The sequence below is a fragment of the Pedobacter sp. A2324 genome (genome assembly GCF_059693705.1).
The window spans coordinates 624,967-682,637 of record NZ_JCASSK010000001.1 but is presented as its reverse complement, the minus strand read 5'-3'; the positions used below and the strand labels follow the sequence as shown (position 1 = coordinate 682,637).

40 protein-coding genes (2 of these 40 only partly in view) are annotated in these 57,671 nt (G+C 40.8%); 15 read left to right on the top strand and 25 right to left on the bottom strand.

The window, feature by feature from the left end; genetic code table 11:
• Positions 1 to 229, bottom strand: partial view of a S9 family peptidase gene (locus AC570I_RS02925; protein WP_497404270.1) — the 5' end (the start) only. The gene continues 2,282 nt to the left of window position 1, outside the view; only the first 229 of its 2,511 coding nucleotides appear in the window; it begins with the start codon at positions 227 to 229; its stop codon lies off the left edge, out of view.
• Between the two features lie 175 nt (positions 230 to 404).
• Here AC570I_RS02925 and AC570I_RS02920 point away from each other — a divergent pair, with 175 nt between their 5' ends.
• The 3 genes from AC570I_RS02920 (at position 405) to AC570I_RS02910 (ending at position 3,431) form a co-directional block, all read left to right on the top strand.
• Positions 405 to 1,283: a polysaccharide deacetylase family protein gene (locus AC570I_RS02920; RefSeq protein WP_497404269.1), complete on the top strand. Its 879-nt coding sequence runs from the start codon at positions 405 to 407 to the stop codon at positions 1,281 to 1,283.
• Between the two features lie 75 nt (positions 1,284 to 1,358).
• The gene (locus AC570I_RS02915) at positions 1,359 to 2,222 is read left to right on the top strand and encodes a polysaccharide deacetylase family protein (protein ID WP_497404268.1); all 864 of its coding nucleotides are present in this window, start codon (positions 1,359 to 1,361) and stop codon (positions 2,220 to 2,222) included.
• A gap of 39 nt (positions 2,223 to 2,261) precedes the next feature.
• The gene (locus tag AC570I_RS02910) at positions 2,262 to 3,431 is read left to right on the top strand and encodes a DUF3298 and DUF4163 domain-containing protein (RefSeq protein ID WP_497404267.1); all 1,170 of its coding nucleotides are present in this window, start codon (positions 2,262 to 2,264) and stop codon (positions 3,429 to 3,431) included.
• 7 nt (positions 3,432 to 3,438) lie between these two features.
• Here the strand turns inward: AC570I_RS02910 and AC570I_RS02905 are convergent, their stop codons facing one another.
• The 10 genes from AC570I_RS02905 to AC570I_RS02860 all read right to left on the bottom strand — a co-directional run bounded on the left by AC570I_RS02905 (position 3,439) and on the right by AC570I_RS02860 (position 19,827).
• Entirely contained in the window at positions 3,439 to 3,744 is a 306-nt protein-coding gene (locus tag AC570I_RS02905) for a lipoprotein (protein WP_497404266.1), read from the bottom strand.
• A 43-nt stretch (positions 3,745 to 3,787) separates the two neighbouring features.
• Positions 3,788 to 4,585, bottom strand: a complete 798-nt coding sequence (locus AC570I_RS02900; protein ID WP_497404265.1) for a helical backbone metal receptor — start codon at positions 4,583 to 4,585, stop codon at positions 3,788 to 3,790.
• A gap of 137 nt (positions 4,586 to 4,722) precedes the next feature.
• Positions 4,723 to 5,406 carry an ABC transporter ATP-binding protein gene (locus AC570I_RS02895; protein ID WP_497404264.1) on the bottom strand — a complete coding sequence of 228 codons (684 nt, stop codon included), beginning with the start codon at positions 5,404 to 5,406 and terminating at the stop codon, positions 4,723 to 4,725.
• Between the two features lie 88 nt (positions 5,407 to 5,494).
• Entirely contained in the window at positions 5,495 to 7,921 is a 2,427-nt protein-coding gene (locus AC570I_RS02890) for an ABC transporter permease (protein WP_497404263.1), read from the bottom strand.
• 89 nt (positions 7,922 to 8,010) lie between these two features.
• Positions 8,011 to 10,410 carry an ABC transporter permease gene (locus tag AC570I_RS02885; RefSeq protein ID WP_497404262.1) on the bottom strand — a complete coding sequence of 800 codons (2,400 nt, stop codon included), beginning with the start codon at positions 10,408 to 10,410 and terminating at the stop codon, positions 8,011 to 8,013.
• A gap of 89 nt (positions 10,411 to 10,499) precedes the next feature.
• Entirely contained in the window at positions 10,500 to 12,878 is a 2,379-nt protein-coding gene (locus tag AC570I_RS02880; RefSeq protein ID WP_497404261.1) for an ABC transporter permease, read from the bottom strand.
• Positions 12,879 to 12,928: 50 nt separating this feature from the next.
• The gene (locus tag AC570I_RS02875) at positions 12,929 to 15,304 is read right to left on the bottom strand and encodes an ABC transporter permease (protein WP_497404260.1); all 2,376 of its coding nucleotides are present in this window, start codon (positions 15,302 to 15,304) and stop codon (positions 12,929 to 12,931) included.
• A gap of 52 nt (positions 15,305 to 15,356) precedes the next feature.
• On the bottom strand, positions 15,357 to 17,726 hold the full coding sequence (locus tag AC570I_RS02870; protein WP_497404259.1) for an ABC transporter permease: 2,370 nt from the start codon (positions 17,724 to 17,726) through the stop codon (positions 15,357 to 15,359).
• 133 nt (positions 17,727 to 17,859) lie between these two features.
• A complete protein-coding gene (locus tag AC570I_RS02865) occupies positions 17,860 to 18,558 on the bottom strand; it encodes an ABC transporter ATP-binding protein (protein ID WP_497404258.1) in 699 nt (232 codons plus the stop codon).
• A gap of 24 nt (positions 18,559 to 18,582) precedes the next feature.
• Positions 18,583 to 19,827, bottom strand: coding sequence for an efflux RND transporter periplasmic adaptor subunit (locus AC570I_RS02860; protein ID WP_497404257.1), 1,245 nt, complete (start codon positions 19,825 to 19,827; stop codon positions 18,583 to 18,585).
• 179 nt (positions 19,828 to 20,006) lie between these two features.
• Here AC570I_RS02860 and AC570I_RS02855 point away from each other — a divergent pair, with 179 nt between their 5' ends.
• The 3 genes from AC570I_RS02855 to AC570I_RS02845 all read left to right on the top strand — a co-directional run bounded on the left by AC570I_RS02855 (position 20,007) and on the right by AC570I_RS02845 (position 25,119).
• Positions 20,007 to 21,377, top strand: coding sequence for a sigma-54-dependent transcriptional regulator (locus AC570I_RS02855; RefSeq protein ID WP_497404256.1), 1,371 nt, complete (start codon positions 20,007 to 20,009; stop codon positions 21,375 to 21,377).
• A gap of 73 nt (positions 21,378 to 21,450) precedes the next feature.
• Positions 21,451 to 22,767 carry a sensor histidine kinase gene (locus tag AC570I_RS02850; protein WP_497404255.1) on the top strand — a complete coding sequence of 439 codons (1,317 nt, stop codon included), beginning with the start codon at positions 21,451 to 21,453 and terminating at the stop codon, positions 22,765 to 22,767.
• A gap of 162 nt (positions 22,768 to 22,929) precedes the next feature.
• Complete coding sequence (locus AC570I_RS02845) at positions 22,930 to 25,119, top strand: bifunctional alpha,alpha-trehalose-phosphate synthase (UDP-forming)/trehalose-phosphatase (RefSeq protein WP_497404254.1); 2,190 nt, start codon at positions 22,930 to 22,932, stop codon at positions 25,117 to 25,119.
• A 93-nt stretch (positions 25,120 to 25,212) separates the two neighbouring features.
• Here the strand turns inward: AC570I_RS02845 and AC570I_RS02840 are convergent, their stop codons facing one another.
• The 12 genes from AC570I_RS02840 to AC570I_RS02785 form a co-directional block, all read right to left on the bottom strand.
• Positions 25,213 to 26,997, bottom strand: a complete 1,785-nt coding sequence (locus AC570I_RS02840) for a glycoside hydrolase family 15 protein (RefSeq protein WP_047797477.1) — start codon at positions 26,995 to 26,997, stop codon at positions 25,213 to 25,215.
• A 135-nt stretch (positions 26,998 to 27,132) separates the two neighbouring features.
• Complete coding sequence (locus AC570I_RS02835; protein WP_497404253.1) at positions 27,133 to 28,401, bottom strand: glucose-1-phosphate adenylyltransferase; 1,269 nt, start codon at positions 28,399 to 28,401, stop codon at positions 27,133 to 27,135.
• A gap of 8 nt (positions 28,402 to 28,409) precedes the next feature.
• Positions 28,410 to 29,822: a glycogen synthase gene (locus tag AC570I_RS02830; RefSeq protein WP_047797479.1), complete on the bottom strand. Its 1,413-nt coding sequence runs from the start codon at positions 29,820 to 29,822 to the stop codon at positions 28,410 to 28,412.
• Between the two features lie 189 nt (positions 29,823 to 30,011).
• Positions 30,012 to 30,806, bottom strand: a complete 795-nt coding sequence (gene cobA / locus AC570I_RS02825) for a uroporphyrinogen-III C-methyltransferase (RefSeq protein ID WP_047797706.1) — start codon at positions 30,804 to 30,806, stop codon at positions 30,012 to 30,014.
• Positions 30,807 to 30,931: 125 nt separating this feature from the next.
• On the bottom strand, positions 30,932 to 31,396 hold the full coding sequence (locus tag AC570I_RS02820; protein WP_497404252.1) for a hypothetical protein: 465 nt from the start codon (positions 31,394 to 31,396) through the stop codon (positions 30,932 to 30,934).
• A gap of 210 nt (positions 31,397 to 31,606) precedes the next feature.
• Positions 31,607 to 32,857, bottom strand: coding sequence for a sulfate adenylyltransferase subunit 1 (locus tag AC570I_RS02815; protein WP_497404251.1), 1,251 nt, complete (start codon positions 32,855 to 32,857; stop codon positions 31,607 to 31,609).
• A gap of 72 nt (positions 32,858 to 32,929) precedes the next feature.
• Positions 32,930 to 33,835: a sulfate adenylyltransferase subunit CysD gene (gene cysD / locus AC570I_RS02810; protein ID WP_047797481.1), complete on the bottom strand. Its 906-nt coding sequence runs from the start codon at positions 33,833 to 33,835 to the stop codon at positions 32,930 to 32,932.
• A 119-nt stretch (positions 33,836 to 33,954) separates the two neighbouring features.
• A complete protein-coding gene (locus tag AC570I_RS02805; protein ID WP_497404249.1) occupies positions 33,955 to 34,659 on the bottom strand; it encodes a phosphoadenylyl-sulfate reductase in 705 nt (234 codons plus the stop codon).
• Between the two features lie 2 nt (positions 34,660 to 34,661).
• The gene (locus AC570I_RS02800) at positions 34,662 to 36,173 is read right to left on the bottom strand and encodes a TSUP family transporter (protein WP_497404247.1); all 1,512 of its coding nucleotides are present in this window, start codon (positions 36,171 to 36,173) and stop codon (positions 34,662 to 34,664) included.
• Positions 36,157 to 36,927 (bottom strand): uroporphyrinogen-III C-methyltransferase, encoded by a 771-nt coding sequence (gene cobA / locus AC570I_RS02795; RefSeq protein WP_497404245.1) that lies wholly within the window; start codon positions 36,925 to 36,927, stop codon positions 36,157 to 36,159. The genes AC570I_RS02800 and cobA (AC570I_RS02795) overlap by 17 nt, the downstream gene beginning before the upstream one ends.
• Positions 36,928 to 36,974: 47 nt before the next feature.
• The gene (locus AC570I_RS02790) at positions 36,975 to 39,065 is read right to left on the bottom strand and encodes a ferredoxin-like domain-containing protein (RefSeq protein ID WP_497404243.1); all 2,091 of its coding nucleotides are present in this window, start codon (positions 39,063 to 39,065) and stop codon (positions 36,975 to 36,977) included.
• Between the two features lie 245 nt (positions 39,066 to 39,310).
• A complete protein-coding gene (locus tag AC570I_RS02785; RefSeq protein WP_047797486.1) occupies positions 39,311 to 39,757 on the bottom strand; it encodes an RrF2 family transcriptional regulator in 447 nt (148 codons plus the stop codon).
• A gap of 122 nt (positions 39,758 to 39,879) precedes the next feature.
• Between AC570I_RS02785 and AC570I_RS02780 the strand changes: the two genes are divergently transcribed.
• Positions 39,880 to 41,661 carry an ATP-binding protein gene (locus tag AC570I_RS02780; protein WP_497404241.1) on the top strand — a complete coding sequence of 594 codons (1,782 nt, stop codon included), beginning with the start codon at positions 39,880 to 39,882 and terminating at the stop codon, positions 41,659 to 41,661.
• A 95-nt stretch (positions 41,662 to 41,756) separates the two neighbouring features.
• Positions 41,757 to 42,986, top strand: coding sequence for a metallophosphoesterase (locus AC570I_RS02775; protein ID WP_497404239.1), 1,230 nt, complete (start codon positions 41,757 to 41,759; stop codon positions 42,984 to 42,986).
• On the opposite strand, the gene AC570I_RS02770 is transcribed toward AC570I_RS02775, so the two are convergent.
• A complete protein-coding gene (locus tag AC570I_RS02770; protein ID WP_497404237.1) occupies positions 42,976 to 43,404 on the bottom strand; it encodes a hypothetical protein in 429 nt (142 codons plus the stop codon). The genes AC570I_RS02775 and AC570I_RS02770 overlap by 11 nt on opposite strands.
• A gap of 74 nt (positions 43,405 to 43,478) precedes the next feature.
• Complete coding sequence (locus AC570I_RS02765) at positions 43,479 to 45,200, bottom strand: FAD/NAD(P)-binding protein (protein WP_497404235.1); 1,722 nt, start codon at positions 45,198 to 45,200, stop codon at positions 43,479 to 43,481.
• Positions 45,201 to 45,478: 278 nt separating this feature from the next.
• Here AC570I_RS02765 and AC570I_RS02760 point away from each other — a divergent pair, with 278 nt between their 5' ends.
• From AC570I_RS02760 to AC570I_RS02730, 7 genes are all read left to right on the top strand, one after another.
• On the top strand, positions 45,479 to 45,805 hold the full coding sequence (locus AC570I_RS02760) for a DUF1810 domain-containing protein (RefSeq protein WP_497404233.1): 327 nt from the start codon (positions 45,479 to 45,481) through the stop codon (positions 45,803 to 45,805).
• The gene (locus AC570I_RS02755) at positions 45,798 to 46,382 is read left to right on the top strand and encodes a DUF1543 domain-containing protein (RefSeq protein WP_497404231.1); all 585 of its coding nucleotides are present in this window, start codon (positions 45,798 to 45,800) and stop codon (positions 46,380 to 46,382) included. Before AC570I_RS02760 ends, AC570I_RS02755 begins: the two co-directional genes overlap by 8 nt.
• A 422-nt stretch (positions 46,383 to 46,804) precedes the next feature.
• Positions 46,805 to 50,035: a SusC/RagA family TonB-linked outer membrane protein gene (locus AC570I_RS02750; protein WP_497404229.1), complete on the top strand. Its 3,231-nt coding sequence runs from the start codon at positions 46,805 to 46,807 to the stop codon at positions 50,033 to 50,035.
• A gap of 11 nt (positions 50,036 to 50,046) precedes the next feature.
• Positions 50,047 to 52,041 carry a RagB/SusD family nutrient uptake outer membrane protein gene (locus AC570I_RS02745; protein WP_497404227.1) on the top strand — a complete coding sequence of 665 codons (1,995 nt, stop codon included), beginning with the start codon at positions 50,047 to 50,049 and terminating at the stop codon, positions 52,039 to 52,041.
• Between the two features lie 237 nt (positions 52,042 to 52,278).
• Positions 52,279 to 55,239: a glycoside hydrolase family 2 protein gene (locus AC570I_RS02740; RefSeq protein WP_497404225.1), complete on the top strand. Its 2,961-nt coding sequence runs from the start codon at positions 52,279 to 52,281 to the stop codon at positions 55,237 to 55,239.
• A gap of 39 nt (positions 55,240 to 55,278) precedes the next feature.
• The gene (locus AC570I_RS02735; protein ID WP_497404223.1) at positions 55,279 to 56,949 is read left to right on the top strand and encodes a GH39 family glycosyl hydrolase; all 1,671 of its coding nucleotides are present in this window, start codon (positions 55,279 to 55,281) and stop codon (positions 56,947 to 56,949) included.
• Positions 56,950 to 57,016: 67 nt separating this feature from the next.
• Positions 57,017 to 57,671 carry the start of a glycoside hydrolase family 95 protein gene (locus AC570I_RS02730; protein WP_497404221.1) on the top strand. It continues 1,814 nt past the right edge of the window, so only the first 655 of its 2,469 coding nucleotides appear in the window; it begins with the start codon at positions 57,017 to 57,019; the stop codon falls past the right edge of the window.

Genomic DNA, 57,671 nt, shown 5'->3' with positions numbered 1-57,671 from the left:
GAGTTTCAAAAGTATACCAGAACCGGTTGGTTAATTTCAACCAGTGCGGATCAACCGATGTTGAATACACCATTTTTTTCAATTTATTTGGAGAAAATCTTGATGCCAGCTGGTAATTTGCTTTAGGTTGAGGCTGAATATTCTCAGTAATGGTAAATGTTTTAGTTTGAGCAGCCAGGGTTAAAGACAGAAACTGCCCGCATAAAAGGAGTTTGTAAAATTTATTCATCTAGGTTTATTTGAACTGCTAAATTATTTAATTATAGCCTATTAATATCAGTCAACTTTGTAATAAAACGGATAGTTTGGTCATCGCTCTACCAAATGAAATAGTTATCAACACCAGTTTATTTGACGTTGAATATTTGACATAATTTCTAGTTTTGTAAACATATTTACTTAGAATGAAATACAAATTACTAACCATTATAGCGGCTGGAAGCATTTTACTGGCCAGTTGTCAGTCTAAATCACAAACAGAGACTTCAAGTTCAAAGGATTCTACCCAACAGGTAAGTCCTGCTACAGGAAATTCAAGTCCGGCTGTAGATGTTTCAAAGATAAAAGTGGCAGATGCCAAAACCATCCTTGCGCGCAAACAGGTTCCAATTTTATGTTATCACCAGGTAAGAAACTGGAAACCTACAGATGGAAAAGTAGGTAAAGACTACATTGTAGAAATCCAGAATTTCAAGGACCAGATGAAAATGCTGTCGGACAGTGGATACCACACCATTTTACCTGATCAGTTATATGCTTATCTTAATACGGGTGCCACTCTACCAAGTAAACCCATTATGCTTACTTTTGATGATACCGATGAAGATCAGTTTACGATTGTAAGGCCAACGCTGGATAAATTGGGATACAAAGCCGTTTATTTTATCATGACGGTATCAATTGGCAGAAAGGGAAAGTTTGTGGATTACATGAGCAAAGAGCAGATCAAACAACTATCGGATGAAGGGAACGTTATTGGCTCGCATACCTATGACCACAAGAACTTCAAAAAATATGCTGGTAAAGACTGGGAAGAACAGTTAGACAAACCTACAAAAAAACTGGAGGAAATTACCGGTAAGACCATGACTGAGTTTGCCTATCCTTTTGGTTTATGGAACGCGGAAGGAATTCCTGAATTGAAGAAACGCGGTTTCAGAATGGCCTATCAGCTGTCGACCAAACGTGACGAGAAAGATCCGTTGTTTACCATCCGCAGGATAATTGCCAGTGGTTACTGGAGTCCAAAAACATTAAGCAATAGCATAAAAAACAGTTTCTAAAATTAAAGCATATAAAACCGTTGTCTTATTGAGGACAACGGTTTTCTTTTACCTGATATCACCACATATCTTCTCATGAAAAGATTTTCGTTACTGGCCATGGTTATTCCGGCCCTTATCGGATCCTGCACTGCTGATTCGAAAAAACAGGTTTCACAAAACAAAAAAGATAGTACAGAAATACAGGTTACAGATAGCGTTAACCGCAAAGCCGCAAATAACAAAACTATTCTGGCTCGGAGAGAAGTGCCTGTGTTATGCTATCATCAGATCAGAAACAATATTGCCAGCGACAGTAAGCGCGCATACGACGATATCATTTCGCCAGACAAATTCAGAGAACATATTAAAATGCTGGCCGATAGTGGCTATCAAACCATCCAGCCAGACCAGCTTTACAATTACCTGGTGTACGGCGCAAAACTTCCTGATAAACCAATCATCATCAGTTTTGATGATACCGATGAAGATCAGTTTACTGTTGGCAATACAACCTTAAAAAAATATGGTTTCAAAGGTGTTTATTTCATCATGACTGTATCTATCGGCAGAAAAGGTAGAATCAATTACATGACCAAAGCGCAGATTAAGCAATTAGCTGATGAGGGTAATACCATCGCCAGCCATACTTACGACCATAAAAACTTTGCACAATTTACTGAAGAAGACTGGAAGACACAAATTGATGAACCCACCAGAAAACTTGAAGAAATAACGGGTAAGAAAATAGAATACTTTGCCTATCCTTATGGTGTGTATAAATCGTCGACTTTACATAAACTCAAAGAACATGGCTTCAAGGCCGCTTTCATTCTTTCGACTGCGAGAGATGAACAATATCCCCTCCTTACCATTAGAAGAATTATAGATCCGGGTAGATACACGGCTAAAAATCTATATTACAGCATCAATAAGAGCTTTAATAAAACAAAATCATAGTTTCGTATGTAGGTTTAACGTGAGGTCATCTATTATACTATGAAAAAATACATCTTACCTGCACTGCTAGGGTTATCCATATTAACTGCCTGTAACCGTAGCAAAGAGGGTCAACAAAGTAGTACAGAAGCGGATAGTACCGCCACTGTACGTAAAGAACTTGAACAAAACTTTTATAAGCGACTGGAGGGAACCATTGCGGGAAAAACGGTTGTAATGAACTTGCAGAAAATTGACGGCGATTACGATGGCGATTATTACTACGACGGTTACTGGCTGAATTTATCTACGGATACTATTATCGGTAAAGACAGTATTGTATTGTTTGAAAACAGTTATTATGATTATTACTTTGACAAAGCGGCAAAGCAACCGCGCTTGTCGCTGAAATGGACGGGCAATGGTTTTAGCGGAAGCTGGACAAGTGGAGATCAATCAAAAACCTTTCCGGTTAGTCTTGCCGAAAAGTACCCTGAAGGAAGTTACGAATTTAAAGCAGGCATAGTTGAAGATTCTGTAAAGGCCTTTGATGGCCAGGTCAAATCGCCCGTTGCAACCATCAGCTTTGAATATGTTAAACCGGTTAAGAGTGGTGAGCATGAAAAATGGCTCGACAACCAGTTAAAACGAATTTCGGGAATCAGGTTAGGTAAGGTAGATAGAGAACCGGGGTTTAAAAGCATTGCTGAAGCCTATTTTAGCGATTACAAAAAGGAGATTGCAGAACAGCAGAAAAACGGTCCGGACCGGGGTTTTATGCAGTGGATGAATTATACCAATAACAGTCAGCAATCTCTGGCTTACAACGAGCACGGTTATGTGGTGATTGATTTCCTGGCAGATAGCTATACCGGAGGCGCACATGGCAATTATAGCAGTACAATGTATTGCCTTGACGTTCAGAATAAAAAACAAATGATTCTGAGCGATGTGGTCAAAATTGATTCAACTACCTTGCAGGGCTTATTGGAAAAAAACCTGAGAAAGCAATACAATATTAAGACCGGCGAGGCATTGAGCACAGTGCTTTTCGATAACTTCCTCAAACCAAACGGCAATTTTTACTTCAACAGCAAGGGCCTGGCCTTTATGTATAACCCCTATGAAGTAGCGAGCTATGCACAAGGCCAGATTGTGGTATTCATTCCGTTTAATGAATTAAAAAGTTACGTCGTACCTGCTTTTGCAGAAAGAATCGGACTGAAATAACCTGATGTTATTTTACAATAACATCTGATACTTCGATGAGCTCGGGACCACCTTCAACAGGGTAGCCTGAAACCTTTGTACCTTTCAAAGAAACCTGTTTATCCAGATAGGTATCTAAATTTAATGAACTGCTTTTTAAGGCATAGGGTTTCCCTCCCGAGTTAATGGTATGCGTACCATATTGGTAGGTAGTTATACCCATTTTCTGTAAGTTTCCCGTTAGGGAAACGACATCAGAACCACTGGTGTTTTGCATTGAGCTGCAGCCAGAAAGGGCAGCTACGAATAAGGTTAACATGAGTATTTTTTTCATGATGCAGTTAATTATTTATTTATAACCAAGGAACATCAGAAAGCTAATAAAGTTCTTTTTGGAATTCAAAAAAATACTGCACCGCCTTCACTAGTCGGCTCCCATACCAGCTGAACATTTCTCCATCTACCAGCATTATTCTGATATCAGGAAGTGCAGCCTGAATTTCCTCAATATGTTTTTCTCTAAACGGATACGGCTCTGATGAAAGCAAGACCAGTTCACAGTTAGCGGCTTTCAGCTGCTCCATTGTAATTTCGGGATAGCGATCTTGCCTGATGACATTAGTCATTCCGTTTGTTGACAATACATCATTGATGAAGGTATTGTAACCTGCTGCCATAAATGGTTTTCGCCAGATGAGGTAGGCCACCCTCTTATTAATATTGTGCTGTAGGGCAAGTGTCTTTAAATCGTTAAAACCTGCTGATATGAGGTGATTAAGGTAAGCGGCTTCGGGTTCCCGATCTACCAGTCCTCCTATCTGACTGATGGTTTTCATGGCATCCTCTACTGTAAAAATATCACTCATCCATACCGGAAAATCCCTGGCAAGCTCTTCGATATCACTTTGCGTATTTTCTTCCTTATTCCCGATGATGAGGTCGGGCTTCATTGCGCGGATTAAATCGATATTGAGTTTTTTAGTCCCTCCCACTTTTGTTCTTCCGGCAAACTTTTCAATGGGACGAATGCAAAACTTCGTTAGCCCGATGATTTCCTTATCCAACCCTAATTCGAACAGGAGTTCAGTTTGGGATGGAACGACAGAAATAATCCTTTGAGGAGGGAAGTTTATGGTGATTTCATTTCCTAACTGATCGGTAAAGGACTTTTGCATAGCGCAAATATAGGGGTTTTCGCTGTTGCACTTATTACCGTATTTTACTGCGCCCCGAAGAAGAATGCGACGGGGCAGCAGAAAGTATTTTTATTAAGAAAGCTCTATTGGTTAATTTGGTATAAATGATCACCAATTTAGTGATGTACCGCAACATCTTCTTTGATTACTCCATCAGCAATATGCAGAATGCGATTACCATAAGTCGCATTTTTCTCTGAATGCGTAACCTGAATAATGGTGATGCCATCTTCCTGGTTCAGTTTTTTAAATAGAGTCATAATTTCTTCAGCCTGAACGGACTGTAAATTTCCGGTGGGTTCGTCGGCCAGAATCACCGTAGGTTGTGCAGCCAAGGCCCTGGCAATGCCTACCAATTGCTGTTGGCCGCCTGAGAGCTGATTAGGAAAAAGATCTTTCTTCGCTACAATATTGAAACGATCCAACAAATCGGCAATCCTGCTGGCCCTCTCGGAACCCGGTACTTTTTTATACAACAACGGGGCTTCGATATTCTCGTAAACCGTCATTTCGTCTATCAAATGATAAGCCTGAAACACGAAACCGATGTGATTGCGATAAAGTTCTATTCTTTTACGCTCACTGAGGCTGGTTACATTTTCACCTGAAAATTCATAGGTACCATAAGTTGGATCCTCAAGCATCCCCAGGATATTAAGCAAAGTTGATTTGCCCGCTCCCGAAGGGCCCATTATGGACACAAATTCTCCCTGATCAATGGTTGCGCTTACATTGCGGAGCACGTAACTTTTGTTGCCTTTTGAGGCATAGTATTTTTCGATATTTTTTAATTCGATCATCTTTTTAAGGTTAGTGGACGGAAGGTTGAAGGTAAGAAGGTTACGGAGGCATTAGCCTCCGACCTTAAGCCCTTTTACCTTACTGCCCTTATTCATATTTAAGTGCATTAACAGGGTCAGAAATTGCGGCTTTTCTGGCCTGAATACTCACGGTTAAGATTGCAATAAAAACAGAAATTAAGGTCGATATTATGAAGGGTACTATCGGCATTTCAATGCGGTAAGCAAAACCATCAAGCCATTTTTTAATAATAATATAGGCTACAGGCCAGCTGATCAGGTTAGCAATAATCACCAGGATCAGGAACGATTTGTTCAGCAGATTAATAATCTGGACATTTGATGCGCCAAGCACTTTTCTCACAGCAATTTCCTTGGTACGGCGTTTGGCTACAAAAGTAGAAAGTGCAAATAAGCCAAGCAGCGATAAGGATACAGAAATAGCACTAAAAAGGATGATCATGTTAATAAAACGCTTATTATCCTGAAGAGTATTTGAAAATGCATCATCCAGAGAGCTGTATTCCATTGGGAAATTTGGGTAAATCGCTTGCCACTCTTTCTCAATTTTACCAATCAAGGTCTGATATTCTGAAGTGGTAAACCTGACTAATAAATTATTTGTATTTGATGTTCCGCCCAAGCTTGTAACTTTATATACTGTTGGCAAAACTGATTTATCAAAACCTTCATTATGATAGTTTTTAATCACTCCAACAATTTGAAAAATATTTGTTTTCCCTTCCCAATCCGCTTTTCCATAGGTTTGCCCGATTATATTCTTACCAAATAAAGCAGCTGCAGCCTCATTTAAAACCACAGTATTCACTGTATCCTGTTTATATTCCTTAGAAAAGATTCTTCCGGCTATCAATTTTACTCCTAACGCAGGTAATGCATCCATCGTAACTGTAACCGTATTAAGATTAATGGTACTTCCCTTATATTTTACCTCCTCCGGAACATTAAAAGTATTTCCCATTACCTGTGTGGTGGTTGCAACATACTGTATTCCGGGAATCTTCTTTAACCGTTTGGCAAACTTCTCTTCGTAATTGGTTTTGATATTAATCAGATTTGCCCTTTCAAATCCTAAATCCTTGTTAATTATAAAGCGGGACTGCATTTGCATTACCCCTATTGCTATGATGAATGTAACTGAGATAATAAACTGAAAGACTACCAGCACATTACGTAGTGCAATACCTTTTAAACCATTTTCATAATTGCCTTTGAGTACAGATACAGGATTATAATTGGATAAAATCCACGAAGGATAAAAACCTGCAACCAAAGTTACAAAAAAGAATAGTCCAAATAGCTGGCTTAGCATAACAGATAGTTGCGCGTTATGCCAGAAACTTAAATCAACTTTAAACTGATGATTAAAGGCAGGTAATACCATCTCAATTAAAATGATACAGATAAAAAGAGATATAATACTTTGAAGCGCTGACTCAATTAAAAACTGCACAGTTAATTGTGCCCTGTATGATCCCAGTACCTTTTTTACCCCAACTTCTTTTGCACGTTGAACCGATTGGGCAGTTGCCAGGTTGATAAAATTAATTACCGATACCAACAACAGGAATGCCGATATCGCTATCACCGGTTTTAGCTTTTCGAACCAATTAATGGTGTATGGCGGATTACCATGAACCTCTTTTATTGGAATCACTTTCAAACCTGGTAATTTTCCATCCTTGTATAAATCATTGTAGGTTGTTTTTTGTCCATTTAAGAGGTTCTTTTTAAAATCAATATACAGTTTTTGTAAGGTTTGATTAAGCACGAGTGTATCACTTAACTTATTTAATTTAGCGAAAACCAGGCAATAGTTATTGCTGGTTGGATTTTCAGGATCACTGTCTCTATCGCCTGTCCGGCTAATGGCATTAAAGCTCACACTTTGTGGTGATTGCGGATCTGCAACAACCCCAGTAATTGTTAACAGGTTTCCGGCGTCGCTTCTCCATCTTATCATTCTGACAGTTTTCCCGAGCACTTTGGTTGTTCCGAAGAGTTGTATAGCGAGACTCTCTTTCAATACAATAGTTTCTTTTCTCTTCAGGGCTTTGTCTGCGCTCCCCTGAATAAACTGGTAAGGAAATACATGGAAGAAACTGCTGTCGGAATCCTTGATTTTAGTAATCATAACCGGATCAGCATTGTCTACCTTTAAGGAATACCCACCTCTGAAATCCCATTCATTGTCTACTTTAGTTACAGCAACTGCCTGAGGTAACTTATCTCGCACCATTGCAGCCACCCTGCTGTTTGCTATCTCATTCCAATGTTCTTTGTTATCTGGCGTGAAAAAATCATGTTTCTCCCTGATTTGGTATATATTTTTTAAGTCAGGCGACCAAGTGTCGTAACTTTCTTCATGATTGATGTACAATAGCATCAGTACAAAAGCGGTTAGGCCTAGTGCCAGTCCACCGATATTAATGGCAGCATATACTTTGTTCTTCCAAAGGTTCCGCCAGGCAATTTTGAGGTTGAGTTTGAACATATCTTTAATTGTTGGAAGTTAAAAAGATTGAGAGCCGGAAGGTGTTGGTTACTCTAGCCTTCACCTTCCGGCCTTCCACCTTCCTGCGTTTACTCATATTTCAGTGCATCAATGGTATTGGTTACTGCAGCTTTGTAAGACCTGAGACTTACGGTAACTAAGGTAATCACCATGGAGATTACCATCGCCAGTGCAAATGGCCATATACTGATATCAATGCGGTAAGCAAAGCCTGAAAGCCATTTCGAAATAAATAAATAAGCCAGGGGCCACGCCACGATATTGGCAATAAAAACCATGACCAGAAATGATCCGTTGAGCATTTTGACCAATTCAATAGTTGAAGCACCTAGTACTTTCCTGATGGCTACTTCTTTGGTTCGCTGGGTAGCCACAAAAGAAATTAAGCCGAATAACCCGATAAAGGAAATGAAGATGATGACACCAGCAAAGAATTTAAATAAAGTTCCCATGATTCTCTCAGTTTCGTAGTACTGACTGATATCATCATCAACAAAGGAGGAGCTGTAAAAATTCTCAGGAAAAGTGTCATTCCAGATTTTTTCTATTTGTGGCATCACCGAAAGGATGAGCCTGCTATCCATTTTAACGGCGAGGTTCCGGTAACTTTCTTTCATTGGCACGATCACTATGGGTGATATCGGATCATGTAAACTCAGGTTGTTAAAATCTTTTACTACTCCTACAATGGTACCCTCTTTCCCCCATAATCTGATCTTTTTACCCAGCGCGTCGTTAAAGTTAACAACATTCAGTTTTTTGAGCATGGTTTCATTAACCACGAGCTCTTTGATTGTATCACTTTTGGAAAAGCCTTTGCCGGCAACAAATATCATCCCAAAGGTGTCGAAGTAATGCTCATCTGCTACTTTTGTATTGGCCTGAAAATTGGCCGTTTCAGTACCATTGTATTTAAAATTGCTTTCGTTATTGTTGCCCGATGAAGGCGGATTTCTACAAAAGCTGGTAGATACCACGCCAGGCAGTTTTGAGATCCGCTCCTGAAACACCTGGTATTTCAATACACTTAAACTATCGTTTCTCACACTCACCATTGCTATTGCAGAGGGGTTAAAACCGAGTGGTTTTTCTCTCATATAGTTCATCTGTCGCAATACTACCAGTGTACCAATAATAAGCACTACAGTAATTGTGAACTGCACAATAACCAATATTTTGCGTAAACTCAGGCCACCTGCATTGGCAGTAATTTTATTTTTGATAGCTAAAGCCGGACTGAATTGCGACATTACCATCGCCGGATAAAAACCAGCAAGTAAGCTTACAACCAGTACCAAAGCAATCATAAAAATAAAAATCACCGGATGTTGAATGATACTAAAGGAAATATCATCATGAAATAACTTTTTCATACCAGGTAAAGCAACTTCAGTTAATACGCAGGCAACAAGTAATGATAGTGTACTTATCGTTAGCGTTTCTGTTAGGAACTGAACAACCAGTTGTCTTTTCAGGCTGCCCATTACTTTGCGAACCCCAACTTCTTTACTTCTGCTAACGGCCTGGGCTGTGGCCAGGTTAATAAAATTGATGCATGCTGTAAGCAGTAGAAAAACACCGATGATCGCCAGGCCATAAAGTTCTTTGCGGGGCATTGTTTTATTGGCAAAATTCCCCAGATTATCGTTGTAATGAATATCTGTTAAGGCTTGTGCGCTCACTTCCTCCTTAGATGACGCATTTTTTTCAAAGTATTTTTCAGAAAACTTAGGTAGTGCGGCTCTTATTTCATCAATTGATACACCCTTCTTTAAAAAGAAGTAACACTCATCATTCGATGAGGTGTTTCCCCACTGATCGAATTTCTCATCTTTATAACTTCTAAACGTTTGATACGAGACCACAATATTAAGGGGGAAAGAGGTGTTTTCAGGCATATCTTCAAGAATACCAGTCACTCTAAAGTTTTCTCTGTTTTGGTAATTGATGGTTTTACCGATCGCTTTAGTCCAGTCCCCAAAAAACCTGGCAGCCATCTGCTTTGATAAAACAACCGTGTGAGGTGCCGTTAATGATTCATCGGGATTTCCCTGTAGCCACTTAAAACTCATGATCTCGAAGAACGCCGGGTCTGCATAAAACACGTCCTCCAGCACTTTCACTCTTTCCTTTCCAGAAAAATCTTTTACTTTTATAATTCCGCCGTCCTGCCGGATGGCTCCAACCTTTTCAATTTGATTTTTAAAATCATTCCTCAACGCATCCGGAGCGGGCTTCGGCACGCCCTGCGATTCCTCAAACCCATCTCCTGAAGTCCAGTTGGTAGTTAAGCGATAAATCCGCTTCTGATCTTTAAAACCTTCATCAAAACTCATCTGATAGCGGATGAAAATAAAAATAAGGATACAGCTGGCCATGCCTATAGAGAGACCCAGAATATTAATGAATGTATAACCCTTGTTTTTCCAAAGGTTTCGCCAGGCGATTTTAAGGTTGAGTTTGAACATATTTTTAAAGGTTGAAGGTTAAAAACCTTGAAGGCTGGAAGGTGTTGGTTGCTTTAGCCCTTCACCTTAAACCTTCCACTTTCCTATCTTTATTCATATTTAAGGGCGTCTACTGGGTTGGCCTTAGCTGTTTTGTAAGCCTGGAAGCTTACGGTGATCAATGCCATGCCCAATGTTCCGATCGCGGCTACGGGAATAATCCACCAGCTGAATTCGGTGTGAAATTCGAAATTATTCAGCCATTTCCCCATAGCGAAATAACTTATCGGTACAGCAATGATGATGGCAGCAATAATCATTTTAATAAATGAAATTGATAGCAGCTGCATTAAGCTGGTTACCGATGCGCCGAGCACTTTCCTAACGCCAAACTCTTTGGTCCTTTGCTCTGCACTATAGGCCACTAGGCCAAATAAGCCTAAACAGGAGACGAAAATTGCCAGTCCGCCGAAGAGGTTGGAAAGGATCCCAAGCGTTTTTTCAGATTTATATTTGTCCTGATATAATGAATTGATAAAAGTAATTTCAGTTGGATAGGCAGGATTAAAAGCCTTTGTAATTCTGTTAATCGTTTCGATATTATGTTGCAGATTGTTGGTATTGTTCAAACGCATTGTTATCGTGCCGGTTTGAGCGGGATTTAGAAAAACAACCTGTGGATTGTTGGATTTGTATGGAGAATCCCACACGTAGTCGTCAAAAACGCCGATAATATAGGCAGTTGTGCCGAAAAGGGTTACTTTTTTGCCGATTGGATTTTTATAGCCAAATACTTTTACGGCCGATGCGCTTACCACCAACGCACCGGTATCTGAAGCGAAGTCCTTTGAAAAATCTCTTCCCTGCACTAGTTTGATTCCGTTTGTTTTGATAAAGTCGTAAGTGGTAGCCACCTGATTAAACATCACCGTATTTTCTATTTTGGTCATCCCATCCCATTTGATATCCATGAAATTACGGCCACGGTGGGACAAGCTAACAGATGACTGATACATCGAAGTAATTGCTCCAGACTTGAGCATTTCCGTTTTAAATAAATCAAATTTTGTTTTTAATTCACCATCCTGCGGGATTTCGACCAAGGCATTTACATCGAAACCTACCGGCCTGTTTTTAATATATTGAATCTGCCGATAGATCACCAAAGTTGAGATAATGAGAATGATGGCAAAGCAAAACTGCCCGATAACCAATACCTGCCTTAAACTAATCTTTAAAAAGCCGCTTGTTCTGATCTTTCTTTTTAAAGTTTGGATGGGGTTAAAAGACGACAAATAAAATGCGGGGTAACTGCCTGCAATTAATCCTGTGATAATCACAATCCCAAATATACCGATCCAGCTTGCCGCATTGAAATATGAAATACCCAGATTAATGTTTAACAATCGGTTAAAAGCAGGTAATAGCAGCTCTAATAAAGCTATGGCCAACACAACCGCAACCAAGGTTAACACCATCGATTCGGTTAAAAACTGCATTACAAGTGAAGTACGGTTTGCACCGATTGTTTTCTTTATGCCTACTTCTTTGGCTCTTTTCTCTGACTTTGCGGTGGCCATATTCATGAAATTGATGCAGGCAATCAATAATATCCCGAAAGCAAGACCCATAAAAAGCCAGATCTGTTCAATATCTCCTCCTGCCGGTTGGCCATTCTCAAACTTGCCAAACAAGTGCATTTTACTTGCCTGATATAAGAAATGAGGTTGAGATTGTGGGGTTTGCTCCGTATTTGCTTTTACCAAAGCCTCTACTTTACGGTTAACTAAATCAATATTTGCATCGGGATTGAGCGAAACCATGGTTACAAAACTGTAATTGTTCCAGTTCAAATCTTTAGCATCCGGGTAAACCATCTCATAGAACGACCATGGCATTAAAAAATCAAAACGGTTCGAACTGTTTTCCGGCAAATCTTTAATTACCCCGGTAATGGTAAGGTTATCTTTATCCTGATAACGGACCGATTTGTTTAGCACATCGGCCGTTCCGAATAAGGTTTTGGCTGTGCTTTCTGTTAAAATAACCGACAGTGGGTTTTGTAAAGCTGTTTTCGGGTCGCCTGAGATAAATTGATAATCATACATCCTAAGAATATCAGGTTCAGCAAACTTCGAGTCTTTTTTATAACTATTTTGTCCATTGGCGATTAAGCTTTTTTTGCCATAATCCATACGGGCAACATATTTTACCTCGGGTAAATTTTGTTTTAACAGCTGCCCGAGAGCAGTGGTTGAACCATTAAAAGTATGTGCAATTTTACCCCCCTCGCCAGGAACATTAGTCATTGCCATATACACATTTTTCCAATTTTTAGCTTGCTTATCGAAATTCCATTCGTATGAAACATATAACAGCAACATTAAACAAGCTGCCAGGCCAATAGCTAAACCAACAACATTGATGAACGAAGATGTTTTATTCTTCCAAAGGTTTCGCAATGCGATTTTTAAGTTTAATCTAAACATATCTTTTAAGTTGAGGGATGAAAGGTTAGATGGTTGAGGTATAGCCTTAATTATTCGTATTTAAGTGCGTCAACAGGATTAGCTTTTACAGCCTTATTGGCCTGGATGCTCACGGTAATGATGGTTAATAAAATAGTGATCAGCGCACTGCTAATAAAGGGTAAAATGGGCAGATCGATTCGGTAAGCAAAAGTTTCGAGCCATTTTTTAGTGAGGATATAGGCTATGGGCCACGAAATAACATTGGCCACAAGCACCATTAAAAAAAATGAGCTGTTTATGAGTCTGAAGATCTGGATATCGCTCGCTCCCAGAATTTTGCGTACGGCAATTTCTTTGATACGGCCATTGGTAATGTATTTCGCGAAAGCGAACAGGCCCAAAACCGCGATGAAAATGGTTAACATTGCCGCCGCAAAAAATACGGACTGTAGCTGCTCTTGTTTTTTGAAAAGTTTTCCATAAAGCTCGTCCAAAAATTCATACCGAAAATCTTCTCCGTCCAGCTTGTTGATTTCCGGCCATTGCGATTTCAAGGCAGCCAAAGCATCGGCCATTTTGTTTTCTTCGATTTTGAGCATGATTTGCAGTTTAGCATTTCCGCAGGAATTTTTCATAGCATAAATGGTTGGCTGAACTGCGCTCTCAAAACCCTGTGCCTTGAAATCTTTAGCTACGCCAACTATTTTATAATCGGTATTGCAGCCCCTAATGGTTTGACCGATAGGGTTTTTAATCCCATATTTTGCTACTGCGCTTTCATTGATTACGGCAGAATTTGCAGTATCTGTTTTAAAAGCAGAGGAGAAAAACCGCCCTTCCTTAAGTTTAATACTCAGGGTTTCGAAATAATCAAAATCTACATCTACAAAATCGATGCTTGCATTTACACCGTTCACGGTATAACCGTTCGAACCGTTTTCTGCGCCATCGGGCACATCGGTAGCCACGGTTGCCGACTTAATCCCGGGGATTTTCAAGATTTTCTCTCTGAGGGGTTCGAATTTGGCCGGATTGTTAAAGTATGCTATATTTTTAATAAACACCACCTGATTGGCATTAAAGCCCAAATCTTCGCTCCGCATATATTTAAGCTGCGAGTTGATGATAAATAAACCTATAATAAACACAACAGCAATACTGAACTGAAAAACCAATAAACCGTTACGTAGCCAATAGCTTTGTTTACTGGTCGAAAAATTCCCTTTAAGTACCAATGCAGGTTTAAAACCAGATAATACCATTGCCGGGTAAATACCTGCAATAAGGGTAATCATGCAAAGAATTAGCGGCAACTGCCAAAACAGATGATTATCAATATGCCAGATGGATAACTTAATCTGAAAAAGATTATTGAATGCGGGCAAAACCAATTCGGCTACAATTAAACCTAGTATGGTAGCGGCAAAACACTGCATAAAGATTTCGACTAAAAACTGGGTTGTCAATTGCAGGCGATAAGCGCCCATTACTTTTTTAACCCCAACTTCTTTAGCACGTTTGGTAGCCTGTGCAATGCTCAGATTCGTGAAATTGATACAGGCAATAACCAAAATTAAAATTCCCAGAACAGAAAGTGCGAGTAATATCTTGTAAGGTGCGTCACTCCCAGCTTTTGGTTTTAAATGCTGATTGGCAAGCGGATCTAAAAACGTAGAAACACTTTTTATCTCCTCAATCGTTTTCTTGTCAGTTTCTCCCTTTAATAATTCAGACCGATATAAATTAGTAATTTTTTGTTCAAGATTAGCTACATCAGTTCCCGGTTTAACCTGAATGTAAGTAGTATAATTGTTGTAACCATAGTTTTCGCCCTGTCCCAGCTCATTGGCGATTGATATTCCATCAAAAGTGATGTTAGAGTGTAAATCGTTAAGGATGGAACCATTTATTTTGCTTTTTATACCCGAATTGCTACTTCCTACGGCTACCATTTCCGGGCTGTTGTCTTTTTTATCTGGGAAAAGCGTTTTCATGTTCTCATTACTCAAATATGAAAGTCTTTCTATCTCGCCATTTGGCTTTTCAAGCCCGCCGGTAGGTTTCAAATTTAAAATTTTAGCAGCACTGTAGTCGGCCTGCATAAAATTTTTGGCAAAAAGTGCATTGTTGCCATTTTTCAATGCCAATTCATAGAAGCCCTTTTTCGTAATCCCCGCCAATTCTACTTCAGGGAAACTATTTTTTATGGCTTTGGCCAAGGGAGGGGAAGTATAATTTGTAGTGAAATCGGGTTCGGTTCTTCCTACCACATAAATGTTATCGTAATTAGGGTTATTCTTATCGAAACCAGTTTCATAACTGAAATACATTACAACTAAAATAAATGCTGCTAAAGCGATTGCCAGGCCACCAACATTAATGGTTGTGATCCCTCTGTTTCTCCAAAGGTTTCGCAATGCGATTTTTAAATTGAGTTTGAACATATTTTTTAGGGTTGAGGGATGAAAGGTTAGATGGCTGAAGGCATAGCCTTAATTATTCGTATTTCAATGCATCCACGGGATTAGCTTTTGCAACTTTTACCGACTGTACGCTTACCGTTAGAATGGCAATTAAGAGAGATAAACCGATTGCAGTAATAAAGGGTAACGCCGAAATTGATACGCGGTATTCGTATGCAGAAAGCCACTTATTGATGATAATGTAGGCCACAGGAAATGCAATAATATTGGCAATAGCCACCAGCTTGATAAAATCTTTATTTAAAAGGGTAAGAATGTTGGTGGTACTTGCACCCAACACTTTGCGAATACTGATTTCTTTTTTACGTTGCTCGGCCATGAAAAGTGCCAATCCTAATAAGCCTAAACAGGAAATGAAAATAGCAAAACCACCAAACCAGTTTGAAAGTGTGCCTAAAAGCTTTTCATTTTGGAATTTTACTTCAAAAGCTTCATCAACAAACTTTCGGTTAACCGGATAGTCGGGCTCTATTTGTTTAATTAAATTATCTATTGTTTCCAGCGAAGAACTGATGTTTTGATTGGGGTTTAAACGAGCTATTAAAACCTGTACATCGTCCATATAACTTGGGTAAAAAATCATCGGGGCTACTTTTTGGTAAGCGCTCTCAACAACAAAATCTTTAACTACGCCAATGTTAGTTTTTTCAACTCCCCAATATCTAACTTTAGCACCAACAGGATTTTTAAGGTTCATCATCTTTATGGCGGCCTCGTTCAACATAATGCTATTGCTATCTTTTTTAGTCGTTATGGAAATTTCTCTTCCAGCAACCAACTCGGTTCCGATAGTTTTGATAAAATCATTCCCAATTCCTCTATTGTTGAATAAAATAGATTCACCTTCTGTCTTACCCTGCCAGTGTACATCTGTTGTGTTGTTTCCACTTTCGGTGATATCTTTACTAAAAAATGTTACTCCAGTAGCAGCACCAGAGTTTATCATTTGAGTTTTCAGTAATTCAAGTTTACTGCTATTACCCATTTTGCCTTGAACCGCAATTTGAACCAGATTGGATTTATCATATCCGATCGGCTTGTTTTTTACATATCTCAACTGCTGGTAAATTACTGAAGTACAAACTATCAAGCATGCAGCAAAAACGAATTGAACAACAACTAAAACTTTTCTGATGGAAACCGATGAATCGGATTTAATTTTCAATCCTTTCAACACTTTAATCGGCTCGAATGATGACAGGTACAATGCGGGATAACTTCCGGCCATGAAACCTGTAAAAATCATTAAGCCTAAAAGTGTTCCCCAAAAAGTGATGCTGTTATAATCAATTTGCAGTTTAATATTCAACAAATTGTTAAAATATGGTAAGCTAACTTCGACTAAAATGAAAGCAAAAACACCTGCAAGTATGGTTACGAATACGGATTCAAGTAAGAATTGACCGACTAGGGATTTCCGTGAAGAACCAATCGCTTTGCGAATACCCACTTCTTTTGCTCGTCGCTCGGAACGGGCGGTAGATAAGTTCATAAAATTTACGCAGGCAATTAATAGGATACAAAAAGCCAGCAACAAAAATATTTTAAGCTGTTCTATTTTTCCACCTACAGATTTTCCATTTTGGAAATCGTCGTATAAATGCCATTTGGTTAATGGGAATAACAAAGCTTCGGCTGTATTGTCTTTTTGACTGCGTTTGTAAATGCCTTTCATATCGGCATTTGCATCGGCCAGAAACTTATTATCTTTAAGTTGTACAACAGTAAGGCACATATTATTTCCCCAATTTGGCTCACGTGCCCACGATTCACGCTTAATAAAAAGCGACCATGGTGCCAGACATTCAAAAGTGATGCTACTATTTGCAGGTATATCTTCAATAACAGCCTCTACTTTTAATACGTCCTGATTTTCTAGTTTTACAGTTTTATTAATAGGGTCTTCGTTTCCAAATAATTTTTGGGCTAACGATTTTGTCAGAATAATTGTGTTTACATCCTTTAATGCCTGCTCAGGATTTCCCTTGATAAATTTATAATCGAAAATTTTTATATAATTGGGGTCTGCAAAATTAAGTCTCGAGCTAATTCTACTATTACCAACAGAAATTAATTTTGAGCTTGTATAACTTGCATGTGATGCATATTTAACGCCAGGAATTTTAGCTGCAATTTCATTTGCCATAACATTTGGTGTCCATGCCCAACTGAAAATCTTACCATTTGCAGGTGCATTTTGATAAACTACATACGTTTTATTGGCATTGGTATATTGCTTATCATAACTCCACTCATAAGCTACATACAAGAGCAAAATCATACAACTTGCTAAGCCGATGGCCAATCCACCTACATTTATTAAGGTAAATCCCTTGTTTTTCCAAAGGTTTCGCAATGCTATTTTTAAGTTTAATCTGAACATGTTGTAGTGGTTATTAGTAAGTATCTCGTATCAAGTATCTGCTGGTGAGTAGCGCCTACCCTAATCTTCCCATCCGGGAAGATTTCGGTGGCTTATCATTAAACTAAAACTATTTTCTTAAATATTCCAGCTGCTATATCAGCTCTTCGTTCCTGCTTTTATTTATCTTTTCCGAAATCACATGACCATCTTTAAGGTTGATGATCCTGTTGGAGAAACTGGCATCATGACTGGAGTGGGTAACCATTACAATCGTGGTTCCGGTTTCATTTAATTCACAAAGCAATTCCATTACTTCGTTACCGTGCGAACTATCCAGGTTACCCGTAGGCTCATCGGCTAAAACCAGTTTCGGCTTCGTTACTAAAGCCCTTGCTACTGCAACACGCTGCTGCTGACCACCCGAAAGTTGTTGTGGAAAGTGACCGCTCCGGTTTACGATGTTCATCCTTTCAATGATTTCATTAACGAGTTTTTTCCGTTCACCTGCCGGAATCTTATTGTAAATCAAAGGCAATTCGATGTTTTCGAAAACCGTTAACTCATCAATTAAATTGAAATTCTGGAAAACGAATCCCATATTTCTTTTACGGAAGTTTGAACGTTCTCTGTCGTTTAAGGTTAAAAGTTCGGTATCGATAAACTTGTAACTACCACTCTCCGGCTTATCCAACAAGCCCATAACATTCAGTAAGGTAGATTTTCCACAACCTGAGGGGCCCATAATGGAAACGAATTCACCTTCCTTAACCTGAAGATTGATCCCGTTAAGTGCTGTTGTTTCTATTTCTTCAGTTTTGTAAATTTTTTCGAGATTTTCTATTTTAATCATAGCATTGTTTATCAGTATTTAGCCTTACTTATTGATTTCTACCTGGTCGTATTGATTAAATTGGTCATACGATGAGGTAATCACCTCATCCCCCTTCTGTAACCCATCCAATATTTCGTAATACAGGTAGTTTTTTCTTCCAATTTTAACATTTTTCTTAATCGCTTTACCATTGTTTACCACAAACACCCACGAGCCTCCGGTACTTTGGAAAAACTGACCCTGCGCGAGTAACAGTGATTTGCTGTTATCAGATAGTGTGAGTTTTGTTTGAAGCGATAAGCCACGTCGCAACCCTTCAGGGGTTGCACCCTTAAATACCATTTCAACCTGGAACTGACCCGCAGTAACTTCCGGGATAACTTTGCTTACGGTTAAATTATATGTTTTTCCATTGAATTCGCAGGTTGAAGTTTGCCCTTCTTTAACCCGGTTAATATAATATTCATCAACTCCTGCCTGAAGTTTATACCCTTGCAGCACATCGATCTTCCCAATCATTTCGTTCGAACTGTACGACTTACCAATAACAGGGTCATACGAGGATAACTTGCCGGAAACCGGTGCTTTGATGGTCATGTTCTCAATGTTTTTACGAATCATCTCTAAACTTTCATTCATCTGACCCATCGACTGATCTATCTGGGCAAGCTGCATTTTACGGCTTTGGTTCTCCTGCTTAATTGCCTGGCGGACAATTTTAAGTTTGCCCTGATAATATTCGTAATCCTGACTTGATTTATTAAACTCCTGGAGCGTGATCACTTTTTTGGAAAACAGCGAGCTGTCCAGACGGTACTGACGGGCAACTGTCCTCAGGCTGTTTTCCACATCCAGAACATCCTGATTTAACACCCTTTGGTTTTGCTCGAGATCCAGTCTCGATTTGCGTAGCTGATTGATTTGCTCGGTAGCCGCAGTTTGACTCGAGGTATAACTTAACATGGCGTTTGAGTTCGAGATCCTCAACAGCGGTGTTCCCTTTACGACTGATGCACCATTCTCGGTAAAAATTTCTGCAACCGTTCCTCCTTCTGATGAACTTACGATTACTGAGGTTAGCGGAACAACGCTGGCATTCAACAGAACCACATCCTCAAAATCGCCATATTCCACTTTGTTAATGGTTAATTTATCAGCATCGGCGCTATATGTTTTTTTCAAGGATAAGGTATAGCCATAAATTACAATTGCTACGAAAGCAACTGCTCCACCTATCATTATCAAAGCTTTGGTGCTGAATCTTTTTTTCTCTATCTTTTTGTCCATTGTTTGGCTATACAGTTTGATTGCTTATTAACCAAGCTTGTGCCAAAAGGCCAAATCGCATTTAAAACACTATATATCAGTGTTTTAATAATTTAATTCAATTTTTACTGTTCGTTATCGAACAGTTTATGTGCGGGATCGGACAGTTTATTTAAATTCGTAGTTCAAATTTAGTATCCATGTTAGACGCCACAGTTTTAATTATCGATGATGATGATGACATTCTTTTAAGTGCCCGCCTGTTTTTGAAACAGCAGGTAAAGCAGGTGATTACGTGTAAATCGCCCAAAGAAATTAACGTTTTGCTCAGCAAAAATGAGGTTGATATCATCTTGCTTGATATGAATTATCAAAAAGGTGCAAGTGATGGCCGTGAAGGTTTGTACTGGCTGGAGCACATTCTGTCGATTGATAAAGATTATGTGGTGATCTTGATGACTGCTTTTGGCAATGTAGAACTGGCAGTTAGTGCCATTAAAAAAGGTGCAACCGACTTCATTCTGAAACCATGGGAAAATGAAAAACTGTTTGCTACCCTCTCCTCAGCATCAAAACTTCGGCAGTCGACCAGAAAGGTAAAAAAGCTGGAGAAAATACATACTTCACTTCATCAGGATATGACCAGGGGTTTCGAACATATTGTTGGAGAGGCTGATGGCATCAGGCAACTGCAAACAACTTTGCTAAAAGTGGCACCAACTGACGCCAATGTGTTAATATTAGGAGAGAATGGTACAGGAAAACAGGTTTTTGCTTATGAGATTCACGGAAATTCGCAACGCAAGAACCAGGTTTTTATGCACGTTGATTTAGGATCGTTAAATGAAAATCTCTTTGAGAGTGAATTGTTTGGTTATGCAAAAGGGGCGTTCACCGATGCAAAAGAAGATAAACCGGGTAGATTTGAACTGGCAGATGGAGGAACAATATTTTTGGATGAAATTGGAAATCTCACCTTACCGTTGCAGGCCAAGCTGCTAAGCGTTTTGCAAAACCGTACCGTAACACGTTTAGGTGAAAGCAAAGAGCGGAAAATAAATGTAAGGTTAATTACTGCGACAAATATGCCGCCGGATGAAATGGTTGCCAAAAATACTTTCAGGCAGGATTTGCTTTTCCGCATCAACACTGTGGAATTATTACTGCCACCATTAAGAAAACGCGGAAAGGATATTCTCCTTCTGGCCAATCACTTTATGCAGGTTTTTAGCTCAAGATATCACAAAGAAATACGAAGTTTAAGCTATAAAGCCCAGGACGTGTTACTGAGCTATAAATGGCCGGGAAACGTCAGGGAGCTTCAACATGTACTCGAACGTGCTGTAATTATGACTGATGGCAATGAAATCAGCGAAGAGGATCTACAATTAAGTCCGCAGCGATTTGCACAAGCCAATACCATGCCAGATGAAATGGCGCTCGAAGATATGGAGAAAATGATGGTGCAAAAGGCCATTGACAAGCACAAGGGAAATATATCAAAGGCAGCAGCAGAGCTGGGTTTAACCCGTGCCGCCTTGTACAGAAGAATAGAGAAATTCGGAATATGACCATCTACCTTTAGATTTTCGGCTTAGCACTATGTTTTATACACGCTTTACTTTTCGTTTAATTTCCCGGTTGGTGCTTATTAACCTATTGGGCTACCTCTTGTTCTATCTGATCAGCAGCACACAATTGTGGTTTACGATTATTGGGGTAAGCTTGATATTCGTTGGTGCAATTATCTCGCTTTACTATTACATTAATGAAATCCGCTCAGATATTAAGCGGTTTATCCTGGCTGTAAAAACCCGCGACCATACACTTAATTTTAAGAATAAGGCTACGAGGGGAAGTTTTCCTGAGCTCTATGAGTCATTCAGCGAAATTCTTCAGGTGCATAAACAGATTCGTATGGAACAGGAAGCCATGTTCCAGCTGATTAAGACCATCCTTGAGCAGGTTCCTGTAGGAGTCATTGTAGTCAATAACACCAAAACTGCTCAGGATAGCGAGGAAATTGCATTTTTTAACCAGGCGGCATCGAATTTACTCGGCGTGCCGGCATATAAATACTGGCATCGCCTGCAACAGCATCTTCCGCTTTTCGCCCGGGAAATTGAGCAGATTTCATCAGGTGGGAAACGTTTCCTTGAATTGAAGATCCAGGAGAAACTCATCCAACTGTCTACAGAAATTATCCCTCTGAATCTTTATGGTAAAAATTATACAATTATTAGTTTTCAAAATATTAAAGATGAAATTGAACAGAAAGAAACTGAAGCATGGAATCGTTTGATAGGTGTAATTTCACATGAAATTCTGAATTCCATCACACCAATCAGTTCCCTCTCCGATACCATAAATAGCATGGTTACAGATAAAGAGAATCTTGATATTGATGAAATGGAGGATTTAAAAACGGCTTTGCATACCATCAAACGACGATCTGCAGGCTTACTGGACTTTGTGAAAGATTACAGGCTTATTGCCGAACTGCCAACTCCAAATCTTGAATCGCACACTATAGGCGAAATCCTGAAGCACATTAAAGTTTTGATGCAGCCTTTTGCCAAAGTTAAGAATGTGGTGCTGGATGTGGCGCAAACATCCTCTAAAATTACGGTACAACTCGACCTGAAACTGGTGGAGCAAGTGCTCATCAATCTGATCACAAACAGCATCTATTCTGTTGAGGAAGAGGAAAACCCACACATATCGGTGAGTTATCGGCTTGAAAACACCAGACTTTATATCGATGTAACCGATAATGGTAAGGGAATTGAGCCTGCAGATTTAGAAAAAATATTTGTTCCTTTTTACACCACCAGGAAAAACGGATCGGGAATTGGATTAACCATTAGCCGTAACATTATGAAAATGCATAGAGGCAGTATCGAAGTAGTTTCCAGTCCAAACAAACAGACAACTTTCTCCCTTGTGTTCAACTATGTTTAAGTTAATCGCAACAATGCTTTAGCCCTGTCTCTGGCCAAAAACCGGTGAGCAATTCTTTTAGGGAAACTACCTGAAAAATCATTTGAATGTTTCTTTCGAAACAAAATTCAAACAAAACCGTTGCTAGCTGCTTTTATTTATGTGAATACATCAAATACAAGCATGAAGACAGTTATAATTTCGAACAGACTACCCGTTAAAATCATTGAAGAAAACAATCAGTATACGTTTATTCCTAGTGAGGGCGGCCTTGCTACCGGCCTTGGCGACGTATATAAAACAGGCAATTCCATTTGGGTAGGCTGGCCGGGAATTGAGGTTCCTGATGACCGCCAACAGGAGGTTACAGAAAAACTACAAGAGCTTAACCTCTACCCCGTTTTCCTGACACAGGAAGAAATAAACTTATATTATGAAGGCTTTTCAAATGAAGTTTTATGGCCTGTATTTCATTACCTGGTAACTTATGCGCATTATGAACAAAGTTATTGGGACTGCTACAAGTCGGTAAATGAAAAGTTTGCTAAAAGTGCCATGCAGGTGCTCAACAGAAGGGATAAGATCTGGATTCAGGACTACCAGTTACTCTTACTTCCCGGAATTTTAAGGGAAAAACTGCCAAATGCCACCATCGGCTTCTTTCAGCATATCCCCTTCCCATCTTACGAAATATTCAGGTTAATTCCCTGGCGGGAAGAACTGTTAAACGGATTGATAGGATCCGATTTAATTGGCTTCCATACCTACGATGATGTGCGCCACTTTATCAGCACAGCAACCCGCCTGCTCCCGGTAAATTCATCTTCTAACGTACTCAGCAGCAATGAAAGGCAAATTGTGATCGAAGCCTTCCCAATGGGAATTGATTACGATAAATTCTCATCACTCACGTTGACCGAAAGAGTAAAAAAAGAAATTGATTACTTCGGAAATGGCAAGGAGGATATGAAAATCATTCTTTCAATTGATAGACTTGACTATAGCAAAGGCATTCTGGAGCGTTTAAAGGCCCTGGAATTGCTCCTGCAAATGCATCCCGAATTTATAGGGAAAATCGAGCTCTTTATGATTGTTGTTCCCTCAAGAGATACCGTTCCGCAATACAGCGAGCTTCGGGATCAGATTGACCAGTTTGTAGGCAACCTGAATGCCCGTTACCGTTCTATGAACTGGATTCCGGTAAACTATTTTTACCGGTCTTTTCCAATTGAAGTTTTATCTGCACTTTATGCATCGGCCGATATTTGCCTGGTTACACCCATGCGCGATGGCATGAACCTGGTGAGCAAAGAATATGTTGCCAGTAGAAATAATGAAGACGGTGTACTCATTTTAAGTGAAATGGCGGGTGCATCCAAAGAGTTGACAGATGCGTTAGTGGTAAATCCAAATAATTTGGGCGACATTATGGAAGCCATCGTAACAGCGCTCAAAATGCATCCAGAAGAACAGCAGCAACGCATGAAAGCCATGCGTGCAATAGTAGAAAAATTCAATGTGAAACATTGGGTAAACAATTTTATTTTAAGATTAAACGAAGTGAAAGATTCTCAAAAATCATTGCAAACTAAACATGCAGTAAATGCTGTGAACGAAGTTATTGCGGCTAAATACGCAGAAACAAACGATCGTGTTTTATTTCTGGATTACGATGGTACACTGGTAGATTTTACCGGAAATATTGATGATGCTTCTCCTGACGACGAATTATACGATCTGATCGAAAATCTTACCCTGGATGCCGCAAACAAAGTTGTGATTATCAGTGGAAGGCGACACGAGACGCTGGAAAGCTGGTTTGGCCATTTGAAGGTTGATTTAATTGCTGAACATGGGGCCTGGCAAAAGGCGCAGCAAGATAAATGGAACTGCCTGCCACTGCTTACCGACCAGTGGAAAAGCGAAATCCGGGCATTACTGGAAACGTATACCGACAGAACCCCTGGCTCATTTATCGAAGAAAAAAGCTACTCACTGGTATGGCATTACCGGAAAGCAGAAGAAGGACTAGGCGATTTGAGGGCAAATGAAATTGTTAGTCACATGAAAATTCTTGCGGCAGATAAAGGCCTTCAACTCATGCCCGGGAATAAGGTAATTGAGTTTAAAAACATCGAGGTAAATAAGGGTAAAGCTGCTTTGAACTGGCTTTATGGTAAGTATCCGGATTTTATTATAGCTCTTGGCGACGACCATACCGACGAAGATATTTTTAAAGCCTTGCCTGAAGATGCCATTACGGTTAAGGTGGGAAATAATTTATCTGAAGCAAAATATTACCTTAACGATTACAAAGAAGTACGAAAATTATTGTGGAGCCTGGTTAAGGAAGAGTTTGTAGAGCGGGACTAAATCCAAAGCCCTATAGCACAAGAAATCCCGCAGCTTAAGCTGTTGATGCAAAAGTAAAAGCATCATCACCTTGAACTGCGGGATATTTTTTTTTTATAGAAATATTGGCCTGTCGAGTTTTATTGCAATGCGGTAAGCTGCATTCATTAAACCAACATGGCTGTAAGCCTGCGGAAAATTACCCCACTGACTACCGGTCTTCGCGTCGACATCTTCACTAAAAAGCAATAAATGATTGCAGTATTTAATGATGTTTTCGAACTCTTTAATGGCTTCATCCGTTCTGCCTACACAAGCCAAAGCCTCCACATACCAGAATGCACAGATTAAAAAGGTTGTTTTCGGTTTGCCAAAATCATCAGCATGCAGGTAGCGGTAAAATAATCCATCCTCTGTTTTAAGTTCCTTCTCGAGTGCAATTAAATGGTCTTTAGCCCGCTCTGATGCCGGATCAAGGTAATTCATCATGATTAGCTGAAGGGTACTGGCATCTAAATGCGGACTCCCCACTGCATTGGTATATACTTTCCTGATCGGATCGTAGCAAGCTTCAATATGCGCAGCCGCTTTATCAATAAGCACCTGTGCCCTGTCTTCAAAATTTTTGCTGCCGATAGTTTTGGCCATTTTCAATGCAGCCTGCGCACCAGCCCACTGAAACAGGTTGCTGTAACAGTGCACGTTTGCAATGTTTCTGAATTCCCAGATACCGGCATCCTTCTCATCGATCGTCCTTTCAATTTTAGAAAGTACACTTTCAATCCACTTTATTGAATCGCTACGCTCAGAAAATACGAAGCGATGATCGGTATATAAAGGCAGCATGGAAATTAATACCTGTCCGTATATATCGTTCTGAATATGTTCGTATGCCTGGTTACCAATCCGAATGGGTTGTTCACCCCTATAGCCTTCCAAATGGTCTAATGTGGTTTCCGTGATCTCCCGTTCTCCTGCAATTCCGTAAAGCGGCTGGTAACGGGTATCTTCAGCATGCGATATATCAGAAAGGTAATTAAAGTATTTCTCCATTTCCTCGAAATGACCGATATGATTTAACGAAGTCAATACATAATGAGAATCACGCAGCCAGCAATAACGGTAATCCCAATTTCTGGTACTTCCGGGTGATTCTGGCAAACTTGTGGTACTCGCTGCAATGATTGCCCCAGTATCTTCATACTGGTGAATTTTTAAAACCAGCGCAGAGCGGATAACAAAGGGCTGATAAAAACCTGCTATTGAGGAATGTTTAATCCACAAACGCCAGTAAGAAACAGTATCGCGAAGGAAGTTTTCTGCAGTGCTGATGATCGGTGCTTCGAAATTCTGGCCGTACGTCATGATCAGGTATTTCGTCTCATTCAATACAAAAGCCTTTTCATCTATAATATAGGTGAGTGATACATTCGAACTTAGTCTGATATTCTCATCGCAACCCAGATAATCGATATGGTTACTCCCTCTGCTTGATCGCATTTTACCCTTTCCGTAGTCACATACCGGCTGGCACTTTATGGTGATACGTGGATTCCCTTCTAATGGCTCAATTTTTCTGATGAACATCAGGGGTTTGAAATACCTGTCGTACAATCTAAAGCGTGGGGCAAAATCGGTAATGCGATAGCGCCCGTCTTCGGCCGTAATTTCTGTTCTTAAGACGTTCGTATTCTCAATATAATATTGTGTCGACGAAAACTCGCCCTGGGGTAGAATGGTAAACTCGCCCCCCTTATTTTTATCGAGTAAGCTTCCAAAAACGAAAGGACTATCGAAGCGTGGCCAGCATAGCCATGAGATATCTGTATTTTTATTTACATGTGCCAGAAAAGCACAGTTACCTATTATTCCTGTTTCATAAAGGTGTTGTTCTGCCATAAGCTCATTTTGTGTTTATTGATTAACAAGATTATGGCGAAAATGTTGGAAGCAAATGGGCTTTATCGGCTAAAAGAAACAAAAAAAGCCAGAGTGAACGAATTCAAACTGGCTTAGTTAATGATAATGATGATTTTATATGACTGTTCCGCTAGGCAAAATGGCACCTTTTTTAACCACAACAATTCCATCTTTTACTGCATAGAGCTCATGATCTCCGTCTTCAAGATGCGGTCCGCCGTTTATTTTAACATCGTTTCCAATGCGGCAATTCTTATCGATGATGGCGTTGTTTATGTAACACCTGTCGCCTATACCGATCAGGGAATTTCCTTTATTGGTTTCGCTTTGTATTTCTTCTAGTGTCTGATAACGATCGCTACCCATGATGTAAGCATTAGTGATCACTGTATCACGACCTATGCGTGCCCTGATGCCCAGTACAGCATGCTCTACTTTACTGGCCTGAATAATACACCCTTCAGCGATGATTGCTTTCTCAAGTGTTGTACCTGAGATTTTTGAAGGTGGCAGCATCCTTGCTCTTGTAAAAATAGTATGATTGCTATCGAACATATTAAATTTAGGAATCTCATCTGTTAAGCCAAGATTGGCTTCAAAGAAAGATGAAATATTACCGATATCAGTCCAGTAACCTTCATACTGATAGCTAAGCACCCGGCTTTCAGTAATGGCCCTTGGGAGAATTTCTTTGCCAAAATCCTTTTCTTCAACATTTTCATTCAGGATATTGATGAGGTATTCTCGGTTGAATACATAGATTCCCATTGAAGCAAGAAAGTTTCTTCCTTCGCCCTGCATTTCTTCACCTGTATCAGAAACCCAGTCTTCGAGACCTGTTTTGGGTTTTTCGATGAAAGAAGTGATCATGTTTTCCTCGTCTGCTTTCAATATACCGAAATCAGTGGCATCTTTCGCGGTTACCGGAATCGTGGCAATGGTTATTTCTGCATTCGCCTCAATGTGCTTTTCAATCATGTCCTTGAAATCCATTTGATACAACTGATCACCTGAAAGGATTAAGATGTAGTCAAACTCATGAGATACAATATGGTGCATACACTGACGCACAGCATCAGCGGTTCCCTGAAACCAACCCGAATTCTGAACGGTTTGCTCAGCCGCGAGAATATCTACAAAAGCCGTACTGAAATGGCTGAAGTGATAGGTGTTTTTAATGTGTTTATTTAGGGATGCCGAATTAAACTGTGTTAACACAAACATACGGTGGATTCCCGAGTTGAGGCAATTCGAAATCGGAATGTCTACCAAACGGTACTTACCTGCAATTGGAACTGCCGGTTTAGAACGTGTTTGTGTTAGTGGCGATAATCTAGAGCCCTGGCCACCGCCAAGGATAACGCCTAAAACTTTGTCAGTCATGTTTAAGCTTATTTTAATATTTGGTATAAATCTATATAATTGGTTGCTGCCCTATCCCATGAATGGTCAATCTTCATCATGGTCTTTCGCACAGCTTTAAATGCTTTTTTATTATTGTATAAATCAACAGCACGGTTTATGGATTGCGTTACATCCCAAACGCTGGTTTGATCATGGCAAAGGCCGAAACCGCCATCGCCAACATCAATTACCGTATCCTTTAACCCCCCTACTCTCCGTACAATTGGAACCGTTCCATATCGGAGGGCATAAAGTTGGTTAAGCCCGCAAGGTTCAACCCTTGATGGCATTAAAAGGAAGTCAGCTCCTGCATACATCTCATGAGAAACCTGCTCATTATAACCGATATAAACATTGTATCTTCCTCCAAATATATCTTTCAACTGATTTAACCTACCCTCTACCCAGTTTTCGCCGGAGCCTAATACCAATACATTAATATTATCCCCATGTTGTTGTAACGCGCTATAAAATATATCGGGAAGCAAATCAGCACCTTTTTCATCCACCAGCCTGCCAATAAAAGTAAACAGCGGTTTGGAAGCGTCTAATTGAAAAACATCGCAAAGAGCCCTTTTGTTTGCCTCTTTTCCTGCTTCAACCGTTTTTAAATTGTAACTTTTGCCTATCATAGGGTCGGTTTCCGGATTCCATACTTCACTATCGATTCCATTTAAGATCCCTACTGATTTCCAACGTTCCTGACGAAGGAGAGTTTCCAGTCCGCGTGCATTGTTCATCATCTCTTCAAGATAGCTAGGCGAAACGGTTGTTACCCTCCATGCACATTTAATCGCGGAGGCTAATGGATTAATGGCGTCGTCCCACCCCAGCAAGCCACCTTTCCATAAATCGAAAGCCGGCAGGTAATACAATTTCTCCCAGCCAAACTGTCCCTGATACTGGGCATTGTGGATGGTTAAAATGGTAGGCACTTTACTGATATTCTGGTATTTCAAACAATTTGACACCATGAAGGGTATTAAACCCGTATGATGATCATGACAATGAATGATGTCCGGACGATGCTCCCATTGGGCAATCCAGTCTAACGTAGCAATCTGAAAAGCTACAAAGCGTTCTGTATCATCGGCGTAACCATAAACATTTGGGCGGTCGGTTAATCCCTGTATATGCACCACATATAAATCGAAACCAAGCTTATTGGTCTTTTCTTTTAACACGCGGTAAGAAAAGTGATGATTTCCGTAATTTGACCACGCATCGTAAGCCACTTCGAATTCGCTTTCGCGTACAAATTTCGTTTCGTAGGCGGGTACCACCACCTTGGCAATGTGGCCTGTTTTATTTTGATATTTTGGTAAGGCCCCTACTACGTCAGCTAATCCGCCAACTTTCGCAACAGGGTAACACTCGGCGCTTATATGTATAATTTCCATTAAATATTTGGTGTAGATAACCCTGTTAAGTTAGCAATTGTTTTCTGATTTAGAAATTATCTAAAATTAATTTTCAAGGAGCAGATATTGCATCTGAAAGGCTCTGAAAACATCCAGTTAGTAAACAAAAAAACCGCTAAGCTTTCGCCAGCGGTCTTTAACAACAAAACAAATATGAGTAATTTACCTTTAGTATTCTTCGGCCAGGGTTTCGTAAAAATCTCTGATGGGCTGAAACTGAGGATGCAACGAAACTACATCTCCGAATACCAGCAGTGCAGGTGCACTGATTTTTTTATCTTCTACAAGCTCGGCGATAGTGTCAACAATGCCTACGGCAATTTTTTCTTGTGGGGTTGAGCCATTTTCAATCACAGCCACGGGTAAAAGGTGCTTATTTTCAGCCTGGAAAATAGCAGCTATTTCTTTTACCTTTTCAATTCCGTTTAAAACTACAATTGTAGCTTTGGTTTTTGCAGCGATGTATAAATCTTCTGAAATATCACCTTTAGCGTTCGTTCCGGTTACGGCCCAAAAGCTTTCGCTAAGGTCTTTGTAAATCATAGGAATCTTTTGTAAGCTTGGTGCGCCGGTAGCACTTGAAATTCCAGGGATGATCTCTGTTGGAATACTATACGATTCGGCAGCATCTATTTCCTCATAACCTTTGGCAAAGAAAAACGGATCGCCACTTTTTAAACGAACCACATGTCCGTAGTTCAAAGCATAATCAATCACCAGTTTATTTACCGCGTCCTGAGAGAACCCTTCATCATCACTGCGTTTACCAACGAAGATTTTTGGAATACCGTCTGGAGCGTGACACAGTAAAGCTTCGTTCACATTCGCATCATATAAAACAACATCAGCTGTTTTTAATGCTTTTACACCTTTCAAACTAAACAAATCAGGGTCACCAGGGCCCGCACCTATTAGTGTAATTTTTGGTTCAATGTTCGCTTTCTCTACTTTACTTAAAATCATAACAGAAATATTAGCTCGTGATAACTTTATTAACAATACAAATATACAAAGTCTATCGAAAAGGTAGTAATTTATTTTAAAATAATTTATTAAAGCATAAAACTGGTGACAAATACCCCTCAAAGCTACTTACATGGCACTTCCTGAAAGATAAATTTACCTGCTTCGTAATTGATTTCTTTCCCTTTGACGAAGTAAGAACGGCCGAGCGTCGTTTCAATCTGACCTACTCCCATGATCAGATTACCATCTTTCTTTAAGAATGCAAGGGGATTGGTAAAAGCCTTTGTCGTATCGTTACCCGTGTTGAAGCGATAATCGAACAATAAGGTATCGCCACTTAACTTGCCGGTAATCTTGCCGTTATTCTGAGGTTTTTCTGCGTATTTGACCAGCAAGGAGCCTTCAATTTTCCCTGACGCCATTGTTCTGACAATCATTGCAGCGCTGTCTTTTTCGAAAGCTGCGGCATAACAGGTTTGATTAATCACCGAATCTTTCCTGGTTGAAGCAGCTTTTTGTTCACTGGAGTTGCAGGCAAAAATAAACGGGACAGCGGCAAGGGCCGAAAACAGGATGTTCTTTTTCATAACTCGAATCATGTTGGTTTGTATTATCAATTTAAGATGATGATGAAAGGTTCCTGATTTTTCCATAAATAAATCTCCTATACGAAAAACGGGGCTCCGTTACCGGTACCCCGCTGAAATTGCTTTCGCTTAAAGATTTACTAAAAGCTTTCCTAATTATATTTGGTCGTAGTTTTCTTAGTTTGTCACCCCCGGATTTTACATCTAACCCTACTCTACCGCTGCTCTGAACATCAAAGCGCCAGCCGTTAAGTTTGTTCGGCTATCTATCAAAATGGCTGAACCATTCGCCCGGTTATCGTCGTACAGATCAAAGGCCAAAGCATCAGCCGTTTTAACAATTACGCGGCCGATATCGTTCAGTTTGAATTCATCTGCCTGATGTTTTTCAAGTGTATTGATGTCAACTTTGTGCAGGATTTCACTGATTTTGCATTTAGTTACCTTGCTGTTATGCTGAATGAGGTACATGATGGATGTATCCAGTGCACGTGTATCCATCCAGCATAAATCCGCTTCAATTAATTTCGACTCCTGAGGTAAAGCAGATGCATTTACAATTGTGTCGCCACGGCTGATATCCACATCATCTTTAAGGTGGAGGGTAACCGACTGACCGGCATGTGCCACCACAGGGGTTAGATCAAAAAACTCAATTTTTTCTATCGTTGAACTTGCACCCGAAGGCAATATGGTCACCTTATCATTTAATTTGAATGTACCACTGAGTACCCTTCCCGCATAACCCCGATAATCGTGCAATGCTTCTGTTTGAGGGCGAATTACCCATTGAACAGGCATACGCGCCAACTGCGATTTATCCAGATTATCCGTATCCACTTTTTCTAAAAAGTGCAACAGGCTTTCTCCACTATACCAATCCATCCGATCGGAATTCTGAACAATGTTATCGCCCTTTAAAGCACTTACCGGAATGTAGTTGACATCAGCAAGGTTAAGCTGTTGGGCCAACACTTTGTATTTATCTATGATGGTATTGTAAACTTCTGCGCTATAGTCTACCATATCCATTTTATTGATCGCAACAACTACGTGCTTAATACCCAGTAAAGAAACTATATAGGAGTGACGAATGGTTTGCTCCACCACGCCATTTCTGGCATCAATCAGAATAATGGCCAGATTGGCTGTCGATGCACCGGTAACCATATTTCGGGTATATTGAATATGCCCTGGGGTATCTGCGATAATGAATTTGCGTTTATCGGTCTGAAAGTATTTATAAGCAACATCAATGGTAATGCCTTGCTCGCGCTCCGCCCTTAAGCCATCAGTTAAAATAGCTAAATCAATTGTTCCATCGTCGTTCTTACGGTTAGAGCTTTGTAAAGCTTCCAACTGATCAGCTAAAATGGAATCGGTATCATATAACAAACGGCCTATTAGGGTACTTTTACCATCATCTACGCTGCCTGCTGTGAAAAATTTTAGAATGTTCATGTTAATAAAATGATTGAATGAATGAGGGATTAAATTTTGAATAACTCCGGACTCAAGACTCCGGACTCGAGACTAAAAATATCCGCCCTTTTTCCTGTCTTCCATTGCAGCTTCCGAAACCTTATCATCCAGACGTGCCCCGCGTTCAGAAATTTTGGAAGCGCTGATTTCATCGATGATGTCATCAATCAGCGTTGCTTCTGATTCTACTGCTGCGGTGCACGACATATCTCCAACGGTACGGAAACGAACCTGCTTGCGAAAAATGAAATCTTCTTCGTCCATATTCAGGAATGGAGAGGCAGCCATGAGCTGTCCATTTCGGGTAATCACTTCCCGTTCATGTGAAAAGTAAATACTTGGCAATTCAATCTTTTCCCGTCGGATATAATTCCACACATCTAACTCTGTCCAGTTACTGATTGGGAACACCCGAACGTTTTCACCCTTATGAATTTTACCATTATAGATATTCCAGAGTTCAGGACGCTGGCGTTTCGGATCCCACTGACCGAATTCATCGCGCACAGAAAAAATACGCTCTTTCGCCCGTGCTTTTTCCTCATCGCGGCGTGCTCCGCCAATGCAGGCATCGAATTCATATTTCGCAATGGTATCCAATAAAGTAACCGTTTGCAAGGCATTTCGACTGGCATTTTTACCCTTCTGCTCCACAACTTTACCCTGGTCGATAGATTCCTGAACTGAACCGACAATTAACCTTTCGCCGATTCTTTGAATCATCTTATCACGGTAATCTATCGTTTCCTGAAAGTTATGACCCGTATCAATGTGCACTAGAGGAAAAGGAAATTTTCCTGGACGGAAAGCTTTTTCTGCCAAGCGAACTAAGGTAATTGAGTCTTTTCCTCCGGAAAACAATAAGGCAGGTTTCTCAAACTGGCCGGCAACCTCACGCAGGATGTGAATGGCTTCGGCCTCTAATTCATCTAAGTAATCAAAATTATATGTACTCATTTAGTAAGTTTTGATTGATTGAATTTCGGAAAAGTAAACGATAAATTCTTTTTCTACTCTTCAATTATGATATCATTTGTTGTTGTTGTCTTTTTCTTTATGATTGCCGGCAAACAGGCTTAAGCCTTTTCAGTAGCATGCAATCCGCATTCTTTTTTACTTTGGTCTTCCCACCACCATCTTCCCGCTCTGAAATCTTCGCCCGGCTGTACGGCCCTGGTACAAGGGGCACATCCTATGCTTGGAAAACCTTTATCGTGCAATGTATTGTACACAATATTGTTTTCTTTAATATAGGTTTTTACGTCATCCAGTGTCCAGTCGAAAATCGGATGAAATTTAACTAAGTTATTACCTTCATCCCATTCCAGGTCGTGCATGTCTTCGCGGTTAGCGCTCTGCTCAGCTCTAATCCCCGTTACCCATATTTCATTACCTTTAAGCGCCCTTTTAAGCGGCTCAATTTTCCGGATGTAACAACATTCCTTTCTGTTTTCAACCGATTCGTAAAAGCTATTCGGACCTTTGGTATTGACCATGTCCTGTAACAACTCGTTTTGCGGGTAGTATGCATGAATGGGTTTATTGTAGGCTTCCAGCGTTCTGTTCCACACATAATAAGTTTCAGGGAATAACCTGCCTGTTTCCAGCGTAAAAACCTTAATTGGAATGTTATGCGCAAAAATCAGATGGGTAATGGCCTGGTCTTCCCAGCCAAAACTAGTGGAAAATATAATTTTGCCGGCAAATTTATCTGCCAGAAACTTCAACTTCTCTATTGTATTTAAACCTGATAATTCTTGTTTTAGGCCCTCTACACTCATCACTATATTAATTTTAAAATAAACATCACTACGCTACGCAAACTTACAATCATTACGATAATTCCAACTGCCACCATAATTGTCTTTGCTGAAATTTTGTTAGAAACCCGCGCTGCAATCGGAGATGCGACAGCACTACCGATAATTAATCCCAATACGGCTTCCCAATGTTTTCCACCCAGCATGGTAAAGAATGTAAGTGAGCTCAGGGTTGCAATAAAAAACCTGCTGATTTTTACAGTTCCAAGGGAAAATAACGGATGGCGTCCTCCGGCAATTAAGCTGGATAAAACGATAGATCCCCAGCCACCTCCAAAAGCAGCATCTATAAAACCACCAAAAAAGCCCAGCACCCCTATCTTTTTAATTTTCTCATCCGCTTTTTTTCTTTTGATATTAAAAGCTTTCATCAGGATGATTCCGCCTAAAAACAAGGTATATACAGCTACAACAGGCTTTACGTATGCACTGTAATGTTCTAAAGATGATAAGATGTATGCACCTAAAACAGCACCAATAATGGCCGGAAGAATTAAAATTTTAAACAATTTCCAGTTTACATTCCCCATTCGGTAGTGCATCCAACCGGCAATACCATTGCTCATCACCTCTGAGATGTGGATTGCCATACTCGCCGATGCTGGTGGCAGTCCCATTGCCAGTGAAAAAGATGCTGTAGTTACACCGTACGACATCCCTATGGCTCCATCGATTAGGGCAAAGACAAAACCAGCCCCCAGGAACCAGTAAAACAAAGGATCGATGTGAATCAAAAACGACTGGAATTCTGGTTCTGTGTTCCAAAGCGACACTCCAATTGCGCCAATCAACAAAATCGCAGCAAGCCAGATCAGCCATTTAATATTTCTTTCTGCAAAGCTTTTCCTGGGGTTAATTAAACTTTGGGTAACCTTATTCAGCTTTTTAACCTTCGCCGAAAAATCACCATTTAAAGTCTGGCGCAAAGCACTCATATTTTGTAAGGTTTCATCCAGCTCTGGCGGCAACCCCTCATTCAAAATCTGTTTTAAACGCTTTGCGATGGTCGGCGATTTCCCATTGGTAGAGATAGCGATTTTCAGATCACCTTTCTGAACGATAGACCCCAGATAGAAATCGCATAAGTCAGGTTTATCGGCCACATTAATCAGCAACCCCTTTTCATGGGTAACTACCCTGATCTCTTCATTCAGAATATTGTTGTTCGTTGCGGCAAAAACGATATCGATGTTCTCCAAATCAGAAACATCAAAACTTTTCTGCCTCACTTTAATCTGAGGATAATTTGCGATTAAAGCGTATACCTCGGGTGAAACGATTTCTGCAACAATGGTAATTTTAGCGTGGTGGCTGTTTTTAACAATAGCTGTTAACTTTTCCAGCCCTATATTTCCTGCACCAATTAATAATGTACGCAGCTTGTTCAGCTTTACAAAAACCGGAAAAAGCTGATTTCCCTTCTCCTCTTCATGGAGAAAGGTTTCATTATCGGGTTGGTTAGGTAATATTTGCATACTGTTTTACAAGTTTTTTAAATGATGGATGTAAGGAAACAACCTCGCCAAAAATCAACAGCGCCGGTGCTTTCAGGTTTTCAAGCTGAACAAGCTCCTCTATGGTATCCACAACACCTACTACCAGCTTCTCATCTTCCGAGGAACCATTCTGCACTACTGCAGCAGGAAGCTGATGTCTTCCGGCAGCCTTGAATATTTCAACAATTTTAGAAAGCTTTTTCAGGCCCATTAATATCAGTACCGTAGCATTCGATTCGGCCGCCTGGTAAATATCTGCCGAAACTTCTCCCGAAGTGGTGGTTCCCGTAATTACCCAAAAGCTTTCGCTCAACCCGCGGTGTGTTACGGGAATCTGCTGCAACCCGGGAACACCAATAGAACTTGATATACCGGGAATCACGTCGACAGGAATGCTGTAAGAGGCGGCATAATCCAGCTCCTCGTAGCCCCTGCCAAAAACAAAGGGATCGCCACCCTTCAAACGCACCACATGGCCGTAGTTTAGGGCATAATCGATCATTAATTTATTGATGGTTTCCTGTGGATAGGAATGTTCTCCCGAACGTTTACCAACATATACTTTTATGGCTTCCGCCGGGGCATGCTGCAATAAGGCTTCATTAGTTAAAGCATCATACAACACCACATCAGCCGCTTGTAAAGCCTTAACACCTTTCAGTGTCAGCAAATCCGGATCGCCGGGACCAGCTCCTAAAAGGGTTATTTTTGATTCTTTATTGTGGTTAATCATAATTTTAAATTTTGGTTGTGGGGTTTCGATGTCAACTTTCTCAAACCTCACTTTACTAATACTGACCTCTTCTCTTTAATCTGCGCTAAAAATGCTTCTGCCTGAGCAAAATAACTTTTCGCAAATTCGGCGCCCGGTTCATTTTTATTAATCTGAAGCACCAGGTCTGAGAAATTAGTCGGCAAACTGAATTCACCTGTTTCTACATAGTGATTATCAAATTCTCTGATTACGCCAACCTGAGTACTGCTGTTTACGCCTTTATCTAATAATAACGATTTGGCAGCACTTACAAAGGTTGCATACGTATGGTAAATCGCATCAGCATACGCTCCTTTATCCAGGTTCAGCTTTGCCCATCCAAATTTCTCATCAGCTTCCAAAAGCAGGGTTGCCACTAAATCAATCACTACGCCGGCACATTCGCCAACGCCAATTGCTGTGACAAACTGCTCCACATGGCCCCAGTCTACAAATTCTTCCTGCTTTAACGAAGTTAAATCTGCCAGTGGTTTTAACAACTGGTAAAAATGATCTTTACCTTTCCTATCGTAATACTGGTGAAAGTTTTCACCTTCCTCATTACTGGCTTTAAAATCGTTCAAGATGTAGTGTAGCACACTGGTAGCTCTTTTAGAAGGCACTTTGATCACACGTTCTGCTACACGGCCAACACCGTTTCCAACCGTTCCGCCGCCCAGCATCACCTGAACTGCAGGAACTATTTTACCTTCTGCTTTAAGTGAACTGCCATGAAAACCGATCTCGGCCAGGCCGTGCTGACCGCAGGAGTTCATACACCCACTGATTTTGATTTTGATATCTTTCTCGTAGATAAACTCCGGAAAATCGGTATAGATCACCTCTTCGAGCACCTCGGCAAGGGTCATTGAATTGGAGATCCCCAGGTTACAGGTATCCGTACCAGGGCAAGTCGTAATATCTGCCAGACTATCGAAACCTGCCGTAGTAAAGCCAATTTTATTCAACGCTGAATAAAGCGAAGGCAAAGCTTCCTTGCGTACAAATTTCAAAAGCAATCCCTGATTCTGCGTAATCCTGATTTCATCAGCCACGTATGGCCTGATGGCTTCCACAAAGGCACGTGCTTTATCCGTTTTTATATCCCCAACCTGGACTTTAACATACACAGCGAAGAAGCCTTCCTGCTTTTGTTCTACTACATTTGTGGCCGACCAGTGTTTGTAGTGTGCTTCATTTAAAATCTCCACTGCTGCATACTCCTGATCAACCGGCAAGGCAGGTTGAGGTACCGTGTCTCTGTCGATTGTAAAAGTTTTAACCTTGTTAGCAGTACGCTCCTCGGCAACCAGTCTTAATACCTCTTCTAGTCCAAGTTTTTGCACCAGATATTTCAGGCGGGCCTTGTTTCTGTTTGAACGTTCACCATAACGGTCGAATACACGGAGAACCGATTCAGTAAAAGGAATCAACTGATCTTCATGTAAAAAGTCATGAACTGCACTTGCTAAAAAAGGCTGTGCACCCAATCCACCTGCGAAAAGCACTTTAAAACCGCGTTCACCATTCTCATTGATTTTGGGAATAAAACCTAGATCATGTATGTAGCTGAATGCAGTGTCCTTATCGCTTGAAGAGAAAGAAATTTTAATCTTTCTACCCATTTCCTGACAAATCGGATTACGCAGGAAATATTTAAATACCGCATGGGCATAAGGTGAAACATCGAAAGGTTCATCCTTATCAATTCCCGAGTTGGGAGATGCCGTAACGTTACGTACTGTATTTCCGCAAGCTTCCCGTAAAGTTATATCATCTTGTTCCAGCTTGGCCCATAACTCAGGCGTTCTATCCAAACTCACATAATGCAACTGAATATCCTGACGGGTAGTGAGGTGCAAATTCCCACTGCCGTATTCATCGGCAATATCTGCAATACGCAATAACTGCTTAAAAGTCACCTTTCCGAAAGGTAATTTTATGCGAATCATCTGCACGCCCGGCTGCCTCTGACCATAAACGCCACGGGCCAATCGTAAACTTCTAAACTTTTCGTCGTGGATAGTTCCATCACGAAAAGCTTTAATCTTATTCTCTAAATCAATAATGTCCTGCTCGACAATAGGATTTTCGAGTTCTGTTCTGAAACTTTGCATATGTGTTGTTAGCTTTTATTCAAAAAATGCTTCTCCGGTTACTGAGAAGCATTCAAATGTTTACATCAAATCATTTAATACCCCTCTTACTTTGTTTCGCAACAACAGCGCATGGAGAACATATGGTTTTGATTGTATGTAAATTTGAAGTTCATGCTCCAAATATATAAAGTATATAGAAATAGTCGTAGTTTTTTATGAAAAAAATTACTAACCATTATGTTGAAGTGACAAAGAGGAAGTTTTTATAGGATATCGATACCCAGCTTCAGCGAATGTTCGCGACCGATTACATCTGCAACACTGGTTTCACTTAATACTTTCAACGTTGCATCTCTTACATCAATAAAAGCGCTTCGGATACCGCAGGTTTTCTCATCCTCACATTCATCACACTTGTGGTAGAAATTCAAGCTGGCACATGGAACCATGGCAATAGGTCCGTCGGTTACACGCATCACCTGAACCAAAAGTATATCTTCAGGTTTTTTGTTTAAGCTGTAACCACCACCAGCACCTTTTTTACTGTATAAAAAGCCTGCGTTACGCAAATCAAGAAGGATTTGTTCGAGAAACTTTTTGGGGATATGCTCCTCCTCAGCAATCTTGGAGATTTGCATCGGTGGTTTTTCTACATTTTTTCCAAGCGCAACAAGCGCTTTAATGGCGTATTTTGTCTTTTTGGATAGCATATATCGTACAAAGCTAATAAAAGTAAGCCATATATAAAACTAATCTCAACGAGGGCATACCCATACGGATACTCAAATAAAATTTGTCTTTATTCTATATATTTATCAAAAATATCTTTTCAATGCTTCAAAGTGTCAGATTATTAAACATAAGGAACCGCAAAATCAGCATTGAATCCAAATTATTTGCACTGCTCTGTTTGTGCATGATTATCGTTTCTGCATTCAGTATCGTATTAAATCTTATTATAGGATTAGCCTGGATCAACAACGCATCCATTTTATTTTTTATCGCTGTTTACGTTATCTTCTACTATTATTCCCTGAAAGATCGCGTATCAGAAAACTGGCGTTTCTGTTTTTTTATTTTCAATTGCCTTACAATGTTTCCGGCCTGGTTCCTTAACGGAGGTTCGTGGGGTTCAACGCCTGTTTTCCTGATATTCTACTTGAGCGTAGCAGTACTTTCACTTTCTAAAAAATTCAGATGGTGGTTTATATTTCTTTTCATTTCCACTGCCGGTTTATGTATTCTGTTGGAGCAGCTCATCCCATCGTTGGTTACTCCATATGAAACTGAAAAGGCCAGAAACCTGGATTTGATCTTTGCTTTTTTAAACATCTCATTCATGATGATTTTTATGCTGATTGCTTACAGACGGGTGCTCGACTATGAGCGAATCTTACTGCTAAAAAGCAAACATCACCTGGAAAGCTCACAGCAGGAACTGATTCTGGCAAAAGAAGCAGCAGAGGAAGCCACCATGGCAAAATCCAACTTCCTGGCTAATGTGAGCCACGAAATCAGGACGCCGCTTAATGGAATTATTGGTGCTTCAGAATTGCTCAAGCTCACTAAACTTAATCAGGAACAAGCAGAATTACTCAATACGCTTCAGGCCAGCAATAGTATCATGACAGATATTGTGAATGATTTGCTTGATATATCCCGGATTGAGGCGAATAAAATGGAGATTCATAACCATCCCTTTGAAATCCGCAAATGCCTTATTGATACGGAGAACATCGTAAAACCCTTATTTACCAGAAAAAACCTGCAGCTGGTTATCGAAATTGACAACAGCGTACCTGAAATCATTATCTCCGATGAAATCAGATTCAAGCAGATTATGATTAATTTGCTAGGGAATGCGGTTAAATTTACCGAATTAGGTTATGCCAAACTGAGCGTTCAGTATATTATGATTAACGAGGTACAAACGTTGGTATCTGTATTGGAAGATACAGGAATTGGTATTGATGAAGAAGACATGGAAAAACTCTTTCTCCCTTTTTCTCAGATTAATCCATCTACAACACGAAAGTTCGGTGGTGCGGGCCTGGGTTTGGTGATCTGCAGAAAACTGGCGGAAATGATGGGTGGAAAAATTTCGGCAAAAAGCCAGCCCGGGGCAGGATCCGCATTTACATTCTCACTACCCGCCGCATCGTATTATGCCCATTCACTTATTAAAAGCCGCGACTTTGAGGCCAGCACCCTCCATTATCCTATTGCAGGTATGCACATCCTGATTGCTGAAGATAACGTTTTTAATCAGATCATTACCTCAAAAATGCTGGAAAAATCCGGATACCGGTATAGTGTTGCCAGCGACGGCGAGGAAGCGCTGATCAAGGCTAAAGCGGAATATTTCAACATCATATTAATGGATATGCAGATGCCAAAAATGGACGGCATATCTGCCACTATTGAAATATTAAAGTTCTACAAATCTCAGCAGGTGCTGCCCCCAATCATCATTGGCTGTACTGCAAATGCCATGCAGATAGATAAAGAGGCCTGCATGAACGCCGGCATGAAAGATTTCCTCCCCAAGCCATTCACCCTAAACGACCTGAGAACAGTGATGATTAAATGGACGAAAACAGGTGTTTCAGCTTAATCAAATCATTGTAAAAGTAATGCGTTCGTTCAAGTAATCAGGGCTTATTAACCTTTAAATCCTAATTTTACCTATTCTGCTAACAATTTTTTATAATGAGAAGAAAATTCAGCCTGCTCCCTATTTTAGTTATTGCAATTTTATTTTTCAGTCTTAATGCCTATTTCATTTCAGGACTCGGTGTAATTTATAAAAGTATCTGGCTTAAAACCTCACTTTGGATAATCATTTCGGGCTTAACCTTACTACTCATATACGCGATCGGTACGGTTCAGCGTAAAGGTGTAACGAAAGTTTTTCAGGTAGTTGCACATGCATTTTTAATTGTATTCGTTTCCGAACTCATCTTTGCTGTATTTTTACTCATTGGCGATATTTACCGGGTTCTGTTATCTGTACCCACCCAATTCGAAGCAGGAGGTTATCATACCCTGAGCAGAAGTGATGATTGGATAGGCTTTGCGTTTGTCATGTTTTGTTTAACTATTATACTATTTGCTTATGGTATTACAAAAGGAAAATATGCCTACCGGGTAATCAGGCATACTTTATATTTCGATGATTTACCAGAACAGTTTGACGGTTTTACATTAACGCAGATCTCTGATGTACATGCAGGGAGTTTTACCAACCCTAAGGCCGTTCAAAAAGGAATTGACCTGATCAATGCACAAAAAAGTGACTTATTTGTATTCACTGGCGACCTGGTGAATAACATGTCCAATGAGATTGTTCCGTACATCGGGCATTTTTCCCAAATCAAAGCACCTTACGGGCAATTTTCCGTTCTTGGAAATCACGATTACGGAGATTATGTGAAGTGGCCTGGTGAAGCCGAAAAAATTAAGAACCTCAACCAATTAAAAGCTTACCACCAGGAACTGGGTTTCAAACTTTTGCTGGACGAACATGTAGAATTACATAAAAACGGTGAAAAAATCATCCTTGCCGGTATTGAAAACTGGGGAATAGGATTTGGCGAACGAGGCGACCTGAATAAGGCCTTGAAGGGAACTGCACAAAGCGACTTTAAAATTCTGCTTTCACACGATCCCTCTCACTGGGATGCACAGGTTAAAAATTACCCCTCAAAAATTCAATTGAGTCTGGCTGGCCATACTCATGGCATGCAGTTTGGAATTGAAGCCTTTGGCATCAAGTGGAGTCCGGTTAAATACAGATACAAGCATTGGGCAGGGGTCAAGTCAGAAAACGGCAGGTATCTCAATGTGAACCGGGGCTTTGGATTCCTGGGTTTTTCCGGACGCATAGGAATATGGCCTGAAGTCACTGTCATTGAGCTGAAAAAGAAATTTAAAACCTGATGATCAACCGGCACTTTTTTCTTTCCGCTTCCCCTGTAACAAGTTCAGGTAGCGTTATCCTTAATCCCATTTCAGTTTGCTTCCAGGCAAGGAAGATGTCTTCGTCTGCTATTTTCAACGCTTTCACCAACAACACATCAGTAGATAACGATTTAATTATTAACTCTCCTACCTTCACTCCAACAAGCTCAACCATCAGTTCATCTTCCTTACCTGAATAAAAAATAATCGGATTTATTTCAGATACATTAAGTGGATTGATCACACGATCACCGGGTTTATGATTACTATTGCTGAGCGACATCTGAATACACGGGGGGATAAGATGTGTAAGGTATTCATTCGCCTCCTCATCTCCGGTAACTGAAGCAGCGCAAACGTTTGCCCAATGGCTTTGTTTATTTGGGTTATGCTTCATTAATCATGAGAGTATAAAACGAATACACATAGCAAATCCTGAAATCAAAGCGCAAACGTTTGAGTAAATTCCCCTTACGTAGTACTAAACAAACTTTTAACGACGGCTTCTGAAGCGGATTCGCAAAAATCAATACCCGAATAGTCGGGATTGTAGCCTCCGATGTAAGGAACGGCCATGATGTAAATCCTGGCATTTGCCTCGCCGTTGATATTAATTACATTGAAGTTGTCGTTAATTGTTATTCCCGGAACTTTGAGGAAATACGTTCCGTTTTCTACTTGTACGAGCTCATTTCCATCATCAATTGCATTTTTCGCATGCTCATCCGACTTAAACTTTAATCTTGCCGGACTTACCACACCCTGATCAATTAAACTTTTAAAAGGAAAATCTTCAAATGAAAGATGGGGCTGGCCTACACAGTTTACGAAAGTTTTGAAAGGTATAGCCAGCTTTTCACCCTTACTATCAGTATAGTGATATACAATACCCCCCGATTCAACTGGCTCAACCTCACTGTCTTTTCCAACGGTAACAATCTCCAGCACGCCCGCTTCGTGCAAGGCCATTAATACCCTGCACGAACTCTGCGGCACAAAGGCAATTACAATGGAAATCAACGGCATCAGCACATGCTGCAGGCGTTCCATATCTTCGGCCGACAGGTATTTAGCCGGATAATTCATGGCAAAACTAAGTATCGCCAGCGCTTCTTTCCAATAAATAGATTCCTTACGCGCTATCGATCTTTCAGCTTCTTCATATTCTTTTTTAAACAGATCAAAAGGCTCCATGGATTCGCGCATATTCATCATGGCATCCACAAATTCCTCCAGGTTCATATCTTTTATTATCTTGTGGAATGCGGGATCATTTTTAATGAAAGAAGCTTTAAAGTTCTTCTCAAACACATAATCCAGATCAACGAACCCACCATTTTCTTGTATATTCCGCTTAAATTCCTGCTGAGATATTGTCTCATCTTTACCCAGATGGGAATCCTTTAAGTGAAACCGAACAGCAGGGAGTAAACCATTACGCGAATGCAGAATTAATTTAAAATCTTTGCTGTCTTCATTAAGGGTAAAAACCAGCTTACCATCCTCCCCATCTTCAAAGTTTCCGTTTAATTTTGCAAGCGTCCTCACCGCATCAATTGCTGTAAGTGATGATCCCATCAACGCTACAGGATGGTTAATTTTCACCAATAGTTTTTTTGGCGGATATGGCGAATCAAAATAACCGTCAATTTTACCTTCAAATTTTTGTGGCCAGTTGTGCCCCGAACAGATCATCACATAATCGAAATCGGATGAACCAGTTTGCGCAGTAACCACACTCACCATTTGGCGCTCAGGTCGATCGATCAGATCGTTGACTAAACTATTCAGATGTACTCTGGTCACGATGCCTTTATGATCTGCAGCTGCTTTTAACAAGCCAAATTGTGCTTTAAGATACTCGCCGAAAAACAAGCGCGGAAGTACCTTATATTCATTAAAGTTTGCTGAATTGATTTGGAACTTATTCAGTACAGCCTGAGGCGCAACCTTCACCCAATCTTCAATAGAATTATAAATGCCAGGAATTTCATTGTCTGACACATTGGTGATGTGTTCAACATTCGCCCCCTCTTCACTATAGGGCATCCCTGCACCTAAAAATCCTTTTCTTTCGAAGATTTCAATTTCAATATCTGTTTGTCCCGATTCAACCAAACGTTTATACATAAACAGACCGCTCGGTCCACCACCAATTATTGCTATTCGTTTCTTAGATGTTAATTTGCCCATAAGGTTTTACCTGGTTTTTGCTATCACGGATGTTTTGATATTCCGCCATTTCATCGCATTTATCCACCTATAATCCATAAAAAACCAAATTGTTTTATCATGCCGCAAAAATGTGCTGGTAAATTTTTGTAAACCAAATGCGGTATCACTTGTTAAATCTTTTTAGATTGACAAAACGATGGTAGAAAGAACACTTGACCGATTTATTTCGGCACAGGCGACAGAATATGAGCGGGCTTTAAGCGAAATTAAAAAAGGAAAAAAAAAGAAGCCATTGGATGTGGTATATTTTCCCTCAGATAAGCGGATTAGGCTTTAGCGAAACTTCTAAATTTTATGCCATCAAGAACATAAACGAAGCGAAGGAATATATTAGTCACCCTGTTGTGGGAAAACGCCTACTGGAAATTTCTCAGGTACTGCTTGAACTTGATGAAACAAATGCACTCCAAATCTTTGGTTCACCGGATGATATGAAGTTAAAATCCTGCATGACACTTTTTTCGAGTCTTCCTGACGCATCGTCAGTATTTCAGTCTGTTTTAAACAAATTTTTCAACGGTCAGCAAGACCCTCAAACCTTAAAGTTAATTCAGAATGATTAATCCGGAACCAAAACAAACACCTAAACTTTTCATGCTGCTACTGGGATCAAAAGCACCCCAGCGCAATGTAGAGCAGCACGATTATTTTTTTGGTATTGCTTATGCTTTGAAAGATCTTGTTAAGGAAATCAAATCTTTCTGGCCAGAGGCCGGAAACAGTATCCATGTAGACGGCTGGCGGGAAGTAAATAAGGTAGGTGATTACGTGATCAGGGTGAAAGAAAAAAACGAAAACACTCATCCTTCTCTAAAGAAACTGTTCTTCATCAACCTGGGTGGGTATCAGTCGAACATATTGGCCGAGCAGCACTACATCGTACTTTCAGTTCATGATGACCGCGCACAGGCCGTTCAGGAAGCTAAAAAATCAGTCTTTTTCAAGACCAATTCCATTAAGGGGGCTAATGCCCATGTCGATGAGAAATACGGTATCGATGTAGATGATCTTTATAAGATCGAAGATGTGTTGAGTGCTGAAATGAAAGCCAGGTATGAAATAGAGATTGACTATAATCAACAGAATGACCTGCCTGAAGATGAAATTCATTTGGGTTATTTCAAACTGGACAAATTGTAGCAAGTTAGAAAATCTATTTTAACGCACTCAAAATCAACCTTCAAACTAAGAAAACCGAGCCTCCCTGGCTTCGAATGATTCCGTTTTTAATTTCGATTTATTTCATCCAATTTCAAAAACAGGATAGAACAGGATGGAATAGCAAAATAAAAGCCTTAACCTCGTGTAATATTTAACCAGGTATATATCAAAATCAGTTTCAATGTCATCTATAACCATTACACGCACCTGATAGATCAGCAATATTTGTCCCTATCCTCTGCATTCTAATTAAGCCCTCCGCTAATACTCAAAATCTCCTTCTGCACCATGAATATGGAAAGTACTTATTCCTGTTCAAAGGCATTTTAAGGAATTGCTATTGCTTATCATGTCGCAAGACATCATAATAAACAAAACCAAATATTTAAAAATTAAAGCTTATGCATTTTAATTTACCTCCATTTTTTAATCAGCGAGTGACCCGTTATCATGGGAAAAAGCTGGTTATTTTCAGTATGTCCGTCCTTTCTGTTGCAGTGGCTTCTCAAAAGGTATCGGCTGATACGATTCATACCCATCATGCGCCAGCCATGGCTCCCATCCGTTTTGCGGATGTGATTAAAGGAAAAGTGACCGACGAAAAAGGTGAGACCCTTGTTGGGGTGGTGCTGAAAGTTAAAGGAACTTCGGCTGTTGCCACAACAGATGCCAATGGTGCATTCTCAATTACGGTACCAACCGGAACAGCGAACCCCATTCTGGTGTTTTCTTACGTAGGTTATGGAACGCTTGAAGTGCCGGTAAATGGCAAAACAACACTTACCGTACAATTGAAAAGTACCACTAACGATCTGGATGAGATTGTGATTGTGGGATACAATGCCGTTAAAAAAAGTGATTTAACCGGATCGGTGGTAAGCGTTGGGGCGGAAGAGATCAGATCCAGGCCGGTAGCCAATGCGCTGCAAGCCATTCAGGGTAAAGCTGCAGGGGTCGATGTTACCTCGAATGAGCGCCCGGGCCAATTAGGAAGTATTCTGATTCGTGGGGTCAGATCAATCAATGCCAGCAATTCGCCATTATATGTGGTTGATGGAATTCCATTGCAGTTTGGCGGTATCGACGCGATTAATCCAAACGACATTGAGAATATTGACATTTTAAAAGATGCCTCTGCAACTGCTGTTTATGGATCCCGTGGTGCAAACGGTGTAGTTTTAGTGACCACCAAGAAAGGTAAGGCTGGAAGGTTGACTATGGATTACGTAGGTACTGCGACTGTAGAAACATTAAATGATCGAATCGATATGATGAATTCGGGACAATATATCGAGTTCCGTCGGGATGCTTACCGCAGAACTGCCTATTTGAATTCCATTAACGGAACTACAACAACGCCAATCTACAATTATCCTACTGTACCAACGCAGGCAGCTGACAGGGAAATATTTAAACAGGATGCAAACATGCTTACCAATTTGGATCAAGGTTGGGTGAATGGCGTTTTTGATGGGAGTCTGGTTCCAACAACTAATTGGACAGATCTGGTAACCCGTACCGGAGTTACTCAGGATCATATATTGAGTTTAAGTGGAGGTACAGATAAAATCAAAGCTTACGGCTCATTTGGTTATCTTAACCAGAAAGGAACACAACTTGGTCAGGATTTCGAGCGATACAGCAGTAAGGTAAGTATAGAAATTAACCCGGTCAAATGGTTTAAAATGGGAGCGAATATTACAGCTACCTATGGCTTACAAAATTATGGTTTTCAGGCTGCCAGTGCTACAGGTGCAGCAGATATATACAGCGCCACCCGAAGTATGCTACCGCTCGCCATACCTTACGATGCAAATGGAAACAGAATCAACTTGCCAGGTGGTGATATTAATATCCAGAACCCAATTCTGGAGGCTGATTACAATATTAATCTTCGTAAATCATTGCGTACTTTAGGATCCATCTACGCTGAAGTGAGTTTAATGAAAGGTCTGAAATACCGTATTAATTTTGGTCCAGATTTTTCCAACTATTATAATGGCAGATACCAGGATGCTAAATCTGTTAACCGTGACGCTGGCGTTCCGGGTTCAACCAATAACTATGCCCAGTTAAATCAAAGTAGCAAATTTGCTTATACACTAGATCATCTGATTTATTATGATAAAACTATTGGCAAACATAATTTTGGAGCAACCCTACTTCAAAGCTCATCGTTGAACAGAGATGAATCATCATCATTAACTGGGAGTAAAATATCTTTACCAGGTGCCTTATGGTATGGCTTAAATGCAGGGAACATTTCCGCTTTAGATGGTTTTGACACTGACTTACGCAAATCGACGCTGATGTCTTATATGGGTAGGATCAATTACACCTTCGATAATAAATATCTCCTAACCGCATCGGCACGCTGGGACGGCGCATCACAACTAGCTGCTGGCAATAAATGGGATTTCTTTCCTTCTGCTGCGATTGCCTGGCGTATGGATCAGGAAGACTTTATTAAAGATATTAAATGGATCAATCAATTGAAATTTAGATTTGGCGTTGGTAGTACCGGAAATTCATCAGTGGGCATCGGAAGTACATTAGGCTTGTTAACAGCTCAAACATATACTTTTGGTAGCTCTGCACAGGTTGGTTACGTATCCTCCGATGCTTCATTAGCGAATCCAATTCCTTTGCCAATCAAAACATTGAGTTGGGAAAAAACATTACAATATAACATCGGATTTGATTTCGACCTGTTAAAAAATCGTATCAGTGGTTCCCTGGATTTATACAAATCTAAAACAACTGACCTAATACTACTGAAAAAAATTCCTTCAATCAATGGTTTTACAAGTGCTTATGACAATATTGGTTCAACAAAGAACAAAGGGATTGATTTGACATTAAGCTCTGTTAATGTGAAGGCAAATAATTTCACGTGGGAATCTACTTTGAACCTGTCTTTAAGTAAAGACCAGATTGTTAAACTAGACAATGGCGATATGATTAATGATCGCCTGTTCCTCGGCCAAAGAGTGGGTGTTGCTTACGATTTTGAAAAAGTTGGAATATGGCAGGACACGCCGGAAGACAGGGCTGAAATGGCTAAATTCAACGCTAATATAGCCAGCAAAACCAGTTGGTTTAGTCCGGGCAGTATCAGGGTTGCCGATTTAAATGGTGATTATAAAATAGATGCAAATAATGATCGTAAAATCCTGGGCCATTACAACCCAGGCATTACAGGAGGTATTACCAATACATTTGGCTACAAAAACTTTGACCTTTCTATATTTATTGTTTCCCGTTTTAACTATGTAATTGCAACTGGCGCAGAAGCACTTCAGGGTCGTTTTGCACAGCGTGTAGTAGACTATTGGACACCGACAAATCCGACGAATTCCTACCCTGCTCCAAATTATGCAAGCGCCGGAGGTGACCAATATGTAAGTGCTTTAAACTCTCAGAATGCCTCCTTTATCAAAATCAGGAATATCTCTTTAGGCTATAATTTTGCAGAAAACGTTGTAAAGAAATTGACTTTATCGAGGTTAAGGATTTACGCTCAGGCCATCAATCCAGGTTTAATTTATTCAAAAATCAGCTGGATTGATCCGGATTTAGGTGGTTCTACATTTAACAGGGGTTTTGTATTTGGTGTAAACGCCAGCTTCTAATAACAGAAAACATGAAAAAGATTATAAATTTAATATCAGGAGTAGCTTTGCTAGGTAGCTTAATGATCGTGCCTACTTCCTGCAAAAAAAGCTTTCTTGATGAGGAAGTGATTAATTCCCATAATACATCCGATTTTCAAACAACTTTAGGCTTAGATGGTCTGGTAATTGGGATGTATCAAAGTTTAAAATTTCATTTTAACTATACCTGGGCTTATACTACAACTAATTATGGCGTTGATGAGTTTACAGTTGGTGGTGATAGAACAGAGCAGATGTTCAATTCATACGACGGAAACTTTAATTCCATATCAGGCGATATTGCTTCTGTTTGGGATAACATGTACGGCAACATCAACTCTGCCAATATCGTAATCACCAATGTACCACAATATTACACAGGCGCTAATAAAAATACACGCCTGGGTGAAGGATATTTTATGCGCGCTTTCGACTATTTCAAACTCGTAAAACAATTTGGCGGCGTTGTGCTAAAACTAGAGCCTTCAGAAACTGTTCAGGAAGAATTTACAAGAAGTACGGCTAAACAGGTATATGAGCAGGTAATAGCCGATTTCACTCAGGCATATAATCTGTTGCCTGCAGCTCCGGCAGAAACTGGCAGAATTACTAAATGGGCTGCCGCACACTTTTTAGCTAAAGCTTATCTGTTTCGTGCAAGTGAATTAAATAATGACTGGAATAGCGATACTAAAACGGCCGACTTACAAAATGCCGTTAAATATGCCGACCTGGTAATCAATAGTGGTGCTTATACCCTGGCTACAAATTATAGCGACCTATGGAATTTCACTACGCCTGATGGGGCAAATGAGACCAATAAAGAGGTAATACTTGCTGCACAATTTTCAAATAATACGACTACCCAGGGGCGTTACGGAAATCAGATTCATCTTTATTATCCTTCAGTTTATCAAACACTTCCAGGAATGGTACGCGACTTAGCTGGTGGACGTGAATTTCAGAGAATGCGTTCTACCGATTATGCACTGGATGTTTTCGACCGTGTAAATGATTCACGGTTCTGGAAAAGCTTTAAAACCAGATATATCTGTAACAATCCTGCCAGTGCACCCAAATGGACTGCCGCAAATGCACCAACTGCTGCACAAGCTGGTCAGGTGAAATTTGTAGGCGGAGAAGAAGCAGTCTTGTATATTATCAATAACGCTGGAGACACCAGATACACTCCTGCTACAACTTCAGCGTCTTTGCCCACCGATATTGGTCGTCGCAAGCCAAATATGTTTGTACGATATTACTCGGGAGAGGCTCAAAGCTATTTAAACGGTCATGGAAATTATGGTGTAAGTCAGTTTGTTGCGCTCTCTAAGTTCATGGACGGATCAAGAAATCTGGTGGCTTCTCAATTTGGTCAGCGCGATGGTATTTTAGCACGCTTAGCGGAGACCTATTTGATCGCAGCAGAGGCTTACGGTCGTTTAGGTCAGTACGCAGCGGCAGTACCCTACATCAACAGGGTAAGAGATCGCGCAGCTTATAAAGACGGCGAAAACAGAGAAAGCTATGTAGATGGAGGTATCGCTTACAAAACCAATCCTGTAACCATCTCCAGTGCTTTATCTTCGTATTCAGACAAAAATACCTATTTCGAATCTAACAATTTGACTGCTACAACTGCAAGTACATTAACATCCATGCACTTAACCAGCGAGACAGATATTTTCAACTCTACCACTAACTTCTACGATAAAGTTGGAGCAACATCACAAGCTGATAAGTTTACTGCCTTTATCTTAAACGAGCGGTCTAGAGAGCTCATGGGGGAGTTAATGAGATGGGAAGATCTGGCCCGTACCAAAACACTGGTTGTGCGCACAGCAGCATTCAACTCAGAAGCTAAACCAATTGATGGCAAGCACTACTTACGTCCGATTCCACAATCGTTCTTAGATGCAGTCAAAAGTGGTGGAGCGGCGTTAAGCGGCGCCCAAAAACAAGCCATGCAAAATCCAGGCTGGTAAAATAAATTATTTATTATGCTAAAGGCAGTTGACGTAATGTTAACTGCCTTTTTTGCTTCAATACAATACACAGTACTTCTGCCCAGGCACCACTCATTTTTTTCAAACGATTGAAACCGTCTGTACCCCTCCAATCACCTGATAAACAAAACCAGCAGGATGGCACAGGATGGCATTAAACCTTAAAATCCTTAACCTCGTTTAATTTAACCAGATATATTAAACCCAAAGCTAATCATGATCAGAAGACCAATCTTCATTTTCATGCTCTGCCTGTTCTCCATGATCGGCCGTGCACAGGAAAATAATCTTCGGAAAACTTATAATTTTAATCCCGGCTGGAAGCTGTTTGTTGGCGACACTACAGGCGCTGATGCTGTTGCATTCGACGATACAAAGTGGAAGGCCATAACCCTACCCCATGCCTGGAATGAAGATGAAGCTTTTAAAAAATCCATCGAAGCACTATCTACAGGCATCGTATGGTACCGGAAACATTTCACCGTTCCTCAAAACGATCAGCAACAAAAAGTTTTCCTTGAGTTTGAGGGGATCAGGCAAGCGGGCGAATTTTATCTGAATGGTCAGTTTATTGGCAGGCATGAAAACGGTGTGATGGCTTTTGGCTTCGACATCTCAAAACTGATCAAAAAAGGGCAGGAAAATATAATAGCAGTAAAAATCGACAATGCTTGGAACTACAGGGAAAAAGCAACCAACTCAGGCTACCAGTGGAATGACAAAAACTTCAATGCCAACTATGGCGGTATGTCTAAGAATGTACGCCTGCATCTTACAGGCAGCATTTACCAAACCCTTCCAATTTATTCCATCCTCCACCATACAGGAAACTATATTTACGCCAAAGATTTCGACATTAAAAACAGAACGGCGACGATCGTTTCTGCCTCACAGGTAAAAAACGAAAGCGCAGATCCAAAATCAGTTGTGTATGAAGTTGAAATCAAAGATGGCGATAACAAGATCATCAAAACATTTCAGTCGGGAGCGAAAACACTAAATTCCGGCGATAGTACTACCCTATCTGCCGAAAATGCAGTATCGGGTTTAAACTTCTGGAGCTGGGGATATGGCTACCTTTATAATGTAACCTCAAGATTAAAAGTAGACGGGCTGCCGGTTGATGAACTCAGCACGAAAACCGGTTTCAGAAAAGCGGAATTTAAAAATGGAATGGTGTACCTGAACGACCGGGTGCTGATGATGAAAGGTTATGCCCAACGCAGCAGCAACGAATGGCCTGCCATAGGCTTATCTGTTCCACCCTGGTTAAGTGATTACAGCAATGGTTTGATGGTGGAGAGCAATGCCAATCTGGTGCGCTGGATGCACATCACTCCATGGAAACAAGACATTGAATCCTGCGACCGGGTCGGTTTGATTCAGGCCATGCCGGCAGGAGATTCAGAGAAAGATGTAACTGGTACCCGCTGGGATCAGCGTAAAGCAGTAATGACCGACGCCATCATCTATAACCGCAACAACCCGAGCATCCTGTTCTACGAATGTGGAAACGAATCCATCAGTGCCGAACACATGCAGGAAATGCGGGCGATCAGGGATCAGTTTGATCCTTATGGCGGCAGGGCAATTGGTTCCCGTGAAATGCTCGACATCCCTTCCGCAGAATATGGAGGAGAAATGCTGTACATCAACAAAAGTGCAACCAAACCAGTATGGTCAATGGAATATTCGAGAGATGAAGCCCTTCGTAAATACTGGGACGAATTTTCACCTCCGTTTCATAAAAACGGAGCCGGTCCGCTTTACAAAGGAGCCGATGCAAGCGACTATGACCGCAATCAGGATTCGCAGGCTATTGAAGATGTGATCCGCTGGAATGAATACTATGAAGTTAGGCCGGGAACGGGCAAAAGGGTAAGCTCGGGTGGTGTAAACATCATTTTCTCCGATTCCAACACCCATTACCGCGGAGAAGAAAACTACCGCCGGAGTGGCGAAGTAGATGCCATGAGGATCCCCAAAGATGCTTTCTTCGCCCATCAGGTGATGTGGGATGGCTGGGTTGACGCCAAAAAAACCGGGCTTCACCTGGTTGGCCACTGGAATTATAACAAAGCAACCAAAAAAGACGTCTATGCCATTGCATCCGGAGATAAAGTACAGCTGATCTTAAACAATAAATCACTTGGATTTGGAGAAAAATCAAATGGCTTTCTCTTTACTTTCAAAAACATCAGCTATCAGCCTGGCATACTAAAGGCGGTTTCCTACAGCGCTGCTGGTAAAAAACTAGCCGAAACACAATTAAAAACTGCAGGCGCTCCGGTTGCGCTGAAATTAACTGCGATAAAAAATCCGGCAGGCTTCAAAGCCGACGGTGCAGATGTGGCTTTAGTTCAGATAGAAGTGGTAGATCAATCTGGCATGCGTTGTCCGATTGCGTTAAACACCATTAAGTTCAACCTGGAAGGACCGGCAGAATGGCGCGGAGGCCTGGCACAAGGCCCCGATAATTATATTCTTTCGAAAGTACTTCCGGTAGAAGGTGGTGTAAACCGGGTGCTGATCCGCTCGACGATAAAGGCAGGAAAAATTAACCTGACCGCAAATGCAGACGGACTGAAATCTTCAACGATCAGCCTGGAAACTTTGCCGGTTAACGTGGAAAAAGGACTTGCCCTGCAACTACCTTCCGAAGGGTTAAAACCAGGTTTGGTAAAAGGACCAACACCTGCAGGTGCGTTGTACACCGAATCACGTAAATCTGTGCAGATCATAGATGCAGAAGCAGGTGCGAATCAGGCTAAAGCAAAATTAAGTTTTGACGACAATGAACTGAGCGACTGGGTAAATGATGGTAAAATCCAAACGGCATGGATTAAATATAAACTGGAAAAAGAAAGCCTGGTTAATGCTGTATCCCTAAAACTCAACGGTTTCAGAACAAAGGTTTACCCTATTAAAATCTTAGTTGATGGTAAAACAGTATTTGCCGGAAACAGCAAGCCAAGTTTGGGTTACTTCGTAGCCAGCTTTACGCCTACAAAAGGAAGCTCCGTGACTATTCAGCTTGCCGGCTCACGAAAAGATGAAAACACCAATATTGGTGTAGAGGTAAACGGAAAGAAACTGGATGATGGCATAGAACGCGCAGAAACAAAATCAAACGGCGGGCTTAGCATAATTGAGGCAGAAATATATGAAAATCCTTAACATAAAAATATTCCGCTGCTGAAACTCACCATCTCTACTATGAAAACATCAACCAAAGCATTGCTATTGTGGCTGTCATTTGCTTTTCTATCTGCAGGCCTATTCGCGCAGCAAAAAAGAAATATAGAAGTTAACTTTGACCGTAATGTTGCGCCTATGAAACCCGTATGGGCCTGGTTTGGTTACGATGAACCGAATTATACTTACATGAAAGATGGGCAGAAGCTGCTGACTGAAATTTCGAAACTCAGTCCGGTTCCGGTATTTGTGCGGGCACATAACCTGCTTACTTCAGGCGATGGCACCCCGGCTTTAAAGTGGGGCTCTACCAATGCCTATACCGAAGATGCCAATGGCAACCCGGTTTACAACTGGAAAATCGTAGATCAGATTTTCGACACTTATGTAAAGAGAGGAATGAAACCACTTGCTCAGATTGGCTTTATGCCCGAAGCACTTTCTACACACCCCCAACCTTACCAGCACAAATGGAAACCCGGCACCCGTTACGAGGAAATCTTAACAGGATGGGCATATCCGCCAACGGACTACCAAAAGTGGAGCAATCTGGTTTATGAATGGGTAAAACACAGTATCGACCGCTATGGCAAAGCCGAGGTAGAAAGCTGGTACTGGGAAGTATGGAACGAAGCCGATGGGGCGTATTGGAAAGGAACACAACAAGAGTTTTTCAAATTATACGATTATGCCGCCGATGGGTTGAAAAGGGCTTTACCAAAAGCCCGGATTGGTGGCGCAAATGTAACCGGTGGCGGTACCAGATACCTGGATGCCTTTATCAAACATTGCCTGCTCGATACCAATTATGCAACCGGTAAAGTCGGCTCGCCTCTGGATGCGGTGTTATTCCACGCCAAAGGTTCGCCGAAGGTGGTAAATGGCACAGTGGTGATGAGCATTAAAACGCAACTAAAAAACATTGAATCCAATTACAAGGTAATCAGCAAATATCCGCAGCTGAAAAACATCCCGGTGATTATTGGCGAATCTGATCCAGAAGGCTGTGCCGCCTGTGGCATGTCGACTAATCCTGAGAATGCCTATCGCAATGGTACCATGTATTCGAGCTACACCGCAGCCTCTTTTGCGCGGTTATATGAGCTTACCGATCAATACAACATCAACCTGCTTGGAGCGGTTACCTGGTCTTTTGAATTCGAAAATCAACCCTGGTTTGCCGGTTTCAGAGACCTGGCCACAAACGGCGTCGACAAACCGGTATTGAATGTGTTCAGGATGTTCGGAAAAATGAAAGGGAACCGGGTGGAAGCCAAAAGCGATGGCATGTATCCGTTAAAAACTATACTCGATTCGAGCATTAGAAGAGCCACTACCGATCTGGGTGCCCTGGCTACAAAAGATCAGCGCAGTGCTGCAGTCATGATCTGGAATTACCATGATGAAGATAAAACCGGAACTAGAGAAATGGTTCGGGTCAAACTCAACGGACTAACTACACCAACCGTAACCCTAACCCAGTATCAGATTGATCAGGAAAACAGCAACTCTTATGAAGTGTGGAAAAAAATGGGTTCCCCACAACAGCCGGATGCAAAACAAATCGCTATGCTGGAGAAATCAGGTCACTTGAAAAGGGTTGATAAGCCACGCAAATTCAATTCCGCAAACGGCGAAATTGAACTCGAACTTAGCCGGCAGGCGGTGGTGCTGCTGAAACTGGATTGGTAGGATTTGGTTAATAGTTTTATATTTGGGGGATCACACAGCATCTAACCAGATTACCGTATCATATTTCATGAAATACATCTCAAGATTTACAGGATGGGCATTGCTCCTCATCACCTTTCTTAACACAGGCGTATCCTTTGCACAAAAAGAAAGTAAACTGTGGTATAAAAAACCTGCCAGCAAATGGACGGAAGCTTTGCCTATCGGAAATGGCCGTTTAGGCGCCATGATTTTCGGTGTTCCCGGTGAAGAATTGATCCAACTGAATAAAGCTACCTTCTGGAGCGGAGGGCCCGTTCGGCAAAGCGCCAGAGCAAGTGCACCACAAGCACTCGCCAATACGCGCAAAGCCTTGTTTGAAGAAGAAGATTACGTTAAAGCCAACAAACTGATCCGAGGTATCCAAGGCCCGTATACCCAATCCTTTCTTCCGCTTGCCGATCTAAAAATCAAACAGGATATCGGAAGCAATGGATATAGTGCATATGAACGGAGCCTTTCGGTGGAAAGAAGCATCGCAGCGGTAAGTTTTCAGGCGAACGGCGTTTCCTATAAACGGGAACTGATCGCTTCGTTTCCTGATCAATCGATCGTGATCCACTTTACCGCTTCTAAACCCGGCAGCATCAGTTTACATAGCAGCCTGAGCAGTCAGGTACAATATGTTGTTTCAGGTGACGGAACTTATGGTCTCCTGCTGAAAGCAAGAGCGCCGGCCCAGG

Excerpts from the sequence above, each read along its gene's own strand:
- AC570I_RS02765 (WP_497404235.1), bottom strand. The coding sequence starts at position 45,200 with ATGGGCAAATTAACATCTAAGAAACGAATAGCAATAATTGGTGGTGGA.
- AC570I_RS02775 (WP_497404239.1), top strand. The coding sequence starts at position 41,757 with ATGAGAAGAAAATTCAGCCTGCTCCCTATTTTAGTTATTGCAATTTTA.
- AC570I_RS02785 (WP_047797486.1), bottom strand. The coding sequence starts at position 39,757 with ATGCTATCCAAAAAGACAAAATACGCCATTAAAGCGCTTGTTGCGCTT.
- AC570I_RS02880 (WP_497404261.1), bottom strand. The coding sequence starts at position 12,878 with ATGTTTAGATTAAACTTAAAAATCGCATTGCGAAACCTTTGGAAGAAT.
- AC570I_RS02790 (WP_497404243.1), bottom strand. The coding sequence starts at position 39,065 with ATGCAAAGTTTCAGAACAGAACTCGAAAATCCTATTGTCGAGCAGGAC.
- AC570I_RS02860 (WP_497404257.1), bottom strand. The coding sequence starts at position 19,827 with ATGGACAAAAAGATAGAGAAAAAAAGATTCAGCACCAAAGCTTTGATA.
- AC570I_RS02845 (WP_497404254.1), top strand. The coding sequence starts at position 22,930 with ATGAAGACAGTTATAATTTCGAACAGACTACCCGTTAAAATCATTGAA.
- AC570I_RS02755 (WP_497404231.1), top strand. The coding sequence starts at position 45,798 with ATGATTAATCCGGAACCAAAACAAACACCTAAACTTTTCATGCTGCTA.
- AC570I_RS02920 (WP_497404269.1), top strand. The coding sequence starts at position 405 with ATGAAATACAAATTACTAACCATTATAGCGGCTGGAAGCATTTTACTG.
- AC570I_RS02900 (WP_497404265.1), bottom strand. The coding sequence starts at position 4,585 with ATGCAAAAGTCCTTTACCGATCAGTTAGGAAATGAAATCACCATAAAC.
- AC570I_RS02745 (WP_497404227.1), top strand. The coding sequence starts at position 50,047 with ATGAAAAAGATTATAAATTTAATATCAGGAGTAGCTTTGCTAGGTAGC.
- AC570I_RS02870 (WP_497404259.1), bottom strand. The coding sequence starts at position 17,726 with ATGTTCAGATTAAACTTAAAAATAGCATTGCGAAACCTTTGGAAAAAC.
- AC570I_RS02760 (WP_497404233.1), top strand. The coding sequence starts at position 45,479 with ATGTGGTATATTTTCCCTCAGATAAGCGGATTAGGCTTTAGCGAAACT.
- AC570I_RS02735 (WP_497404223.1), top strand. The coding sequence starts at position 55,279 with ATGAAAACATCAACCAAAGCATTGCTATTGTGGCTGTCATTTGCTTTT.
- cobA (WP_497404245.1), bottom strand. The coding sequence starts at position 36,927 with ATGATTAACCACAATAAAGAATCAAAAATAACCCTTTTAGGAGCTGGT.
- AC570I_RS02875 (WP_497404260.1), bottom strand. The coding sequence starts at position 15,304 with ATGTTCAAACTCAATTTAAAAATCGCATTGCGAAACCTTTGGAGAAAC.
- AC570I_RS02885 (WP_497404262.1), bottom strand. The coding sequence starts at position 10,410 with ATGTTCAAACTCAACCTTAAAATCGCCTGGCGAAACCTTTGGAAAAAC.
- AC570I_RS02910 (WP_497404267.1), top strand. The coding sequence starts at position 2,262 with ATGAAAAAATACATCTTACCTGCACTGCTAGGGTTATCCATATTAACT.
- AC570I_RS02915 (WP_497404268.1), top strand. The coding sequence starts at position 1,359 with ATGAAAAGATTTTCGTTACTGGCCATGGTTATTCCGGCCCTTATCGGA.
- cobA (WP_047797706.1), bottom strand. The coding sequence starts at position 30,806 with ATGATTTTAAGTAAAGTAGAGAAAGCGAACATTGAACCAAAAATTACA.
- AC570I_RS02820 (WP_497404252.1), bottom strand. The coding sequence starts at position 31,396 with ATGAAAAAGAACATCCTGTTTTCGGCCCTTGCCGCTGTCCCGTTTATT.
- AC570I_RS02815 (WP_497404251.1), bottom strand. The coding sequence starts at position 32,857 with ATGAACATTCTAAAATTTTTCACAGCAGGCAGCGTAGATGATGGTAAA.
- cysD (WP_047797481.1), bottom strand. The coding sequence starts at position 33,835 with ATGAGTACATATAATTTTGATTACTTAGATGAATTAGAGGCCGAAGCC.
- AC570I_RS02750 (WP_497404229.1), top strand. The coding sequence starts at position 46,805 with ATGCATTTTAATTTACCTCCATTTTTTAATCAGCGAGTGACCCGTTAT.
- AC570I_RS02770 (WP_497404237.1), bottom strand. The coding sequence starts at position 43,404 with ATGAAGCATAACCCAAATAAACAAAGCCATTGGGCAAACGTTTGCGCT.
- AC570I_RS02840 (WP_047797477.1), bottom strand. The coding sequence starts at position 26,997 with ATGGCAGAACAACACCTTTATGAAACAGGAATAATAGGTAACTGTGCT.
- AC570I_RS02905 (WP_497404266.1), bottom strand. The coding sequence starts at position 3,744 with ATGAAAAAAATACTCATGTTAACCTTATTCGTAGCTGCCCTTTCTGGC.
- AC570I_RS02800 (WP_497404247.1), bottom strand. The coding sequence starts at position 36,173 with ATGCAAATATTACCTAACCAACCCGATAATGAAACCTTTCTCCATGAA.
- AC570I_RS02835 (WP_497404253.1), bottom strand. The coding sequence starts at position 28,401 with ATGACTGACAAAGTTTTAGGCGTTATCCTTGGCGGTGGCCAGGGCTCT.
- AC570I_RS02805 (WP_497404249.1), bottom strand. The coding sequence starts at position 34,659 with ATGAGTGTAGAGGGCCTAAAACAAGAATTATCAGGTTTAAATACAATA.
- AC570I_RS02890 (WP_497404263.1), bottom strand. The coding sequence starts at position 7,921 with ATGTTCAAACTCAACCTCAAAATTGCCTGGCGGAACCTTTGGAAGAAC.
- AC570I_RS02855 (WP_497404256.1), top strand. The coding sequence starts at position 20,007 with ATGTTAGACGCCACAGTTTTAATTATCGATGATGATGATGACATTCTT.
- AC570I_RS02895 (WP_497404264.1), bottom strand. The coding sequence starts at position 5,406 with ATGATCGAATTAAAAAATATCGAAAAATACTATGCCTCAAAAGGCAAC.
- AC570I_RS02865 (WP_497404258.1), bottom strand. The coding sequence starts at position 18,558 with ATGATTAAAATAGAAAATCTCGAAAAAATTTACAAAACTGAAGAAATA.
- AC570I_RS02780 (WP_497404241.1), top strand. The coding sequence starts at position 39,880 with ATGCTTCAAAGTGTCAGATTATTAAACATAAGGAACCGCAAAATCAGC.
- AC570I_RS02830 (WP_047797479.1), bottom strand. The coding sequence starts at position 29,822 with ATGGAAATTATACATATAAGCGCCGAGTGTTACCCTGTTGCGAAAGTT.
- AC570I_RS02740 (WP_497404225.1), top strand. The coding sequence starts at position 52,279 with ATGATCAGAAGACCAATCTTCATTTTCATGCTCTGCCTGTTCTCCATG.